We start from the raw sequence: 55900 nt of genomic DNA, 5'->3' as shown, positions 1-55900 counted from the left end.
CAGCCTGAGCGGCTCGAAGATGTGGATCACCAACTCGCCGATCGCCGACGTGTTCGTGGTCTGGGCCAAGGACGACGCGGGCGAGATCCGCGGCTTCGTGCTGGAGAAGGGTTTCAAGGGCCTGAGCGCCCCGGCCATCCACGGCAAGGTGGGCCTGCGCGCTTCCATCACCGGCGAGATCGTGATGGACGAGGTGTTCTGCCCCGAGGAGAACGCATTTCCGGAGGTGCGCGGCCTCAAGGGCCCGTTCACCTGCCTCAACAGCGCCCGCTACGGCATCGCCTGGGGCGCTTTAGGTGCCGCCGAGGACTGCTTCGCCACCGCGCGCCAGTACACGCTCGACCGCAAGCAGTTCGGCCGGCCGCTGGCGGCCAACCAACTGGTGCAGAAGAAGCTCGCCGACATGCAGACCGAGATCGTGCTGGGGCTGCAGGGTTGCCTGCGCCTGGGGCGCATGAAGGAGGAGGGCACCGCGCCGGTGGAGCTGACCTCGATCATGAAGCGCAACTCCTGCGGCAAGGCGCTGGAGATCGCGCGCCTGGCGCGCGACATGCTCGGCGGCAACGGCATCAGCGACGAGTTCGGCGTGGCGCGCCACCTGGTGAACCTGGAGGTGGTCAACACCTACGAGGGCACGCACGACGTGCATGCGCTGATCCTGGGCCGGGCCATCACGGGGCTGTCGGCCTTCAATTGAGCCGGTACGGCGGCACGCAGCCGTGGGCATCCGCGGCTGCCCGTGCCATTCGGTTCGCACTGGCCAGTGAAGCATCCCGTTCGCCCTGAGGTATCGAAGGGTGGACGGCCCGCACCGTGTGCGGACATCCGAGCCTGACGGATTCGGCCTTCGATACCTCGGTCCGAACGGATCGTTTCACGAGCAAGCAACACCCGAGATCAATCCCCGTCCGGAATGACCGCCGTGGCCTCGATCTCGACCTTGGCGCGGTCCTCGATCAGCGCCTTCACTTCCACCGCCGTCATCGCTGCGTTGTAGGCGCCGATGATCTCGCGGTACGCCGCGCCGACCTCGCGCGCGGCCGCCAGGTACTCGCGCTTGTCGGTGACGTACCAGGTCATGCGCACGATGTGCTCCGGCTTCGCGCCGGCCTCGCGCAGCACCGCCGCCACGTTGAGCAGCGCCTGGCGCACCTGCGTGGCGAAGTCGTCGCTGTGGAAGACGCCATCGCCGTCCCAGCCGATCATGCCGGCAATGAAGACCTGCGTGCCGCGCACCTTGACGCCGTTGGCATAGCCCTTGGGACGCGGCCAGCCCGGGGGGAGAAGCACTTGCATGGTCAATCCATCCTCAGCGGTTCGTTGAGAGGCACCCGGGGCAGGGCGCTCACTGCGGTTGCGGTTGCGGTTGCGGTTGCGGCTGTGCCTGCTGCCTGAGCAGCTCGCGCGCGATGATGAGCAGCTGCACCTCGCTGGCGCCCTCGTAGATGCGCAGCGCGCGGATCTCGCGGTAGAGCCGCTCCACCGGCTGCTCGCTGACCACGCCCAGGCCGCCGTGCAGCTGCAGCGCGGCGTCGATGACCTGCTGAGCGCCCTCGGTGGCGGAGAGCTTGGCCATGGCGGCTTCCTTGGTGACAGTGCGGCCCTGGTCGCGCAGCCAGGCGGCGCGGTACGTCAGCAGCGCGGCGCCGTCGATGGTCAATGCCATCTGGGCGAGCCTGGCCTGCGTGAGCTGGAAGTCCGCCAGGGCCTGGCCGAACATGCGCCGCCCCGTCGCGCGCGCCAGCGCCTCGTCCAGCGCCCGGCGCGCGAAGCCCAGCGCGGCGGCCGCCACGGAAGTGCGGAACACGTCGAGCGTGCGCATGGCCAGCTTGAAGCCCTCGCCCGGCGTGCCCAGGCGATGCGCGAGCGGCACGCGGCAGCCCTCGAAGCGCAGCCGCGCCAGTGGATGCGGCGCGATCACGTCGATGCGCTCGGCAACGTGCAGCCCCGGCGTGCCGGCCTCGACCACGAAGGCCGAGATGCCGCGCGCGCCAGGCGCCTCGCCGCTGCGCACGAACACCACGTAGAAGTCGGCAATGCCGCCGTTGGAGATCCATGTCTTCTCGCCGTCGAGCACCGCCGTGTCGCCCTCGATGCGCGCGGCGCAACGCATGGCGGCCACGTCGGACCCGGCCTCGGGCTCGGACAGCGCGAAGGCGGCAATCGCCTCGCCGCGCGCCACTGCCGGCAGCCAGCGCCGGCGCTGCCCGGCGCTGCCGGCCAGGCTGATGGCGCCGGAGCCCAGGCCCTGCATGGCAAAGGCGAAGTCGGCCAGGCCCTCGTGGCGCGCCAGCGTTTCGCGGATCAGGCAGACAGCGCGGGTGTCGATCACGTCGGTGCTGCCGCCCACGTCGCGCCCGGCCACGGCGTAAGTGAGCCAGCCGTCGCGGCCCAGCGCCGCCACCAGCTCGCGGCAGCGGGCATCGACGTCGGCGCCGTGCGCGCCGCCGGCATGCGCCGCGGCCCAGGCGTCGAGCTCGGCAGCCAGGCGGCGATGGCGCTCCTCGAAGAAAGGCCAGTCGAGGAAGGAAACGTCGGCCATCTCAGTTGCCCTCGAAGCGCGGCTTGCGCTTGTCCACGAACGCTTCGTAGGCGCGCCGGAAGTCCTGCGTGAGCATGCACAGCGCCTGGGCCTGCGCCTCGGCCTCGATGGCGGTTTCCACCGACATGGCCCATTCCTGCTGCAGCATGGTCTTGGTGATGCCGTTGGCAAAGGCCGGCCCCTCGGCCAGCTCGCGCGCCAGCGCCTGCGCCTCTCCCAGCAGTGCTTCCGGCGCGCACAGCCGGTTGAAGAAGCCCCAGCGCTCGCCCTCCTCGCCGCCCAGCGATCGCCCGGTGTAGAGCAGCTCGCTGGCGCGGCCCTGGCCGACGAGGCGCGGCAGCAGCGCGCAGGCGCCCATGTCGCAGCCGGCGAGCCCGACGCGGTTGAAGAGGAAGGCCGTCTTGCTGCGCGCGGTGCCAAGGCGCAGGTCCGAGGCCATGGCCAGGATCGCGCCGGCGCCGGCGCACACGCCGTCCACCGCCGCCACGATCGGCTGCGGGCAGCCGCGCATGGCCTTGACCAGCTCGCCCGTCATGCGCGTGAACATCAGCAGCTCGGGCGCAGCCAGCCGCACCAGCGGCCCGATGATGTCGTGCACGTCGCCGCCGGAGCAGAAGTTGCCACCCGCGCCGGCGAGCACCACCGCGCGCACGTCGTCGGCGTGGCGCAGCGCGAAGAACAGGTCGCGCAGCTCGGCGTAGGACTCGAAGGTCAGCGGGTTCTTGCGCTCGGAGCGGTCCAGCGTCACGGTGGCGACGCCCGCGTCGTCCACCTGCCAGCCGAAGTGCGTGGCGCGGTAGCCTGCGGCGGGCCGGCGGTTGCCGGCCGCCAGGCGCGGGTCGAGCCGCGCTGCCATGAAGTCTTGCGGTTGCTCGCTCATCTCAGTTCGCCTCCTCGCTGCCCCGGCTGCGCAGCAGGTGCACGCGCAACGCGCCGAGCTGGGTGTAGAGCTGTTTCGTCGCCCGCTCGTCCAGGCCGGCAAACAGTTCCAGGATCCAGGCCTCGTGCTCCCGCGCCATGGCCTCGAACGCGGCCTGCCCCTTGGGCGTCAGCTTCAGGATCCACGCGCGCCGGTCCTCGGCGCTGGCCTGGCGCAGCACCAGCCCCTCGCGCTCCAGCTCGTCGGTCAGCCCGGTGACGTTGCCGCCGGTGACCATCAGGCAGCGCGACAGCTCCTTCATGCGCATGCCGTCGGGCATGCGGTGCAGCTGCGCCATGTAGTCGAAGCGCGCCAGCGAGATGCCGAAGCGCTCGCGCAGCCGGCGCTTGATCTCGTCCTCGATCTGCGTGGTGCAGGCCAGCATGCGCAGCCAGAGCTTCAGCTGGGCATGGTCGTCGTTGGCCGCGCGCGCCTCGTGGCCGAGCTCGTCGGCCTCGACCAGCAGCGCGCGGTTGCGGTCCGCTTTCATCGCATGATCTCCCCGCCGCACACGGCGATGGCCTGGCCCGTGATGGACGCCGCCCCCGCGCCGCACAGCCAGCGCACGCTGTCGGCCACTTCCTCGGGCTGCACCAGGCGGCCCTGCGGATTGGCGGCGGCAAACTGCGCGCGCGCCTCGGCCTCGCTGCGGCCGGTCTTGGCCACCACGTTGCCGATGCTCTGGTGCAGCAGCCCGGTCTCGGTGTAGCCCGGACACACGGCGTTCACGGTAACGCCCGTCTTCGCCACCTCCAGCGCCAGCGCGCGCGTCAGGCCGACGACGCCATGCTTGGCCGCGCAATAGGCGCTGACGTAGGCGTAGCCCGCCAGCCCCGCCGTGCTGGCGACGTTGACGATGCGGCCCCAGCCGGCTGTGAACATGTCCGGCAGCGCGGCCTGGCTGCACAGCAGCGTGCCGGTGAGGTTCACCGCCAGCATGCGCTGCCACAGCTCGGCCGAGGTGCGCAGGAAGGGGGCGCTCTGCGCCTGCCCGGCGTTGTTGACCAGGATGGCGACGGGCCCGAAGCGCTCGCGCGCCTCGGCAAAGGCGCGCTCCACCTGCGCCGCCTCGGCCACGTCGGCGGCCACGGCGTGGAAGCGCTCTGGGTCAGCCGCCGCAATCTCCTGCAGCGGCGCCAGGCGCCGCCCAAGCAGCGTCACGCGCGCGCCCTCGGCGGCCAGCACGCGTGCCACCGCCGCGCCGATGCCCTGGCCGCCGCCGGTGACCAGGGCATGGCGTCCGGCCAGGCTGCCTGGCGTCGTGCCGGCCGTCATGCCGGCTCCCGCGGCGCGGCGGCCGCCTGCGCGGCCTGCGCGGCGCGCTCGCGCTGGAAGTTGGCTTCCATCTGCGACTTGCCGGAGCGGTATTGCCGGGGCCAGGCCACCTCGGTGAAGCCGATCCTGGCGGCCTCGGTCAGCGTCCAGGCCGGGTTCGCCAGGTGCGGCCGCGCCACGGCGCACAGGTCGGCGCGGCCGGCGGCGATGATGCTGTTGACGTGGTCGGCCTCGGAGATCGCGCCCACGGCGATGGTGGCAATGCCGGCCTCGTTGCGGATGCGGTCGGCAAACGGCGTCTGGTACATGCGCCCGTACACCGGCTTCTGCTGCGGGCTGACCTGGCCGGAGGAGCAGTCCACCATGTCGGCGCCGGCGTCCTTGAACGCCTGGGCGATGGCCACCGCGTCCGTCGGCGTGATGCCGCCCTCGACCCAGTCGTGCGCCGAGATGCGCACCGACATCGGCAGATCTTTCGGCCAGGCCGCGCGCACCGAGGCGAACACCTCCAGCGGGAAGCGCAGCCGGTTCTCCAGCGCGCCGCCGTACTCGTCCGTGCGGCGGTTGGTCAGCGGCGAGATGAAGGCCGAGAGCAGGTAGCCGTGGGCGCAGTGCAGCTCCAGCCAGTCGAAGCCGGCCGCGGCGGCGCGATGCGTGGCGGCCACGAAATCGTCGCGCACGCGCGCCATGTCCCCGGCCGTCATGGCGCGCGGCACGTCGCTCAAGCCGGCGCGGTAAGGCAGGGCGGAGGCCGAGAGCAGCGGCCAGCCGCCCGCGGGCAGCGGCACGTCGTCGCCGTCGGCCTCCCACGGGATGCAGGTGGAACCCTTGGGACCGGCGTGGCCAAGCTGCACGCCGATGCGGGCGTCGGTGCCGGCGTGCACGAAATCGACGATGCGCTTCCAGGCGTCGCGCTGCGCGTCGTTCCACAGTCCCGGGCAGCCGGGCGTGATGCGCGCGTCGGGCGAGGTACAGGTCATCTCCGCCATGACCAGGGCCGCGCCGCCCATGGCGCGCGCGCCCAGGTGCATGAGGTGGAAGTCGCCGGGCATGCCGTCCACGCACGAGTACTGCGCCATGGGCGAGACCACGACGCGGTTCTTGAGCGTCACGCCGCGCACGCTCCATGGCGTGAACATCGGCGGCACCGCCGGGGCGTCTTCGGGCCTTTGCAGCCCGGCGCGCGCGGCGAACCAGCGCTCGTAGCCCTCCAGCCAGGCCTTGTCGCGCAGGCGCAGGTTCTCGTGGCTGATGCGCTGGCTGCGCGTGAGCATCGAGTACATGAACTGCTCGGCCTCCAGCTGGTCGCAGTAGCGTTCGCCGCAGACCTCGAACCACTCCATCGCGTTCCAGGCCGCGTTCTGCAGCCGCAGCGTCTCGACGCGGCGCGCTTCCTGGTAGGTGCCGAGCACCTGCTCGATGCGCTCCGGGCTGTCGCCATGCAGCTCGAACTGGCGGGTCAGCTCGATGGCGTCCTCGATGGCCAGCTTGGTGCCCGAGCCGATGGCGAAGTGCGCGGTATGCACCGCGTCGCCCATGAGCACGACGTGGCTGCGGTGCCGGTTCTTGAGCCACCACTGCGCGCAGGCCACGCGCTGGAAGTTCAGCCAGGCCGAGCCGCGCAGGTGGCGCGCGTTGGTCATCAGCGCCTCGCCCTGCAGGTTGTCGGCAAAGAGCTCTTCACAGAAGCGCACCGACTGCGCCTGGTCCATCCGGTCGAGGCCATGGGCCTTCCACACGGCCTCCGGGCACTCGACGATGAAGGTCGAGGTGTCGGCGTCGAACTGGTAGATGTGCGCCTGGAACCAGCCGTGCCCGGTGCGCACGAAGTCGAAGGTAAAGGCGTCGTAGCGCCTGTTCGTGCCCAGCCAGATGTAGCGGTTGGGGCGCGTGACGATGTCGGGCTTGAAGACCTCGGCGTACTTCGTGCGGATCTTCGAGTTGATGCCATCGCTGGCGATGACGAGGTCGGCGTCCGGGAAATCGTCGTCGGACTCCACGTCGCGCTCGAACACCAGCTTCACGCCCAGCTGCTCGCAGCGCAACTGCAGGATGTTGAGGAGCTTCTTGCGCCCGATGCCCACGAAGCCGTGGCCGCCGGAGCGGATCACGCGGCCCTTGAAGCGCAGCTCGATGTCGTCCCAGTGGTTGAAGGCCCGCTCGATTTCCGCAGCCGTCTGCGGGTCCCAGCGGCGCATGTTCTCCATCGTCGCGTCGGAGAAGACCACGCCCCAGCCGAAAGTGTCGTAGGGACGGTTGCGCTCGACCACGGTCACGTCATGCGCCGCGTTGCGCTGCTTCATCAGCAGCGCGAAGTACAGGCCCGCCGGGCCGCCGCCGATGCACACGATCTTCATGGACGCTTCCTCCTGGTGGCGCGGGACTCCGCGCGACACCGCGCGACGCCGCCGCTCTACGGACCGGCACGAATCGAATTTAGTTTAGGACTGAAGTATCAGCCCGGCAACCGGGTGTTGTCCCTGCCGTCCGCGGGCACCCGATTGCTTTACAACTGAACTATTCAATCCTAATCTTTGTCGGGTAGTGGGCCGGGAGGGACCGGCCTTGTCGGCATGACGCTTCGAGGAAAGGCCGCGATGACCCTGACCGCCCACATCGACACCTTTGCCCGCGACCGACTGCCGCCGCGCGAGCAGTGGCCGGAGCTGCTGTTCGAGCTGCCGGAGCTGCAGTTCCCCGAGCGGCTGAACTGCGCCGCCGCGCTGCTGGATCGCCACGTGGCCGAAGGCCGCGGCGCGCGGCCCTGCCTGCGCACGCCCGACGGCACGGTGTGGAGCTACGCGGACTTGCAGGAAAGGGCCGACCGCATCGCGCACGTGCTGGTGCGCGACATGGGCCTGGTGCCGGGCAACCGCGTGCTGCTGCGCGCGCCCAACATGCCGATGCTGGTGGCCTGCTGGTTCGCGGTGATGAAGGCCGGCGGCATCGCCGTGGCCACCATGCCGCTGCTGCGCGCCAGGGAGCTGGGCCAGATCGCGCAGAAGGCGCAGGTCACGCATGCGCTGTGCGACGCGCGCCTGGCCAGCGAGCTTGAAGAAGCCGCCGCCGCGCTGCCCGCGCCGCTGCTGCGGCAACGCCTGTTCTTCGGGGAGGGCGCCACCGGCGCTTCGAGCCTGGAAACGGCGATGGCGCGCCACGACGCGCCGTTCGACAACGTCGATACCGCCGCCGAGGACGTGTGCATGCTGGCCTTCACCAGCGGCACCACGGGCGTGCCCAAGGCCACCATGCATTTCCATCGCGACGTGATGGCCGCGTGCGCCTGCTTCCCGCCGCACGTGCTGCGCGCCGGTGCCGACGACGTCTTCACCGGCAGCCCGCCGCTGGCCTTCACCTTCGGCCTGGGCGCGCTGGTGCTGTTCCCGCTGAGCATCGGCGCCTCGGTGCTTCTGCTGGAGAAGGCGGCGCCGACGCAGCTGGTCGACGCCATCGCCGCCGGCGGCGCCACGGTGCTGTTCACCGCGCCCACCTCGTACCGCGCCATGGCGGCGCTTGCGCACGAGCGCCGCATCTCCCGGGCGCACGGCGGCACGCTGCGCAAGTGCGTCTCGGCCGGCGAGGTGCTGCCGGCGGCCACGCGCGCGGCTTGGAAGGAGGCCACCGGCATCGAGATCATCGACGGCATCGGCTCGACCGAGCTGCTGCACATCTTCGTGTCCGCCGACGAGGGGCATGCGCGCCCTGGCGCCACCGGCACCGCCGTGCCGGGCTACCGCGCCTGCGTGGTGGACGAGGCGCTGCGCCCGCTGCCGCCGGGCTCCATCGGCCGTTTGGCGGTCAAGGGCCCCACGGGCTGCCGCTACCTCGACGACGCGCGCCAGGCGCAGTACGTGCAGGGCGGCTGGAACATCACCGGCGACGCCTACCTGCTCGACGACGACGGCTACCTCCACTACCAGTCCCGCACCGACGACATGATCGTCTCGGCCGGCTACAACATCGGCGCGCCGGAAGTGGAGGAGGCGCTGCTGCAGCACCCCGCGGTGGCCGAGTGCGGCGTCATCGGCGTGCCCGACGCCGACCGCGGCCAGATCGTCACGGCCTTCGTCGTCCTGGCCGCGGGCCATACCCCGAGCGACGACTTGCGGCGCGCGCTGCAGGAGCATGTCAAGCAGGCGATCGCGCCCTACAAGTACCCGCGCGCCATCCACTTCCTGGAGCGGCTGCCGCGCACCGAAACCGGCAAGCTGCAACGCTTCCAGTTGCGCCGGATGCACGGTGGCGCGTGACGGTGAACCCAGCGCGCGGCCCGCTGGCAACGGAGTGCCCGGTGCCGCCGCAACCTCCCTGCGCTATCTGCTAGAATTGATTTCTTCGGTCGCGCCGCCCTGCGGCAGGGCCTGCAAAAGTGCTACGCACGGTTGCAGCCTTCTTGACCTGAAGCCGGCGTCCAGCCGGCACCACGCGCCTGTGGCGAAATTGGTAGACGCGCTGTCTTGAGGGGGCAGTGAGGAAACTCGTGCCAGTTCGAGTCTGGCCAGGCGCACCACACATGGCAGGCTTGCCCGATCGACGGCAAGCCCGCGCAAGCACTCTCCCACTGCACCGTCCGGGGCCGATGCGCCCGCAACGGCCCGATCGCCCGGGCCGGTCTTGCTTGCGTCAGCGGTAGCGCGCCAGCCAGTGCGCGTAGGGCGCCGGCAGGGTGGCCCAGGCGGGGTTGTCCACCTTCAGTTCCTTGGCGGCGCGGTAGGGCCAGTGCGGATCGGCCAGCAGCGGCCGCCCAAGCGTCACCAGCTCGACCTTGTCGTCGCGCACCAGCGCGTCGGCCTCGGCCGGCTGCGAGATGTACCAGCTCGTCGTCCCGGGCAGTCCCGTGGCGCGGCGCACCTGCTGCGCGATGCCGCCCATGAAGTTGGGCCCCCACGGGATGTTGGCCTCGGGCGTGTTGAAGCCGATGGACACGTCCACGAAGTCCAGCCCTTCCTGCTTCATGTGCTGCAGCAGCGAGACGGCCTCGTCGAGCATGGCGTCGTCGTGGCCGTCGAACTCGACCACGCCCAGGCGCACCGCCAGCGGCCGGTCCTGGGGCCACACCTTGCGCACCGCCACCAGCGTCTCCAGCAGGAAGCGGGCGCGGTTCGCGGCGCTGCCGCCGTAGGCATCGCTGCGCTGGTTGGAGTGCCGGGAGAAGAAGTTCTGCGCCAGGTAGCCGTGCGCCATGTGCAGCTCCAGCCAGCCGAAACCCAGGTCGCGGGCGCGGATGGCGGCCTGCACCGTGTCCGCCTGGACCCGGGCGATGTCATCCAGCGTCATCTCGCGCGGCACGCGCGGCAGGCCGCCGCCGAAGGCGACGGGCGAGGGCGCGATCGTGGTCCAGGCATTGGGCTGGCCCTCGGCAATGTGGTCGTCGCCCTCCCAGGGCCGGTTCGCCGAGGCCTTGCGGCCGGCGTGGCCGATCTGGATGCCGGGCACCGCGCCCGCGGCCTTGATGGACTCCACGATGGGCCGCAGCGCCTGCGCCTGGTCGTTGTTCCACAGGCCCAGGTCGCCCCAGGTGATGCGCCCTTCCGGCGACACCGCCGTGGCCTCGACCACCACCAGCCCCGCGCCGCCGCGCGCCAGCGACGCGTAGTGGACGCGGTGCCAGTCGTTGGCGACGCCGTCGATGGCCATGTACTGGCACATCGGCGACACGACGATGCGGTTGCGCAGCGTGGCGCCCTTGAGGGCATAAGGTTCGAACAGGTGAGCCATGGGGATAAGCTGCCGGCAACGGCAGTTCTAGTTCGACAATGTTCGAACTATAGCCATCGACCAGGACACGAGGGCCCGTCGGGCGGGCAAGGACGCATGGGACGCAGGGACAAACAGGCGGCGCTTCCGCCGCAGGACGAGGGCGTGGCAGCGGCCCCGATGGAGCTGGCAAAGGTGCTGCAGGCGCTGAGCGACCCGGTGCGGCTGGGCATCGTGGCGCAGCTCTACCGCGAGGGCGAGGCCAGCTGCAGCGCGCTCGATGCCGGGCGGCCCAAGTCCACCATGTCGCACCACTTCCGCGTGCTGCGCGAGGCCGGCCTGGTGCACACGCGCATCGAGGGCGTGACGCACATGAACTCGCTGTGCCTGGAGCGCGTGCGGGCGGCGTTTCCAGGGCTGATCGAGGCGGTCGTCGCGGCGTCGGGCAGGCCGGGCTGAGCATGACTGCGGTGCCGGGCCCGGCTAGTGCATTTGCACGATGGCACCCGGCGCCGTCCGGGCCCTACCTTGGCGGGTGCAAGGAAAACCACCCAAGGAGACACCCGCCATGCCTTCCCAACCGGCCGCAGCCGCCCTGTGCCTGCTGGCACCCCTGACCCTGCTCACCGCCTGCGGCGGCGACGACGATGACGGCAACCCGTGGCGCGAGCGCCCGGCCTTTCTGGCCGCCGAGCCCGTGCGCACCGACTACGACGGCACGACGCAGGGACTGCTCACCGGCCGGGCGGCATCGCTGGCGGATCTCGTGACGTGGACCGCGCCGGCCTCGCCCACCCCGGCCGACCTGCGCACGCTGGCCATCAAGACCAGCTACACCGGGCTGCTGGACGTGACGCCGGCCGGCGGCTTCGGCACCTACTACGGCCGCCTCCCGGCCGCGGCCAACCGGGGTACGGAGTACGTCGCCGTCAGCGACGACGGCAGCGGCACGCGCAACGTGGCCATCGTCGTGGGCATCCCGAGCAACTTCGACCCAATCAAACCCTGCGTCGTGGCCATCCCGTCCAGCGGTTCGCGCGGCGTGTACGGCGAGATCGGCACCATCGGCGAGTGGGCCTACAACAAGGGCTGCGCCACGGCGCTCACCGACAAGGGCACGGGCGTGGGCCTGCACGACCTGGACCGCGACCGGGCGATCGCGCTCGACGGCACGCTGGTCGCGGCCGGCACGCGCAAGGACCTGACCTTCAATGCCAACCTGCTCGGCGACGACCTGGCCGCCTTCCGTCGGGATCATCCCAACCGCGTGGCGATGAAGCACGCGCACGGCAAGCTCAATCCGGAAAAGGACTGGGGCCACTACACGCTGCAGGCGGTGCACACGGCGCTGTACGTGCTGCACCGGCAGTTCCCGCAGGCCGACTTCACGCCGGCCAACACGCTCGTGATCGCGTCGAGCATCTCCAACGGCGGCGGCGCGGCGCTGCGCGCCGCCGAGGCCGACACCTTGGGACTGATCGACGCGGTGGTGGCCGGCGAGCCGCAGGTCAACCTGCCCGAAACGGCCGCCGTGCAGGTGCGCCGCGGCGGCACGGCCATCCCCACGGTGGGCCGGCCGCTGCTGGACTATTTCACCTACGCGGGCCTGTACCAGGCCTGCGCCAGCCAGGCGCCCTCCGTGCGCGCCACGAGCTCGAACGTGATTGCCCCCTTCGCGGCCAACCGCTGCGCGGGCCTGGCCGCGCTGGGCCTGTTGTCGGGCAGCAACCTCGACGAGCAGTCGGCCGACGCCCTGGTGCGCCTGCGCAACTACGGCTGGGAGCCCGAGAGCGACCTCCTGCACGACTCGCACTCGGGCTTCGAATTCACGGAGCTGGTGGCCACGACCTACGTCAACGCTTATGCCCGCGCGTCCGTGACCGAGCGGCTGTGCGGCTACACCTTTGCCGGCATCAGCGACACCTTCGCCACGCCGGTGCCGCCGGCCGCGGCCGCGCTCGCCACCGGCTGGGCCACCGGCGCGGGCCTGGGCTACCTGGCCGGCGCCTTCAACGTCATCTACGACGCCGCGGTGGGCGGCCCGGCGCTGTACCTGCTCGCCGCCTCCCCGAGCACCGGCAAGGCCGACTTCGCGCTGGACGGCGCCACCTGCCTGCGCCGCCTGGCCACCGGCGCGGCGGTGGGCCCGACCCTGCCCACGGCCACCGAGGCGTTGCAGGCGCAGCGCGTACGCAGCGGCATGGGCGAGATCCGCGTCAGCGGCAACCTGCGCGGCAAGCCCGCCGTTGTGCTGCACGGCCGCGCCGACGCGCTGCTGCCGGTGAACCACACCTCGCGACCCTACGCCGCCTTCAATGCCGCACGCGAGCCGGGCAGCCGGCTGCGCTACTACGAGGTCACGGACGCCAACCACTTCGACGCGCTCGTGGGCCTGTACCTGCGCACGCTCGTGCCGCTGCACGTCTACAACCTGCGCGCGCTCGACCTTATGTGGGCGCACCTCACCGCCGGCGCCACGCTGCCGCCGTCGCAGGTGGTGCGCGCCGTGGCGCGGACCTCGGCCGCCGCGCCGCTGACCGACGCCAACGTGCCCCCGATCGCGGCCACGCCGGCGGCCGCGGACGCGATCGGCATCGCCCCGGGCCGCATCGACGTGCCGAACTGAGCGCGCCCCGGGCGGGCCGGGGCCGTTGACAAGGTCCCGTCGCTGGCGAAACCTCGGCCCATGCCAGCCTTCGCCCGCGCCCTCGTCGAGATTCACCAGCTGGCGCAGGAGGCCGACGCCGACGAGTTCCCCGCCGAGGTGTTGCACCGCCTGGGCGGCTGGATCGGCTTCGACGGCGCCGTGCTGGGCCTGGGCGACGCCGGCCAGGAGCCGTCGGCGCGGCTCGACATCACCGAGGCCCACGTGCACGCGCGCGATCCGGCCATCCTGTCGGATTACCGGGCGCTGTCCGCGGACGACCCGGTGACGGCCGCGTTCGTGGCCGGGCTGGCGCAGCCGCTCGCGGTGGACTGCCGCAGCCTCTACCGCGCCCGGCGGCTGGAGGCTCTGGAGAGCTTTGCGCGGGTGCACGGGCTGCGGCACCTGATGCTCTTCGGCGACGCCCCGGCGCGCGACGGCGCCGGCCGCTGGCTGGTGCTCTACCGCAGCGACGACGTGCCATTCACGGCAACGGACGCCGAGCGGCTGCATGCGGCGTGGCTGCACGTCGCCTGCGCCATCGGCCAGCACCGCGCCGCGCTGCTGGACCGCTACGACCCGCACGGCGCACGGCGCGCCAGCGCGCTGGTGGACGGGCAAGGCCGGCTGCATGCGGCCGACCGGCGTTTCATCGAGCTGCTGTGCCGGGAGTGGCCGGGCTGCGGCGCCGGCCGGCTGCCTGAGCCGCTGCAGGCCTGCCTGGCCGGCGCGCAGCCCTACCGCGGCCGGCTGCTCGAGATCCGCATCCAGCCCCGGGGCCGGTTCCGCGTCTGCACCGCGACGCCGGTGCGCAGCGTGGCGGCGCTCACGCCGGGCGAAAACGCCGTGGCGCGCCGCTTTGCCGCCGGCATGAGCCACAAGGAGGTGGCGCGCGAGCTGGGCGTGTCGCCACACACGGTGCGGGCGCAACTCGCCACGCTCTACGCCAAGCTGGGCGTGCACGACAAGGCGGCGCTGGCGCAGCGCTTCATCGCGCAGGCCGAGGGCACTTCCGGCTGATTCCTGTCCACCGCATGACGTGCTCATGCGTTGGGCAGCATCCCCGGGCAAAAGTCGCACTCCTGGCGTGCCGCCGGCACGACCCGTCATGCCTTTGTCATCACAAGCAGCGCCAATCGGGGTGGCGCGAACATACAACGCAGCAGGAGCAAGGCGATGTCGCTGTTGAGGTCGGTTTTCAGGCGCGGCCGGGCCGTGCGGGCGTCCGGGTTCGAGCACCTGGGTGAGTCCTCGGTCGATGCGCTCCAGCGCGTCGAGGCCGAGTGCGACTGGAGCGACGCCGCGCTGCTGCTGCTGGCCGAGCCCGCGCCGGAGCTGCACCAGCCCAAGGAACCGCCGGCCCAGAGCTGCGGCTGAGCGGCCTCAGGCGCTGGCCTCCAGCGCCTGCTGCAGGTGGTCGAGGAAGGCCGCCACTGCCGTGGGCAGGGTGCGGCCGACCATCACCTGCAGCTCGACGTCGCGCGCGTCCATGCCGCTGTCGCGGATCGGCACTGCGACGACCGAGCCGGACGCGATCAGCTGGCGCACCGAGCCGCGGCTGGCCATGGTGATGCCGCCGCCATGCAGCACGAAGCCCAGCAGCGCGCCGACGTGGTTGGTGGTGAGCACCGGCTCGACGACGAGCTGCTGCCGGCTGCAGGCGATGTCGATCATCTGCCGCAGCGTCGTGGAAGCGTCGGGCAGCGCCAGCGGGCAGGCCACCAGCCGCGCCAGCGTCAGCGACCGCGCGCCGCAGAGTTCGTGGTCGGGCCGCATGATCGCCAGCACCGGCGCCGCCTGCCGATGCACGACGCGGATGTCGCGCTCCGCGGCGCGGCTGAAGGTCAGGCCGATGTCCGCCTCGCCCTGGCGCACCTTCATCGACACCTCGGCCGAGGCGCAGACCACCATCTCGAAGCGGATGCGTGGGTGTTGCCCGCGAAAGGCGCTGATCGCCGCGGGCAGGAACTCCGAGGCGAAGCCCTCCGAGGTGGCCACGCGCACCTGGCCCGAGTGCAGGCCGTCCAGGGCCCGGATGGCGTCCACCACGCGCTCGGCCTCCAGGCTGCAGCGCAGCGCGTAGGCGGCCAGCACCTCGCCGGCGGCGGTGGGCTTCATGCCGCGTGGCCGGCGCTCGAACAGCGGCGTGCCCAGCGCCTGCTCCAGCGCCGTGATCTGGCGGCTGATGGCCGAGGCCGCCACGTGCAGCCGCTCCGAGGCGACGGTGAGCGAGCCCACCCGCACCACTTCGAGAAAGTAGCGCAGCGTGATGTCCTGGAGGGAGTCGGCGCGCATGCGTGGCAGAGCGTGCTGGAGGAGCGCCGGATTGTCCGCTGCCTTGCCGATGCGGCAACGAGATGTTGAGAAATCAGAAATTGTGCGAAACCGCCTCGGTGCCTATGCTGCCGGCCCGGACCACCGAGAGACGCTGACCCATGACCCGAGCCCAAGCCCTGGACGGCGCCCGACACGCCTTCGACGACGGCCGCTTCGAGGCGCTGCTGGCCCAGGGCGTGGCCTACGCCACCGAGAGCCAGAACCCGGCGCAGGCGCCGGTGCTGCAGGCCTACCTCGACGAGTTCCTGCAGCCGCGGCTTGAAAGCCTGGGCTTCACGTGTCGGCGGCTCGACAACCCGGTGCCCGGCGGCCACGCCTTCATGCTGGCCGAGCGGCGCGAGCCCGGCGCCGCATTCACGCTGCTGAGCTACGGCCATGGCGACGTGGTGCGCGGTCAGGCCGGCCAGTGGCGCGACGGGCTGGACCCGTGGCAGCTCACCGTCCGCGGCGACCGCTGGTATGGCCGCGGCACGGCCGACAACAAGGGGCAGCACTGCATCAATCTCGTCGCGCTGGAGCAGGTGCTGGCGGCGCGCCAAGGGCGCCTGGGCTACGACCTGCTGCTCCTCGTCGAGATGGGCGAGGAAACCGGCTCGCCGGGCCTGCGCGAGGTGTGCCGCGAGCATGCACGGGCGCTGCGCGCGGACCTGTTCCTGGCTTCCGACGGGCCGCGCGTGGCGGCGGAGCGCCCGACGCTGTTCCTGGGCTCGCGCGGCGGCGTCAACTTCGACCTGCGCGTGCAGCTGCGTCCCGGCGCCTACCACTCGGGCAACTGGGGCGGGCTGCTGAGCAACCCCGGCATCCGGCTGGCGCATGCCATCGCCTCGCTGGTCGATGCGCGCGGCCGCATCACGGCGCGCGCGCTGGTGCCGAAGGAGCTGCCGGCCAACGTGCGCGCGGCGCTGCGCGGCATCGAGGTCGGCGGCGGCGCGGACGATCCGGAAATCGATGCCGGCTGGGGCGAGCCGGGCCTCTCGCCCACCGAGCGCGTCATCGGCTGGAACAGCCTCGAAGTGCTGGCCTTCAAGACCGGCAATCCCGACGCGCCCGTCAACGCCATCCCGGGCCAGGCCCATGCCAATTGCCAGATCCGCTACGTGGTGGGCAGCGACAGCGACCGTTTCCTGGAGCACATCCGCGCCCACCTCGACGCCCACGGCTTCTCCGACGTGGAAGTGCTGCCCAATGGCCCGCGCATGGAAGCCACGCGGCTCGATCCGGACAATGCGTGGGTGCGGCTGGCGCTGGGCTCGATCGAGCGCAGCACCGGCAAGGCGCCGGCGCTGCTGCCCAACCTGGGCGGCACGCTGCCCAACGACATCTTCGCCAGGGACCTGGGCCTGCCCACGCTGTGGGTGCCGCACTCGTATCCGGCCAGCGCGCAGCATGCGCCCGACGAGCACCTGCTCGGCAGCGTCGCGCGCGAGGCGCTGCAGGCCATGGCCGGCCTGTTCTGGGACCTGGGCGAGGCCGAGGCGCGCGCGGCGCTGGGCTGAACTGGAGACAAGACACATGACCACGCTGACCCGAGACCACTGCCTGGCACTGGATGCCGCCGACGCCCTGGCGCCGCTGCGCGAGCTGTTCGAGCTGCCCGAAGGCCAGATCTACCTCGACGGCAACTCGCTGGGCGTGCTGCCGCGCGCCACTGCCGCGAAGCTGCGCGAGGTGGTCGAGGACGAATGGGGCCGCGACCTGATCCAGAGCTGGAACAAGGCCGGCTGGATCCACCGGCCGCAAACGGTGGGCGACAAGATCGCCCGGCTCATCGGCGCGGGGCCGGGCGAGGTGATCGCCGCGGACTCGACCTCGCTGAACCTGTACAAGGTGCTCAGCGTGGCGCTGCAGATGGTGCAGGCCGAAGCCGCGCCCGGGCGCCGCGTCATCGTCTCCGAGCGCGAGAATTTCCCGACCGACCTCTACATCGCCCAGAGCCTGGCGCAGCAGCATGGCTTCGAGCTGCGGCTGGTGGGCGCCGACGAGATCGCGGCGCAGCTGGACGGCTCGCTGGCCGTGCTCATGCTCACGCAGGTGAACTACCGCACCGGGCGCCAGCACGACATGGCCGCCGTGACGGCCGCCGCGCAGCGCGCCGGCGCGCTGGTGGTATGGGACCTGGCGCACTCGGCCGGCGCCGTGCCGGTGGACCTGCGCGGCAGCAACGCGGATTTCGCCATCGGTTGCGGCTACAAATACCTCAACGGCGGCCCCGGCGCGCCGGCCTTCGTGTGGATGCACGAACGCCACGCGCAGCGCATGCAGGCGCTGCGCGTGGACCAGCCGCTGTCGGGCTGGATGGGCCATGCCGCGCCTTTCGAGTTCAGCACGCAGTACCGCGGCGCGGCGGGCATCACGCAGTTCCTGTGCGGCACGCCCTCGGCCATTGCCCTGGCCGCGCTGGAATGCGGCGTCGATTCGGTGCTGGCCAGCGAGCCCTTCGGCGGCATGGCGGCGCTGCGCCGCAAATCGCTGGCGCTCACGGACCTGTTCATCGCGCTGGTCGAGCAGCGCTGCGCCGGCCACGGCCTGAGCGTGCAGACGCCGCGCGCGCATGCCGAGCGCGGCAGCCAGGTCAGCCTGATCCGCGAAGAGGGCGGCTATGCCATCGTCCAGGCGCTGATCGCGCGCGGCGTCGTGGGCGACTTCCGCGCGCCGGGGCTGCTGCGCTTCGGCCTCACGCCGCTGTACCTGCGCCACGTGGACGTGTGGGATGCCGTCGAGCACCTGGTGCAGGTGCTGGAGAGCGGCGAGTGGCGCCAGGAGCGCTTCAACCGTGCCGCCGCCGTGACCTGAGCCCGGCCCAGCACTTACCGCAAGCGAGAACCGCCTCATGTGCCCCCGCGCCCACCCCGACAATCCGGCCGCTGCGCCGGCTTCGACCCCTGCCGCCATCGTCACCGAGGAGCGCGCCAAGCTCGACTTCTCGAAGGACATGAGCTATGGCGACTACCTGCACCTCGACGCCGTGCTGGGCGCGCAGCACCCGCTGTCGCCGGCGCATGACGAGATGCTGTTCATCGTGCAGCACCAGACCAGCGAGCTGTGGATGAAGCTGCTGCTGCACGAGCTGCACGCGGCCACCGCGCACGTGGCGCGCGACGACCTGGCGCCCGCATTCAAGATGCTGGCGCGCGCCTCGCGCATCTTCGAGCAGCTGCTCAACGCCTGGGACGTGCTGGCCACCATGACGCCGCCGGAGTACAGCGCCATGCGCAGCTTCCTGGCCAACTCCAGCGGCTTCCAGAGCTTCCAGTACCGCTGCATCGAGTTCAGCCTGGGCAACAAGAACGCGGCCATGCTGGGGCCGCACCGGCACCACCCGGAGCGCTTCGAGATGGTGAAGGCGGCCTTCGAGGCGCCGTCGCTGTACGACGAGGCGCTGCGCCTGCTGGCGCGCCGCGGTTTTGCCATTCCGGCAAGCCACCTGCAGCGCGACTGGACGCAGCCCTACGAGGCGAATGAAACCGTCAAGGAAGCCTGGCTGGAGGTGTACCGCCAGCCCGAGCGGCACTGGGACCTGTACCAGCTCGGCGAGGAGCTCACCGACATCGAGGACGCGTTCCGCCTCTGGCGCTTCCGCCACGTGAGCACGGTGCAGCGCGTCATCGGCTTCAAGACCGGCACCGGGGGCACTTCGGGCGTGGGCTACCTGCGCAAGATGCTCGACGTGGTGCTGTTCCCGGAGATCTGGCAGCTGCGCACCGAGCTTTGAGACAGGGGCCCGCGCCGCACAATGCGGGCCATGATCGATCTTCCATTGCCTGCGGGCCTGGTTGCCGTGGTGGGCGACGAAGGCACCGGAAAGACCCGCTGCCTGCGCGAGCTGGCGGGCTGCCTGGATGCAGCCGGAACGGCGTCACCCGAGCCGGAGCGTGACGCCCTGTGGCTGGATTTGAGCCTGCCCGGGCTTGACGGGCGCACGCCGGAACAGGTTTGGGCAGAACTGGCCGCGCTCTGTCCGCGCTGGAACGCGGCACTGTCGCAGGAGCTGGCGCAGGCACTGCGGCTGCAGCCGCACCTGGGCAAGACGCTGTCGATGCTGTCCACGGGCACGCGCCGCAAGGTGGCGCTGGCGGGGCTGCTGGCGGCCGGCACCGCGCTGACCTGCCTGGACCAGCCCTACGCGGCGCTGGACATGGCTTCGATCCGGGTGGTCCGCGGCTTCCTGCTTGACCAGGCCGACCATCCGGCGCGTACCTGGGTCGTGGCCGACTACGAGGCCGACGGCGGGCTGCCCTGGCGGCGCATCATCCGGCTGGGGTGAACGGACAGGGCAGGGTTCGAGGCTTGCTCTGCAGCATCCAGGCACTGTCTTGTGTCTTGCGATGCGTACCCGCTGCTGACGGGCGGGACGAAAACCGGGAAGGAGAGACGACGTTGGCATCCTTGCGGATCGGCACCTGGAACCTCGGGCGCTCCGGCGCATTTCACCGTACCCGCATCCCCGGACAACTCGCGGTGCTGCGTCGTCTGGACGTGGACCTGTGGATCCTGACCGACGGTCACGCCGCCAACGTGCCGGCACAAGGCCATGCCTGCCGTGCCGTACCCGGTGTCGAGTTCCAGCACGCCGGCGAGCATCGCGTCATCGTCTGGTCCCGGCACGCGCTGGAACCCGTCGTGACTGAGGACCCCACGTCAACCGTCGCGGTGCGGCTGCATCCGCCGGCCCTGGACCGGCCGGTGCTGGTGTATGGCACCGCCATGACGCATGCCCGCGGCGGCGCGGTGCAGCGCCAGGGGCTGGCCTGGCAGCGCCACCACGCCACCGTGCAGCGCCAGCGTGCCGAATGGTTGCGCCTGCGCCAGGAATACGCCGACCACCTGCTGTGCGTGGCGGGCGACTTCAACGCCAGCCTGGACACTGCCGCCCACTACGGCACCGTGGACCCGCGCCAGGCCATCCTGCAAGGCCTGGCGGATGCGGGACTGAAATGCCTCACGGCCGCCGAGCGCCTGGAGGTCCACGCCCAGGCCCACGACGGCCGGCGCGCCAGCGTGGATCACGTGGCGTTCACGGACGTGCCCGGGCTCAACGTCCGGCTCGAGACCGTGCCGGGCGTGGTCGATGGTCATCGCATGAGCGAGCGCGACGGCGTCGTGGTCGAGCTGTCCTGGGCCTGAGCCAGCCTGCCTGCCGCACGGGCGGCGCGGCCGTCATGGCACCCCAAAAGTTGCGCCCGCAGCCATGCGTGGGCGCGGCCGCGCATGTCGCTCCCGGGCGTCCCGCCGCGCCAGCGGCACGAAATACAACATACCCGAAACAACCATGACAACCCAACGTTCCCGCCACCGCCTGCGCCTTGGCCAAGCCGGGACAGCCCCATGGCCTGAAGCACTCCTGCATTCACCCCGAACGGACGGCCACACTCGGCAAGGCGAGCAGTGAAGAGCTGACAGACGGCGGCCCGTATGTTGTCAAGCGGCCCGTGCCCGGTGCTGAACGAGAGCGAAACCTCCCGCGTTCACCGGCTCGTTGCTGCACTGCGGTTTTCGCTACGCTGCAAGGCACGTCCCGCGCGACAGCATCGCGCCGAAGGAGCCTGCGGATGATGAAGAGACCGCGTGAGCCGCTGCGCCTGCACGTCCCGGAGCCCAGCGGGCGCCCCGGGCAGCACACCGACTTCTCGTACCTGCACCTGTTTCCCGCCGGCGCCGCGCGCCTGCCACCGATCGACGTCGCACCGGCCGACACGGCGGACCTGAGCGACGCGCTGGTGCGCGTGCTCGACGACGATGGCCGCGCGGTCGGCCCCTGGGCGCCCGCGGCCGAGCCCGCGCTGCTGCGGCGCGGACTCGTGGCCATGCTGCGCACCCGCGCCTTCGACGCCAGGATGCTGACCGCGCAGCGCCAGAAGAAGATCTCCTTCTACATGCAGTGCCTCGGCGAGGAAGCCATCGCCACGGCGCATGCGCTGGCGCTGGAGCCGGGCGACATGTGCTTCCCGACCTATCGCCAGCAGGGCCTGCTGCTGGCGCGCGACGACATACCGATGGCCGAGCTGATGTGCCAGCTCATGAGCAACGAGCGCGACCCGATGAAGGGCCGCCAGCTGCCGGTGATGTACTCGTACAAGCGCGCCGGCTTCTTCACGATCTCGGGCAACCTGGCCACGCAGTTCATCCAGGCCGTGGGCTGGGGCATGGCCTCGGCCATCAAGGGCGACACGAAGATCGCCTCGGGCTGGATCGGCGACGGCGCCACCGCCGAGGCCGACTTCCACACCGCGCTGACCTTCGCCCACGTCTACCGCGCGCCGGTGATCCTCAACGTCGTCAACAACCAGTGGGCGATTTCGAGCTTCCAGGCCATTGCCGGCGGCGAGGCGACAACCTTTGCCGCGCGCGGCGTCGGTTGCGGCATCGCCAGCCTGCGCGTGGACGGCAACGATTTCCTGGCGGTGCTGGCGGCCTCGCGCTGGGCCGCCGAGCGGGCGCGCAGCAACCTCGGCCCGACGCTGATCGAGTGGGTGACCTACCGCGCCGGCGCCCATTCGACCTCCGACGACCCGTCGCGCTACCGGCCCGCCGACGACTGGGAACATTTCCCGCTGGGAGACCCGATCGAGCGGCTCAAGCGCCACCTGGTCGCGCTGGGTGCCTGGAGCGACGAAGAGCATGAGCGCACGCGCAAGGCCCTGGAGGCGGAAGTCGCCGCGGCGCAGAAGGAGGCGGAATGCCACGGCACGCTGCTCGACGGCCACATCCCGCCGCTGGAGTCGATGTTCGAGGACGTCTACGCGGCCATGCCGCAGCACCTGCGCGACCAGATGCGCCAGGCGCGCGAGGCCGAGGCCGCCCGCCGCGCCGGCCGGGAGGAAACCTGAGATGGCGCGCATGACGATGATCCAGGCGCTGCGCTCGGCCATGGACGTGATGCTCGAACGCGACCCGAACGTCGTGGTCTTCGGCGAGGACGTGGGCTACTTCGGCGGCGTGTTCCGCTGCACCGAGGGGCTGCAGGCCCGGCACGGCCGCTCGCGCGTCTTCGATGCGCCGATCTCCGAAGGCGGGCTGGTGGGCGTGGCGGTCGGCATGGGCGCCTACGGGCTGCGGCCGGTGGTCGAGGTGCAGTTCGCCGACTATTTCTACCCGGCCTCGGACCAGATCGTGTCCGAGGCGGCACGGCTGCGCTACCGCTCGGCCGGCGACTTCACGGCGCCGATCACGATCCGCATGCCCTGCGGCGGCGGCATCTACGGTGGCCAGACGCACAGCCAGAGCCCGGAAGCGCTGTTCACGCATGTCTGCGGCATCCGCACCGTGATGCCGTCCACGCCCTATGACGCCAAGGGGCTGCTGATCGCGTCCATCGAGTGCGACGACCCGGTCATCTTCCTGGAGCCCAAGCGGCTCTACAACGGGCCCTTCGACGGCCATGCCGACCAGCCGGTCGTGCCGTGGTCGAAGCACCCGGCCAGCGAGGTGCCCGAGGGCTACTACACGCTGCCGCTGGAGACGGCGGCGGTGGCGCGCCCCGGGCGGGACGTGACCGTGCTGGCCTACGGCACGATGGTCTTCGTGGCCGAAGCGGCCGTGGCCGAGAGCGGCGTCGATGCCGAGATCATCGACCTGCGCAGCCTCTGGCCGCTGGACCTGCCGGCCATCGTCGAGTCGGTGAAGAAGACGCGGCGCTGCGTCGTCGTGCACGAGGCCACGCGCACCAGCGGCTTCGGCGCGGAGCTGCTCGCGCTGGTGCAGGAGCATTGCTTCTACCACCTGGAGGCGCCCATCGAGCGCGTCACCGGCTGGGACACGCCTTACCCGCATGCGCTCGAGTGGGCTTACTTCCCGGGTCCCGCGCGCGTGGCCGCCGCGCTGCGCCGCGTGATGGAGGATTGAACATGGCCGCACGCGTCGTGAAGGTGCCCGACGTCGGCGAAGGCATCGCCGAGGTCGAGGTCGTCGAGTGGCACGTGAAGCCGGGCGACGAAGTCGCCGAGGACCAGGCGCTCGCCACGCTGATGACCGACAAGGCCTCGATCGAGATCCCGTCGCCGGCCTCGGGCCGCATCGCCGCGCTCGGCGGCGAGGTCGGGCAGTTGCTGGCGGTGGGCTCGGTGCTGGTGCGCTTCGAGGACGCGGCGGGCGAGGCAGCAGGCGTCGCGGACCGGTTGCCCGCGGCCGGCGGCGCGCCGGCCGACCAGCCGCCGGCCGAGCCCCGCAGGCCACCGCCACCGCCACCGCCACCTTCAGCTGCAAGGCAGTCCAGGGCCAGCGCTCGGGATGAAGCGGTTGGGACGGGCGAGGCCCCGGCTGCGATGCCTCGCGACGACCGCCCGATCGCCTCCCCGGCCGTGCGGCGCCGGGCCTGGGAGCTCGGCATCGAGCTCAAGGACGTGCGGCCCAGCGGCACCGCCGGCCGCATCGTCCACGCTGACCTCGATGCGCACCTGGCACGCCATGGCCGCCAGCCACCCGGGGCGCCGGCCGCGGTACCGCGCAGCGCAGGCGCGCCGCGCGACGACACCGAGGCCGTGCCCGTGATCGGGCTGCGCCGGCGCATCGCGATGAAGATGCAGGAAGCCAAGCGGCGCATTCCGCACTTCAGCTACGTCGAGGAGATCGACGTCACCGAGGTCGAGGCCCTGCGTGCCGCGCTGAACGCGAAATGGGACGGCCAGCGGCCGCGGCTGACGCTGCTGGCATTCATGGCGCGTGCCATCGTGCTGGCCTGCGCCGAGTTCCCGCATCTCAACGCGCGCTTCGATGACGAGGCTGGCGTAATCACGCGCCATGGCGCGGTGCACCTGGGCGTCGCGACGCAGACCGCGCATGGGCTGATGGTGCCGGTGCTGCGCCACGCCGAGGCGCTGGACCTGTGGGCGATCGCCGGCGAGGTCGCTCGCCTGGCCGAAGCCTCGCGCGCCGGGCGTGTGACCCGCGACGAGCTCAGCGGCTCGACCATCACGCTGACCAGTCTCGGGGCGCTGGGCGGCATCGCTTCCACGCCGGTCATCAACCACCCGGAGGTGGCCATTGTGGGCGTCAACCGCATCGTCGAGCGGCCGGCACTGCGCGGCGGCCTGGTCGTGCCGCGGCTGGCGATGAACCTGTCGTCGTCGTTCGACCACCGCGTCATCGACGGCATCGACGCAGCGCGCTTCGTGCAGTCCATCCGCGGCATGCTGGAACAGCCGGCGCTGCTGTTCGCCGGTTGAGGCCGCGCACGGCCCGTCCCCATGCTCAGCGTCTCGGGGACTGCAACCCGAAGTGGCGCGCCAGCGGATCGACGACGTTCTCTGCCATGGCGCGCCGCGCTTCCTCGGTGGCCGAGCCGATGTGCGGCGTCAGCACCAGCCACCGGTCGTTGACCAGTGCCGCGCCCGCGAGCCGGTCGGCGGGCACGCAGCCACGTCCTGGTCACCGGGCCGCTACAGCAGCACGGTCCCGCTGATGCAGCCGATGGTTTCGCCGCCGACCCACACCGCGCCCTGCGCGTCGCGCTGCACGTGCACGCGCCCGGCGCGGCCCAGTGCCGTGCCCTGGCTGGCGACATAGCTTTCAGGAGCCAGCCCCGCGCCGATGAGCCATTGCGCCAGCGCGGCATTGAGGCTGCCCGTGACCGGGTCCTCGGCCAGCGTACCGCCGTGGCCGGGAAAGAAGGCGCGCACCTCGAAAGCGCAGCCATCGGGCCCCTGGCCGCGGGCATGCGGCCCCACCACGCCGATGTCCAGATCCTTGAGCAGCGCCGGGTCGGGCCGCAGCGCCAGCACCGCCTCCGCCGACTTCAGCAGCAAGGCGCGCCAGCCCGGGCCGTTGTCGCACCAGGCATGCGCCGCGACGTCCGCGCGGCTCAGCCCCAGGCCCCGGCAAAGGTGCTGCACGTCGGCCTCGTCCAGCGCGCCGCTGCGCCGCAGCGCCGGCGCGGCGAAGGCCAGTTGGCGGCCGCTGCGGCGGATGCGCACCAGCCCCGCGCCGCACTCCTGCACGATGTCCGCGCCCTTGGGCTGCCCGCCCGCGGCCAGCCAGGCGTGGCAGCTGCCCAGCGTGGGATGGCCCGCGAACGGCAGCTCACGCCCGGGACAGAAGATGCGCAGCGCGTAGTCCGCCCCGGGCATCGTGGGCGGCAGCACGAAGGTGGCTTCCGACAGGTTGGTCCAGTCGGTGAAGCGCTGCATGGCGGCCGCATCCAGGCCTTGCCCGTCCAGTACCACGGCCAGCGGGTTGCCGAGGCAGGGCGTGGCGGTGAAGACGTCAACCTGCGCGAAGGGGCGCGAACGCATGGCCCTCAGCCGCGCCGCGCACCGCTGTCGTGCACGACCTCGCCATCGGACTTGGTGAAAGGCGGCAGCGGGCCCACGGGCAACAACTCCAGCACCGCCTCGGACGGCCGGCACAGCCTGGTGCCCAGCGGCGTCACGACCAGCGGGCGGTTCATGAGGATCGGATGCTGCTGGATGAAGTCCAGCAACTGGTCGTCGCTCCACGCCGGGTCGCCCAGGCCAAGCTCCGCGTAGGGCGTGCCCTTCTCGCGCAGCAGCGCCCGCACGCTCTGGCCCGTGGCGGCCACCAGCTCGCGCAGCTGCTCCTTGGTCGGCGGCGTCTTCAGGTACTCGACGACGGTGGGCTCGATGCCGGCATGGCGGATGAGCGCGAGCACGTTGCGCGAGGTGCCGCAGGCCGGGTTGTGGAAGATGGTGACGTTGCTGCTCATGTGGCGAGTATCGCCGGGCGCACTGCGCCTACTTTCGCGGCAGGTGGCCGCCCCGCGGCTCGCGCCGGACCTCGCCGGACACCGGCAGCGGCGGCTGGTCAAGCAGGAGAGTCGTGACGCAACCGTATGCCTGCTGACTTGCCACGCCGGCGCCGCTGTGCAGCGCCGCCATGGGCGGCGCTGCAAGGCGCGGACATAGGCCGGTCACCCAGCGAACCGAACACTGGGCGAGCTGGAGCTCCAGAGCTGATCAGCCCGGAACACAAAAACCGCAACCTTGCGGTGCCACGCCGGGTGAGGTTCCGTGCTGCTATGTGCCTTCCTGCAAGCCACACAAAAACTGCAACCTTGTCCTGCACGGCTTGGACCGGAACTCAAGGAGAGGTGCTTGAGCGGCACACAGGTGTTCCGGAGAACGGCCTCGGGCGCTGGACCCGTACAGGAGTTTCGATGAATCGGCCAAAACGGCGCGGTTCCCCGGCCTGTACCGCGGCTCCAGACGCCTGACGTTGCCGGTTGCCTCAAGCGCCTCCTTTCGGCTGTCGTCGGAAGGTTGCACTTTTTGTGTCGGATGCTCTGCTGGGCCCCTGCAAGACAGCCACCGGACCGGACGATCTGCCTTTCCTTCGTCACGCCTTTGCCAGCAAGCTTTAAAAGCTTTAAGCCAGCAAGCATTAGAGCGAGAAAAAGTCTTTTAAATCAACGGCTTATAGTCGAGAAGGTTGCGGTTTTTGTGCTGAAGGTTGCAGTATTTGTGCTGAAGGTTGCGCTTTTTGTGATGAGCAAGGTAGCGCTCCTTGTGCAGCAAAGGTGCACTTTTTGGGCAGCAAGGTTGCGCTCTTTGTGCAAGGTTGCAGTTTCTGTGCGATTCCGGGAATTTCCCATTAGCGGCAACAGGTTAGCTGACTTGTCCACAGCGGAAGGTTGCAGTTCTTGTGAGTGCGTGCGGGAGCGGCGCCGACGCTGGGTTGACGTGAAGGTTGCAACACCTTGTTGACCACTGCAACCTTGGTCGCTACGCTGCAGCCGTTTTTCACTTCGCGCCTTGCCGTTTGAGACGACATGTCCTCATCCCTGACCAGTGTCGATGATGGCAAGCAATACGCGTTGGCGCTCTTCGAGGAGACCGTGGGCCGCAAGGGCTCCAGCGCAACCATTGCCGACGCGCAGCGGGATCTCCAGTTTCGCAAGCACAACATCCTCATCGACGTCGGCAAGATGAGCTTGCTGGGCCGGCGCTGCCTGAATGTCATGAACTTTCTGGCCGCCGGTGCGCCGGTCGAGGTGCTGGACTTCGACGTCGATTTGGCCCTGTTCAAGTTCCTGCTGAACTACGAGAGCCGGAATCACAAGCACCTGGAAGACGCGATGACCGAGGGTCAACGCTTCAGGATCCGCGTGGAACGGGAACGGGTCGAAGGTCGCCAGGTTGCGCGCGAATTCGTTTCCATTCCCCTGGTGGGCACGCTGGGTATCGCCAATGGCCGCGTGTTCTTCAAGTTCGACGAAGCCATCCGCAGGCTCCACAAGGACCCGCGCGGCTACACCTTCCTTTCGTTGCGCACGACGGCGGCCTTCAGTTCGCAGTACGCGCATGCCCTGTACGAGAACCTCAAGGCCGTGGCTTTCAGAGGCTCGCCGACCTCATGGTTCGAACTGCAGGAGGTGCATCGTTGGGTCGGGGTCGAATCCAGCGACTACCTCGCGGAATTCAAGTGGTTCAAGCTTCGCGTCCTGGAGAAGGCCCGAGACGAGATCAACCGGCTCACGGACCTGTTCATCGACTACGAGACGAGGTCCTCCCCCGGTTCCAAGAAGATCACGCATCTGCGCTTCACCTTGCGTGAACAGGAAGGCCTGCTGATTCAGTCGCTCACCCAGACGGCGTCCCGCAAGACGTTGTACGACACCCTGCGCGGCGAGTTCGGTCTCGGTACGTCGGACATCGAGCACATCATCCATTGCTCCAACGAGTACACGCCTTCCCGCATCGAATCGGCCATAGCCTTCGTGCGCCACCGTATGGCCAAGAGCAAGAAGCCGATCCATGCACCAGGCAAGCTGTTCATGCGGGCGTTGCAGGAGCAGTGGACCATCCCGACAGCGGAACTGGTACAGGATGCGGTGGCACTCCCCTCGGCGCCGCTTCCTTCGCCCGGGTTGGCCGACCCGGTGAAGCGGGCCGTCAAGCGTCGTGGCCAAGCGAGCCCCGCAGCGGCTGCCAAGGTTTCGGAACAAGCCGGGACGACGGAACAAAGCCCCGAATTCACGCGACGGGGCGAGCAAGGCTTCCAGGCCTACCAAGGCATGGGCAAGGAGGAGCAGGCTCGTCTGCGCTCCTCGTTTTCCCGCACGGTGCTGTTCCGCGCGGTTCAGGCTCGGCTCAAGCGCGAGAAGACACCGGTTACGGCACAGGAGCTGGAGTCCGTCGCCGCCCTCCGGGTGGCGTTTGGCGTCCACGTGCTCAACACGCTCGCCAGGATGGCCAGGTCCGGCAGTGAGAGCCCGGCTACCTCTTCCCAGGCCGGCCTGTTCGGGGCTTGAGGTGTGAGCCGGACGGCGTGGCGCGGTGACGAGGCGGGGCCGGCAACAGTTTTTCGGAATCCTATAAGGCTGTGTGCCTGGCCCTTGCCCTGCGCCGAAGCGGCATTTTTCGGATTCCGAAAACCCGGATCTTCCGTTCGCGCCGGCTGATCCGCCGGACAGATGGACTAGTCGCTGCCCTCGGCCGGCGCAGCGTCGAGCACGGCTTTCGCGGTCCTGGTCAGTTCCTCGTAGAGGCGTGTCAGCACGGGGGCCGGAACGTCCTTGACCTGCAGCTCGACCTTTCTCTCGGCTTCGAACAGCTTCACGGCGCCCCCTCCTCCGGCCGGGCATGTCAGCAGGACCCGCGCCGGTGTGGCCCGTTGACCCGGCGGCCGGGCCCTGGACCGGCCCTTCAACTCCTCCACCATGCCAAGGAGCCTTTCCTCTCCCAGGCCGTCCTCATGGTCGCGTACCAGCTTCAAGGCTCGGTCGACAGCATCGGCACCGCGCTCTGTCCACAACTTGAACAGCTGAACCAGCGGGTAGAGCTTGCCGAGCTTGTGCCAGCCGGGCAGCTCAACGATTGCCTCAAGCAGCGTTTCAGGCAGCTCGGCTATGGCGATGGTCTTGGAAACACGGCTTTGCGGAACGCCGTAAAACTCGGCCACCGCGCCTTGGGAAGCAAACTGCCCACTCGCACACGCGGCACGCCAGCGCATGGCGTCATCCAGGATCGTCGTGTCTGCCCGTGCACCGTTGAGCTTGCGGCTCAGGCGGGCACGCAGCTCGGGCGTCGCAGGTTCCTCAACGACGAGTACCTTGAGGTAGGGCAGCGCAATCTGGCGGGCCGCGCGCAGACGCCGGTTGCCGCCAAGCAGTTCGAACTTGCCGTCTTCCTTGCGCTGAAAGGCCTGCGCCGGCTCGAGTTGACCGTCTCGCCGCAGCTCATCTTCGAGTTCCGCCATCTTGCGCGGGCTGTAGAAGTAGCGCCAGTTGTCGCGGCCTTCGACACACTGCTCCAGCGGTACCTGGATGATTGCCCCTGTCGTGGCAACGGCCGGACCGGCGCTCGCCGCCAGATGCAAGGCAACGGCGGGGACGGGCTCCGGCACGCCGGCCACCACCACCGGAGCAGCCAGCAGGTTGGGATTGACGCTGCCGTTGAGCGATCCGAGCCGCGGCCGGGCCGGCGTCGCGGCGCCGGCCGGTGTCCCCCGGACTGCGGCACCGTTGCGGAGCTTGTCGAGCGAGGACGCCATCACGCCACTCCTTCCTTCAGGTTCTTGCGGACCTTGCGCTTGGGCGGATGCATGGCGTCGAGCAGCCGCACCTCCAGCGCCACGTTGCGCAGTGCATCCAGGACAGCATCGCGAGCAACCTTCTTCGTGGCGGTCTTGGAGATGCTGGTCATCAAGGTAGTCAACTCCTTCAGCGCCACCGAGTTCGGCACCACGGTGTGCGTGACGGGCACCTGCAGGTAATCGTTCTCCTGGGCAATGCGGTGCAGCCGCTCCAGGCCGATCTTCTCGACGTTGAACTGCAGCTGGGCGTCCATGGGCACGATGGCGATGTCGGGCAACCGCTCCGGCTCGTCGGGGCTGACCTGCTTCTGCAAGCGGGCGATCTCGTCCAGGCAGAGATTCAGCTTGGGAATGGCCTGGTCCTGCAGCGCATCCAGATCACTGCCATCGAGCTTGGACGGTATGAGCACCAGGTCTGCACCGATGATGGCAGCCAGTTGTTCAGGCGCTTCCGTGCGGGCGGGCAGGTCGATCAGCACGACGTCATAGCCTGCGGCCAGTGCTTGCACGTCGGCCAGGTAGCCGTCCAGGTCCGGTACCAGGGCACCACCCGGACCAGCCGCCATCCTCATGCGCAGGACAACGCCTTCAACCGGAAACTTCGAACTCGGCGCTGTCGGGCGCGTCATCTTTGCGCACGTGGCTTGTTCAGGGTCCGAGTCGATGATCAGCACCCGAACCCCATGGCTGTGCAGCACGTCCGCCAGTCCCAGGCACAACCTGGACTTGCCGGCACCTCCCTTTGAGTTGAAAACCGTGACGATCCTGGACGCTGCTCTTGTCATCGCGACAGTGTAGGGCGCTATGGCTGTTGATTTAATAAGAATTCCAAGACGGTTGTGCAACTCATACAGCTTCCCGTTTTTCGGAACCGAAAAACTCAACGCCCTTGAAAGGCACGGATCCGCATCACGCCTGCGGCCATGGGCCCGAAAGCGCACATTCCCGGCACGGACAGCGGCTGCATGGACGAGGGAACCGGCGCGAGCGCGCCGTGCCTGGCCGCCGGGCATGGCTCGGCGTGGGCAAGTGCCTGTCGCACCGTGAAACGTCCGTCGTCCAGTCGTCGTGGCGGTCGATCTCCGCAATTTTTGTCTTTGCTGATAATTGCGCTTATCAATACATGTGATTGAAGTTGCCGTGGGAAAGGCACTCGACGTGACGAGCCGTGCGACGGTTGCCGTCGCTGTCCGTGGCGGTACATCCGCGTTTTCTGGAAAAGGCGCGATAGCACACGCGCCGTTGACGGCACGGCACCGGTGAGCGGGCAACCGATGAAGGTACGCAGCCGCAGCGCACGCTGCCGAGCCCTTGCCGTCGCACCAGGGACTGGTGTGATGCAACCCGGGATGTGCCTGCAACCAGGCCGATGACGGTTGCGGCTCAGCGGTTTGCGCGCAGTGCACGTTCAATCATGTGCAGCGCATGCGTGGCGATCTGGTCTGGGTCCACGCCCGGAGCCAGTTGCAGGTGTTCCATGGCGCAAGCCTGGCGTATCGAAGCCAGCCCGTGCACCGTGGACCAGATGAACATGGCATGCCGGTCCACCTGGGCGCGCTGCGCCTCGCCCCCGCCATACAAGCGGCGCAGCACGCCGCGCAACACGTCGAACGCATGCAGCGCATCGTGTGCCAGCTCGGGGTGGTCGGCGCCTTCCGGCCAGGGCGTGCCGAACATCAGTCGGTACTCCAGCGCATGCGCCGCGGCATAAGCCAGGTACTGGCGGCCCAGGGACTCCAGATCGGCCACCGGGTCCGCATGGCGCGGACGCGCGTCCAGCGCGACGGTGAAGTCCTGGAAGCAGCGGCGCATCACTTCCGCCAGCAGGTGGTCGCGGCTGGGGTAGTGCTTGTACGGCGCCTGGTGCGACACGCCCAGCTTGCGCGACACCTCGCGCAGGCTCAACTGCTCAATGCCGTGCTCGGCAATCACCTCGCGTGCCGCGCGCACGCAAGCCTCCTTCAGATCGACAGTGGCCTCGGCTTCGAGTCGCGTGTTCGGCATGTCCGGATTCTCGCAGCACGGTGCAACGCGCCGACGCGCCGCACCCTCGCCACGGCCGGCTCTTGCCTGCAACACGGCAACGTCGCCGCCACCACCACGTTGACAGTGTCAACTTTAGTCATGCATCATGGTTGACACCGTCTACAAGCTGCCTGTTGCCATGAAATCACCCGTGCTTTCCTTGTCTGCGTCGCCGCGCCTGCCGGGCTGGTGGCGAAGCTGGGCCGCCACGCGCGCATCGGACCCGGTGCGGGGAGATGCTGTCCGGAAGCGCCTTGGGGTGGCGATGCATGGCGGCGCCTGCGCCGCCTTGGCGGGGTCGCTGCTGTTGTCCGGTTGCGCTGGCGGGGCCCCCGTGCCGCCAGAACGTGGGCCGGGCACGTTGGTCACGCCGGCCTTCCGGCATGCCAGTGAGGCCTCGGCCGCCTTCGATGCCCGGTGGTGGGAGGTGTTCGACGACGCCACGCTGGCCGCGCTGGTGTCCGAGGCGCAGCACGGCAACCTGGACCTGCGCATCGCTGCCGAGCGGGTGCAGCAGGCGCGGGCGGGCAGCACGGCGGCGGCGTCGCGCCTGGCGCCCGGCGTGAGCCTCAACGCCAGTGCGTCAGACGAGCGCAGCGGGCTGCCGCAGGAGGTCAAGCGCGGCCAGCCCGACGTGCGTGCGCTGCGCGCGGGACTGGACCTGGGCTGGGAAGTCGACCTCTTCGGGGCCGCCCGCGCCGCGGCCGACGCGGCCGAGCTGGACGCCCAGGCTGCTGCCGAAGGCGCCGAGGGCGCCCGGCTGCTGGCTGCGGGCGAGGCGGCGCGCCTGTACCTCGTCTGGCAAGGTGCCCGCGCCCGGCTGGAGCGGTTGCAGGCGCTGCTGCAGACCCAGGCCGAGACCGAACGGCTCACCCGCAGCCGCGCCGCCGAAGGCGTGGCCAGCCGCTTTGACGTCGCCCGCGCCGCAGCCGAAACGCAGTCCCTCGCGGCACAGCTGCCGCCGCTGCGCACCCTGGTGGCCACGACCGGGCACCAGATCGCCGTGCTGCTGGGCCGCAATCCGGGCCGGCCGCTGGCGCTGCTGGATGGGGCCGGCCCGCCCGCACTGCCTGCGGTGCCGGCCCTGGCGCCGGGCCAACCCGTGCAACTGCTGGCGCGGCGCCCCGACCTGCGTGCCGCCGAGCGCCAGCTCGCGGCCGAGGGGGCGCGGCTGCGCGAAGCGCGGGCGGACCTGCTGCCCAAGCTCTTCCTCGGCGCCGTGCTGGGCCGCCAGGACCTGCGCATCAACGGCCTGGACCTGGCGCCCGTGGGCCTGCGTAGCGTGGCGCTGGCCTTCACGGCGCCGCTGTTCAACGCCGGGCGGCTTCGGGCGGCGCAGGAGCGGGCGTCGTCACGCGAGCGCGCGGCGGCGCTGGCCTATGAACGTGCCGCGCTGGCCGCGCTGCAGGAAGTGGAGAGCGCGCTGGTGGCGCTGGCGCAGGAGCGTGAACGGGCTGCGTTGCTCGATGCCCTGGTGCGCGAGCGCCGCGCCGCGCTGGACCATGCCCGGGCGCTGCGGCGCGAAGGGCAGATCGACCTGCTGCAGCTGCTGGACGTGCAGCGCGGCCTCATCGCCGCCGAGCTTGCGCATGTCGAGCACCGCACGCAGCTGGCACTCGACGCCGTGCAGCTGTACCGCGCCCTGGGCGGCGCCTGGCAGGTGGCCGACCCCGGCACGGCCGCCGCTTCCTCTGCAACTCCCAGCCTGTGACGACCATGAAGACCTTGATTGCGCACCCGCTGGCGACCGCCCTGGTGCTGCCCCTGCTGCTGTCCGCCTGCTCCCGGCCCGCCCCGCCTGTGCCCGTGGTGCCGGCCGTATACGTCACCCCGGTGAAGTACGCGGCAGTGGCCGCCGAGCGCCGCTTCAGCGCCACCCTGGCTGCACGGCATGAGAGCGACCTGGGCTTTCGCACCGGCGGCAAGCTCACCGCGCGGCTGGTGGAGGTGGGACAGGCCGTGCGGGCCGGCCAGCCGCTGGCGCGGCTCGATGCGGCCGACTACGAGCTGGGCGTCGAGGCTGCCGCGCAGCAGCTGCGTGCCGCCGAGGTGGATGCCGCGCAATCGGCCTCCGATGCCGCGCGCTTTGCCCGGCTGCTGGCCGACGGCGGCGTGGGCGCCGCCGACCAGGAACGGCTGCAGGCCAAGGCCGACGCGGCCGCGGCGCGCGCGGCGCAGGCGCGGCGCCAGCTGGACCTGGCCCGCAACCGCAGCGGCTACACGGTGCTGGCCGCGCCCTTCGACGGCGTCGTGACCGCCACGCGCGCGGAGGTGGGACAGGTGGTGTCCGAGGGCCAGCCGGTGTTCCAGCTGGCCCGCGACCGCGAGCTGGAAGTGGTGGTGGACGTGCCGGAGGCGCTGGCCGCTGGCCTGCGCGAGCGTGCCGCCACGGTGCGGTTGGCCGACGGCGCGGCCCGGCCGCTGCGCCTGCGCGAGCTGGCCCCCACGGCCGCTGCCGCCACGCGCAGCTTCCGCGCCCGCTATGCCCTCACGGCCCCGGCGCCCGCGGACTGGCGCATGGGCATGACGGCGGAGGTCGCACTGGCCGCGCCGCGCGGGGGGGCCGAGCCCGTGGCCGAGCTGCCTGTGGGCGCGCTGCTGAGCACGCAGGGCCAGGCCACGGTGTGGGTGGTGCAAGACCCGGCCGCCACGCCGGCCCGGCTCGCGCGCCGGCCCGTCACGGTGGTGGCGCAGGGCAACGACAGCGTGACGCTGCGCGGCCTGCCCGAAGGGGCGTGGGTGGTCAGCGCCGGCGCGCACCGGCTCGACGCCGGCATGGCCGTGCGCCCGGTCAAGCGCCCGCTGGATGCGGCGCTGCCCGGGCCGCAGCCGATCGGCGCCACCGCGCAGGTGACGCCATGAAGCGCTTCAACCTCTCCGCCTGGGCGGTGGCGCACCGCCCGCTGGTGCTGTTCCTGCTGCTGTCCACGCTGATCGCCGGTGCGTTTTCCTTCACGCGGCTGGGCCGGCTGGAAGACCCGGTGTTCGCGGTGCCGAGCATGACCGTGACCGTGGCCTGGCCCGGCGCGAGCGCGCAGCAGGTGCAGGACCAGGTGCTCAACCGCCTGGAGCGCGCGCTGCAGGAGCTCGAAGGCCTGGACCACGTGCGCAGCTTCGCGCGCCAAGGCTTTGGCGGCATCACGCTGTGGATGCAGGGCGGCACCCACCAGGCCGGCCTCGACGCCGCCTGGTACCAGGCCCGCAAGAAAGTGGGCGACATCCGCCACGAGCTGCCCGAGGGGGTGCGCGGGCCCTTCTTCAACGACGAATTCACCGACGTCTATGGGCTGCTCTACGCCCTGGCCGCGCCGGACCTGAGCGTGGCCGAGCAGCAGGCGCTGGCCGAGGAGGTCAAGCGCAGGCTGCAGGCCGTGCCCGGCGTGGTGAAGGTGGACGTGCTGGGCCGCCAGGCCGAGCAGGTGCATGTCGAGTTCTCCGGCCGCCGCCTGGCCGCCATGGGGTTGACGCCGCAGGCGCTCATGGACGCACTGGCGCGCCAGAGCGTGCTGCTGCCCGCAGGGGCGGTGGACGGCGCCGCGGATCGCGCCGTGGTGCGCGTCGGCGGCGCGCCGGGCGGCGCGGCGCAGGTCGCGGCGCTGCCGATTGCCGTGGGCGGGCGGCTGTTGCGCGTGGGCGACGTGGCCACGGTGCGCGCGGGGCTGGAGGACCCGCCCTCGTTCACCGTGCGCCGCAACGGCGAGCCCGTGCTGGCGCTGGGTCTGGTGCTCTCGCGCCAGGCTAACGTGGTGGACATGGGCCGCGCGCTGGACGCGGCGACGTCCGCGCTGGCGCCGTCCCTGCCGCTGGGCGTGACGCTGGAGAAGTACGCCGACCAGCCCCAGGTGGTGACGGACGCGGTGTGGGAGTTCGAGCGCGCGTTCCTGGAGGCGCTGGCCATCGTGCTGGCGGTGTGCTTCGTGGCGCTGGGCTGGCGCAGCGGCGTGGTGGTGGCCGCCTCGGTGCCGCTGGTGCTGGGCATCGTGGCCATCGTCATGCATGGGTGCGGCTGGCCCCTGGACCGCATTTCCCTGGGCGCGCTGATCATCGCCCTGGGCCTGCTGGTGGACGACGCCATCATTGCCGTGGAGATGATGGTGGTGAAGATCGAGGAAGGCTGGGACCGCGCCAGCGCCGCCGGCTTCGCCTGGACCTCCACCGCCTGGCCCATGCTCACCGGCACCCTGGTGACGGTGGCCGGTTTCATGCCGGTGGGTTTCGCGCACTCCATCTCCGGCCAGTACGCCGGCGGCATCTTCTGGGTGGTGGGCGTGGCGCTGCTGGCCTCGTGGGTGGTGGCCGTGCTGTTCACGCCCTACCTGGGCGTGAAGCTGCTGCCCGGCGTCATCAAGGCCAGGCACGCGGGCAGCGGGCACGAGGGGCCGTTCCATGCACGGCTGCGCCGCGGCGTGGAAGGCGCCGTGGCGCATCGCGGCTGGGTGCTGGGCGGCACGCTGGCGCTGTTCCTGGCCGCGGGTGCAGGCATGGGCCTGGTGCAGCAGCAGTTCTTCCCCACCGCCTCGCGCACCGAGCTGCTGGTGGACCTGCAGCTGCGCGATGGCGCCTCCTTCGCCGCCACGCAGGCGCAGGTCCGGCGCGTGGAGGCCCTGCTGAAGGCCGATGCCGACGTGCAGGGCTTCACCGCCTACACCGGCGCGGGCACGCCGCGCTTCTTCCTGAGCCTGTCGCCGGAGCTGCCCAACCCGGGCTACGCACAGCTCGTGGTGCAGACCGGCAGCATCGCGGCGCGCGAGGCCGTGCGCGAGCGGCTGCGCGCCGTCTTCGATGCGGGCGAAACCTTTCCCGACCTGCGTGGCCGCGTGCAGCGCCTGGAGTTCGGGCCACCGGTGGGCTACCCGGTGCAGTTCCGCGTGATCGGGCCCGACGTGGCCGAAGTGCGCCGCATCGCCGAGCGCGTGCGCGACCTGGTGCGGCAAAGCCCGCTGGTGCGCGACACGCACCTGGAGTGGAACGAGCAGGTGCGCAGCCTGCGCCTGGAGGTGGACCAGGACCGCGCCCAGCTGCTGGGCCTGAGCACGCAGGAGATCTCGGCCACGGTGCAGACGGCGCTCTCCGGCGCGCCGGTGGCGCAGCTGCGCCGCGGCGAGGAGCTCGTGGACGTGGTGGTGCGCGCCGTGCCCGGCGAGCGCCGCGTGCTGCAGCAGCTGCAGGACCTGCCCCTCTTCACCCGCACCGGCGAGAGCGTGCCGCTGTCGCAGGTGGCGCGGCTGGAGCCCGGCTGGGAAGAGCCCGTGCTGTGGCGCCGCAACCGCGACATGACGCTGTCCGTGCGCAGCGACCTGGCCGACGGCGTGCAGGGCCCCCATGCCACGCAGCAGATCTGGCCCACGCTGCGGACCGTGCTGGACGGCCTGCCGCCGGGCTACCGCATCGAGCAGGGCGGCGCGATCGAGGAAAGCAACAAGAGCAACCGTGCCTTGTTTGCCGTGTTCCCGGCCATGCTCGCGGTAACGCTGCTGGTCCTCATGCTGCAGCTGCAGAGCTTCAGCCGCGTGGCGCTGGTGCTCCTGACGGCGCCCCTGGGACTGATCGGCGTCGTGCCGGCGCTGCTGGCCTTCAATGCGCCCTTCGGCTTCGTGGCGTTGCTGGGCGTGATCGCGCTGGGCGGGATGATCATGCGCAACGCGGTGATCCTGGTGGACCAGATCGACCGCGACATCGCCAGCGGCAGCGCGCCGTGGGCAGCGATCGTCGAGGCCACGGTGCGCCGTGCCCGCCCGGTGGTGCTCACGGCGGCAGCGGCCATCCTGGCCATGATCCCCCTCACGCGCAGCATCTTCTGGGGACCGATGGCCATGTCGATCATGGGCGGGCTCGTCGTGGCCACGGCGCTGACGCTGATGGTCGTCCCGGCGCTGTATGCGGCCTGGTTTGGCGTACGGCGCGAGGCCGCAGGCCCAACCGGCACCCGTGGGCCCGCCATTGAGGCCACGCCGGCCTGACCGCCGGCGTGCCCGAAATGGGCGGGCCGCATGCGTCATGGCCAACCGTCTTCGATGCACGCGCAAATGGTTGGGCGAGCTCCCGAGGCTACGGGAAAGGCTCGTTGACCGGGCTGGCCCCTTCCCGCGGGCTGGGTCAGCCACGAGCGAGACGTGCGCCTGTCCTTCGTCCACGGCGGCGTACCCCCACGCCTGGTGCCCCGGGGTAGGCGCATCAATTGCCATGGGTGGCCCGCTGGTGTCGCGATCGGTCGGCACCGTGATCAGGAGCCTCGAAAGCCGTGCACATCGTCGGAATCGGCACTGCGACGCCCGCGGGTCGCTACACGAAGGCGGAGTGCCTGGCCGCCTTCCGGAGTTCAGCCTGGTTCGATCGCCTGGACGCTCGCGCCCACTTCGTCGCCACCACGGTGCTCCAGCGCGACAACGGCATCGACACGCGGCATCTGGCCGTCGATGCCCTCGACGAGGTCTTTGCCATCGATCCGGACACGCTGGCGAGCCGCTTCCTGGGCCACGCGCCGCAGTTGGCCGCGCAGGCGGCCGAGCGCGCGCTGGCCCAGGCCAGAGTGGAAGCCGCTCAGATCGATGCGCTGGTGGTCAGCACGTGCACCGGCTACCTGTGCCCGGGACTCTCCGGCTACGTGGCCGAGCGCATCGGCCTGCGCCACGACGTGCGGGCCTTCGATCTCGTCGGCCAGGGTTGCGCCGCGGCGCTGCCGAACCTGATGCTGGGCGAGGCCCTGCTGTCCTCGCCAGGCTGCGAGCACGTGCTCTCCGTCTGTGTCGAGGTCTGCAGTGCGGCGATGTACCTCGACAACGATCCGGGCGTGATGATCAGTGCCTGCCTGTTCGGCGACGGCGCCGGTGCGGCGGTGCTGTCGCGGCGCGCGTCGCAGCACGGGCGGCGCATCGCGTGGCGGGCCGGCGCCTCGTTGATGGAGCCGGCGCAGCGAGCCGCGCTGATGTTCGAGCAACGCGGCGGCATGCTGCGCAACATCCTGACGCGCGCCGTGCCGGCCCTCGCGGCAGAACATGCGCAGCGCGTGCTGCAGACGGTGCTCGAGCCGCGCGGCTTGCGCGCCGACAGCATCGGCACCTGGGTCATGCATGCCGGCGGGCGCGACGTGCTGCAGGCGCTGGAACAACGGCTCGAACTGCAGCCTGGCGACCTGCGCTACAGCGCCGCGATGCTGCGCGAGTACGGCAACCTGTCGAGCGCCTTCGTCTACTTCGTGCTCGAGGCGGCCCTGGCCGACGCGGCCGCCCCCGGCTGGTGGTGGCTGTCGTCGTTCGGCGCGGGATTCAGTTGCCACGGTGCGCTGCTGGAGGTCGGCTGACGATGCGCCGGGTGGTGGCTGCGGAAACCCTCGACCATCTGCCGGCCCACGATCCGGCGGCAATCCGGTCGCGCCGCGACCTGGTGCGGGTGCACCGGATGATGGGAACGCGTTCGATCGTGCGCAAAGGCTGGCAGGCGCTGGTGTCGCCGCAACGCGCCCGCGAGCCGCTGCGCATCCTGGAGCTGGGCGCGGGCGACGGCAGCCTGCTGCTCGGTGTCGCGCGCTCGCTGGCGCCGCGATGGCCGCGGGTTCGGCTGACCCTGCTGGACCGCCAGGACATCGTCAGCCCGGCGACGCTGGAAGGCTACGCGGCGCTGGGGTGGACGGCCCAGGTGCTGGCGACCGACGTGCTCGACTGGGCCGACGCGCATGACGAAGGCACGCAGGGCGGCGCCGCGCAGCGCTGGGACCTGATCAGCACCGCCTTGTTCCTGCACCACTTCGAGGCCGGTGCCCTGGAGCGGCTGCTGGCGGCGGTTGCCGCGCGCTGCGACCGCTTCTTCGCCTTCGAGCCGGATCGCGCCTGGCTGGCGCTCACGGGCAGCCATCTCGTGGGCCTGCTGGGCGCGAACGCGGTGACGCGTGAGGACGCGGTGCTGAGCGTGCATGCCGGCTTTCGGGACCGGGAACTCTCCGGGCACTGGCCGCGCGACGCTGCCCGCTGGCAGCTGCACGAAGCGCGTGCCGGGCTCTTCAGCCACTGCTTCAGCGCCTGGCGCATGCAGGAGGCCCGGTGAGCGAGGTCCCGCTGACGGCCTTCGACGCCGTCGTCGTCGGTGCCGGCCCGGCCGGGTCCGCCGCGGCCATCCAGTTGGCCCGAGCGGGATGGTCCGTGGCGCTGATCGAGCGGCAACGCTTCCCGCGGCGCAAGGTGTGCGGCGAGTGCATCGCGGCCAGCAACCTGCCGCTGCTGCATGCCCTGGGCATCGGTGCCGCCTTCGACGCGGCGGCGGGCCCCGCGCTGCAGCAGGTGAGGCTGCTGGCCGGTGACGACGCCATCGCGGCCGAGCTGCCGGCGGCGGCGCACGAGCGGCATCGGTGGGGCCGCGCGCTGGGTCGCGAGACGCTGGACGTGATGCTGCTGGAGCAGGCGCGGGCGGAGGGCGTCACCGTGCTCCAGCCCTGCGTCCTGCAGGCGATCCAGGGCACGCGCGGCCGCTGGCACTGTGACGTTCGCCCCCTCGGCTCCGTGGCGTCGCTGCGGCTGCGCTCGGCGCTCGTGATCGACGCCCATGGCTCGTGGGACGCGCTGCCCTTCGAGCGTCCAGGGCGCCGCGTAGGCCACGGTGCCTCGGACCTGTTCGCCTTCAAGGCCAACTTCAGCGGATCGTCGCTGCCCGCGGGCGACATTGCCGTGCTGGCCCTGGACGGCGGCTACGGCGGCATGGTCGTGGCCGACGCCGGCATGGCGACGCTCGCCTGCTGCATACGGCGTGACCGCCTGGCGCGCCTGCGCAGCGAGATGCCCGGCGTTCGCGCGGGCGATGTGGTCGAAGCGTTCCTGCGCCGCGCATGCGCCGGCGTGCGCCAGGCGCTGGACGGCGCGGCGCGCGAGGGCCCGTGGCTCGCGTCCGGCCCGCTGGCCACCGGGGTGCGGGTCGATGCATCGGACGGCATCTTCCGCATCGGCAACGCCGCCGGCGAGGCGCACCCGATCCTGGGCGAAGGTCTGAGCATGGCGCTGCAGTCCGCCGCGCTGCTGTGCTCGCACCTGCTGGGCGCGACGGCCTCGGTGCCCGATGCCGCGGCGCAGGCCGGGATGCAGCGCCGCTACGCGGCCGCGTGGCGCCAGGCCTTCGCGCCGCGACTGCGGCTGGCGGCCGTCTTCGCGCATCTGGCCATGCGCCCTGGCGGCACGGCGCTGCTGATGGCGCTGGCGCGCCGCTGGCCCGGCCTGCTGACCCAGGGCGCGCGCCTGGGCGGGAAAGTCCGCTTCGCCGCGCCCATCGCCCCGCCCGCGGCACCGCGCGCACCGGGCCGAGCCTCGGCGGGGGCCGCATCGCGCACTCCCTGAACCCTGAAGACAGGAGCCGACCATGTCCACGACCTTCGAACGCTTGAGCGCCATCCTGGCCAGGGACTACAAGCTGGCACCGGACCAACTCACCCTCGACGCGCCGCTCGAGGGGCTGGGCATCGACTCGCTGGGCACCATGGAACTGCTCTGGACCGTCGAGGAGAGCTTCGGCATCACCCTGCCGCCCGATCAGGTCGCCCTGCCCACGCTCGGCGACGTCGTCCGCTACATCGACGACCTCGTCGCGGCGCAGGCCGCGCAGGCTGCGGATGCGGCTCCGGGGCCGGCGGCGGCGCCCACCCTGGGCACGCCATGAGGCGCGTGGCCGTCAGCGCCGCGGGCGTGTGCTCGCCGCTGGGCAACAGCGTCGCCGAGGTCTGGTGCCGGGCCCGCGCGGGCCGCTCCGGCGTGCACCGCCTCGACATCCCGTTCGCGAGCCGGCTGGGCTCCCCGATTGCCGCGACGGTGCACCTCGACGCCGACGCCGCTAACGCCGCCGGCATCGACCCGCTCCAGGCGCGCATGCTCGATCGCTTCAGCCTGCTGGCCGTCCTGGCGGCGAAGCAGGCGGTGGCCGCGTCGCAGGGCGCGCTCGCCGGCGCGGCCGCCGAGCGTTGCGCGGTGTTCCTGGGCACCGGCGTGGGCGGCACGCTCTCGACGGACGACGCCTACCGGACGCTCTATGGCGAACGCTCCGATCGCATCAAGCCGTTCACCGTGCTGATGGGCATGCACAACGCTGCCGCGGCCTGGATCGGCATCGAGTTCGGACTGCAGGGCCCGAACATGACCTACTCGACCGCGTGCTCGTCGTCGGCCGTGGCGATCGGCGAGGCGTGGCTGCGGGTGGCCAGCGGCCAACTCGACGTCGTGATCGCAGGCGGCGCGGAAGCGCCGCTGTCCCCGGGTTCGCTCAAGGCGTGGGACGTGCTGCACACCTTGGCCAAGCCATGGCCCGACGATCCTTCGGCATCGTGCCGCCCGTTCTCGAAAGACCGCAGCGGCCTGGTGCTCGGTGAAGGCGCCGTGATGCTGGTGATCGAGCCCTGGGAGCGGGCCATGGCCCGCGGTGCCGACGTGCTGGGCGAGATCCTGGGCTACGGCCACACCAACGATGCGAGCCACATCACGCGGCCCGGCGCCGCGGGCCAGGCGGCCGCCATGCGCGCTGCGATGGCGGCGGCCGGGATCGATCCCTGCGAGGTGCAGGCCATCAACGCCCATGGCACCGCGACCCAGGCCAACGACCCGACGGAAACGCAGGCCATCCGCGCGGTGTTCGGCGAGCGTGCCGAACGCATCCCGGTCAGTGCCACCAAGGCCATGCACGGCCACCTGCTGGGCGCCGCGGGCGCCCTTGAATGCCTGCTCGCGCTGCTGGCGATGCGGCACGCGACCGCGCTGCCGACGATGCACCTGGGCCAGGCCGACCCGGAGTGCGACCTCGACTACGTGCCCAACGCGGCACGCGAAGGCGTCGCTGCAGGCGTGATGCTGTCCAACTCCTTCGCTTTCGGCGGGTCCAACGCCGTGCTCGCGTTGGGCGCCGCGAAGTGACCGCGAGGTGGGCCGTCCCGGTTCTCCGGACGGCTCTGTCAGCCCCGTAGCTTCCGCTCAGTCCGGATCGGGCTGGCGAACTCCAGCGTCGCGTGTCGGCGATGGCATCTTCATTGGCGGCGGCGCCGACGCAGAAGCCATCGAGCCTGCCATTGGCTGCGGCGGCCGGAACGCTTCCCGCACGCGGCTGCGCCCGATCCTGGATCCCTGGCCAGCAGTTCATGCCAGACCGCCGTTGCGTCGGAGCAGCCCTGGGCCGCACGCGCCTGCAAGTACGGCTTCATCGCATCCGGTTGGCCTGGCAGCACGGCACGGGGCAAGCGCTCGGGAACGACGGTGCGTTGGCGAAGTGGCGCACCGTGTGTCTGTCCAGACCCTGCCGTCATGCAGCGCAGCGCAGTGAAGGCGTGAAACGTTCCCTGTGCCAGGAAGCCGCTGCCGGAGCTCTTCGGACGGAGAGGCGCCGCTCCTTGCCGATCACGACGTTGACGCGGATCAAACGCCGCGCTTGAACGCCTGGAACACCCCCTTTGCATTCGAGCCCAATCCCGTACTGGCGGCTGGCAGCGCCGCGGCCGGATAAGGAGTTGACGAGGTGAAGGAGGCCATGGAAGCGATGCACACGTCCAGCGTCTTGCACGAAGGCCGGACTGCGGCCGGGGCGGGCACACCGGCGGCCAATGGTGGTGCCCCGGTCTGGCATGCCATGGACGCCGACGCCGTGCTCAGTGCCCTGAAGGCCGAAGCGCACGGCCTCGACCAGGCCGAGGCCGCACGCCGCCTGGCGGTGCAGGGCCCGAACTGCCTGCCCGAGGCGCGGCCGCCGGGCGTGGCACGGCGCCTGGCGCGACAGTTCAACAACCTGCTGCTGCAGGTGCTCATGGCCTCGGCCGCGATCACGGCGCTGATCGGACACTGGGTGGACGCGGCCGTCATTGCCGCCGTGGTCGTGCTCAACGCCGTCATCGGCTTCGTGCAGGAAGGCCGCGCCGAGAAGGCGCTGCAGGCCATCCGCCACCTGTTGGCGCCGCGCGCGGTGGCGCTGCGCGACGGCCGCCAGCACGAGCTCGCCGCGGCCGATCTCGTGCCGGGCGACGTCGTGCTGCTGGCCTCCGGCGACAGCCTGCCTGCCGACGTGCGGCTGCTGCAGGCGCATGGCTGCCGCGTGGACGAGTCGGCGCTCACCGGCGAATCCGTGCCGGTGGACAAGCATCCCGCCGCGGTGCCGGGCGGCGCGGCCATCGGCGACCGCACGTGCATGGGCTACGCCGGCACGCTGGTGACGCAGGGGCAGGCGCGCGCGGTGGTGGTGGCCACCGGTGCCGACACCGAGGTCGGCCGCATCGGCCGCATGCTGGCCGCCGTGGAGCCAGGCACGACGCCCCTGCTGCAGAAGATGGGCGCCTTCAGCCGGCAACTCACGCTGGTCATCCTGGGCGTGGCCCTGCTGCTGTTCGGCTTCGGCACGCTGGTGCGCGGCATGGCGGCCGGCGACGCCTTCATGGCCGCCGTCAGCCTGGCCGTGGCGGCGATTCCCGAGGGGCTGCCGGCGATCCTGACCATCACGCTGGCCATCGGCGTGCAGCGCATGGCACGCCGCCACGCCGTGATCCGGCGCCTGCCCGCGGTGGAGGCGCTGGGCTCGGTGACGGTGATCTGCTCCGACAAGACCGGCACGCTCACGCGCAACGAGATGACGGTGCAGCAGGTGATCTGCGCCGGCCAGGCGCTGGCCGTGGAGGGCGCGGGCTACGCGCCACAGGGCGCCATCACGCTGGAGGGCGTGCCGCTGGCGCCGGCCGGGCTGTCCGAGCGCGCGCCGGCGGCGGCCCGGCTGGCGCTGGCCGCGGCGCTGTGCAACGACGCCGCCGTGCACGAGAGCGACGGCCGCTGGAGCGTGGCGGGCGACCCGACCGAGGGCGCGCTGCTGACGCTGGCGCTCAAGGCCGGGCTCAACCCGGCCGAGCTGCGCGTGGAGCGCCCGCGGCTGGCGGTCATTCCCTTCGAGTCCGAGCACCGCTACATGGCGACGCTGCATGCCAGCGTCGGCGCCGCGGCGGCCGAGGTCTTCGTCAAGGGCGCGCCCGAGCGCGTGCTGGCGATGTGCGCCACGCAGCTGGACGCGCAGGGTCGGGAGCAGCCGCTGCATTCCTCCTGGTGGCAGGCGCGCATCGACGAGCAGGCCCGTGCCGGGCGGCGCGTGCTGGCCGTGGCGTGCCGCGCCGACGTGCAGCCGCCGGACACGCTGGCGCATGCCGACGTCGCGGCGGGGCTGACCCTGCTGGGCCTGGTCGGCATCATCGACCCGCCGCGCGAGGAGGCGCGGCGCGCGGTGGCGCGTTGCGCCGAGGCCGGCATCCGCGTCGTGATGATCACCGGCGACCATGGCGTGACGGCCGGCGCGATCGCCGCGCAGCTGGGGCTGGGCGACGCCCTGCCGACCCTCACCGGAGCGGACATCGAAGCCCTGGACGACGCGGCGCTGCGCCAGGTGGTGGCCACGACCCGCGTCTTCGCGCGCGCCAGCCCCGAGCACAAGCTGCGCCTGGTGCGCGCGCTGCAGGCCCGCGGGGAGGTCGTGGCCATGACCGGTGACGGCGTCAACGACGCGCCCGCGCTCAAGCAGGCCGACGTGGGCGTGGCCATGGGCATGAAGGGCACCGAGGCGGCCAAGCAGGCCGGCGCCATGGTGCTGGCCGACGACAACTTCGCCTCCATCGCGCACGCGGTGGAGGAGGGACGCACCGTCTACGACAACCTGAAGAAGACGGTGACCTTCCTGCTGCCGATCAACGGCGGCGAGTCGCTGACGCTGCTGCTGGCGGTGCTGCTGGGCGTGGCGCTGCCGATCCTGCCGGCGCAGGTGCTGTGGGTGAACATGGTCAGCTCGGTGGCGCTGGCCATGGTGCTGGCCTTCGAGCCGACCGAGGCCGACGTGATGCGCCGCCCGCCGCGCCCGGCGTCCGAGCCGCTGCTGTCGCGCTTCCTGGTGTGGCGCGTGGTGCTGGTGTCCACGCTGTTCCTGGCCGGCGTGTTCGGCATGTACGAGTGGATGCTGCGGCAAGGCGCCGGCGTCGATGCCGCGCGCACCGCGGCGGTCAACACGCTGGTGTGCATGGAGGTGTTCTACCTGTTCAGCGTGCGCTACCTGAAGGCGCCGTCCTTCACGCTCCAGGGCGTGCGCGGCACGCCGCGGGTGCTGGCGGCGGTGGCCGGCGTCTTCGTGCTGCAGCTGTTGTTCACCTATGCGCCCTTCATGCAGGCGCTGTTCCAGACCGAGACGCTGCCGCTGGCGCTGGGCCTGCGCATCGCGGCCGTGGGCGTGGCGCTGCTGCTGGTGCTGGAGCTGGAAAAGGCGCTGCTGCGCCGGCTGGGCCTGCTTGCCTGACGAGCTGCAGCTGCTCCCGTCGCTGGCGCAGCAGCCGCAGCGGGCGTGTCATGCCCGCCCCGGTGAAACCGGCTGCGGGGCGCCCGTGGCCGTTGCTCACGCGACCACCGGCACGAACGCGTAGACGGCGGCCACGATGGCGGCCAGCGCCAGCCACTCCACCACGGCGCGGGCGCGTTCCCGCTTCACGCGACGCACCCGCCCGGCCATCAGCGCCAGCGTGGCCGCGACAGCGCTTCCTGGCTGGGCACGGCGTCGTGGGGGCCTGGCCATGGGGCTCATCGCGAGGCCGGGGCTTCGGCGCCCGCCTGCGCGGTGCAGGCCGCCGGCAGCGGCCGCGCCTGGCCGATCGTCCGCAGCTCCCGCTCCAGGCTGGCCGCGCTCGGCTTCTCGACGAACACGCACTGCTTGCCATGGCGCTTGCAGTGGTCCTTGACGCGCCAGTAGGCATCGTGGCTGATGCAGCCGGTCTGGCAGATCACCAGGTCGGCCGCGGCCAGGTTGACGTCGAGCTGCGCGGGGCTGTCCTCCTCGCCGCCGTCGTGATGCAGGAAGCGCCCGCCGGTTCGCTCGATGAGCTTGCGGTAGACCGGCACGCTGGCCGAGCGTCCGCCCACGCACAGCACGGCCTTGTCGCGCAGCGGGGTGGCGGGCTCGACGGGGGCTTCGGCCGCGGGGTTCGCGCGTACGCCCGCGGCGGGCGCGGCCTGCGCGAGGCGCTGCTCCTGCAGCTCGCAGCGCCGCTGCAGATCGGCGGCGCGCTGCTGCCAGTGCCGGGCCTGGCGCTCCAGCTCCTGGATCCGCGCCAGCTGGGCCGTGATCTGATGCGCCTGCTCCAGCCGTGCCTTGAGTCCCGGCACCGCGTCCTCGAGCGCCTTGAGCTGCTCGCACAGGCTGGCGACGAGGGTGTCGCGCCCCAGCAGCTCGGCGCGCAACCGCACCAGCTCGGCACCCTGGCGCTCGATGCAGGCGGTCTTCTCCCTCAGCGCCTGCGCGCAGCGCTCCTGGAGCAGGGCGGACTCGCGCTGCAGCGCGGCGTGCTGCTCCTGCAGCTCGGCGTGGCGCTTCAGGTCCACGCGCTGCGCGGCCCCCACCTGGTGCTGCAGCATGTGCACGTCGGCCAGGACGCCTTCCGCGCAAGGCGTGTCGCAGCGCGGATGGGTCAGCACCGCCCACAGCGCGCCGGGGAGCTGGTCACCCGCGCGGCGCTGCAGCGCCCACCACTGCGCCAGCGCCTGCGTGCTCTTGCAGGCCGCGGCCTGGCGCACGGACAGCGCGTAGCGCGACTCCAGCTCCTTGTGCAGCCGCTCGGCCACCGGCGTGCGCTGCTTGCACTCGTTGATGGTGCAGCAGTGCAGCTCGTAGTCGCTCGCGGGCGCCGGCGCGCGCAGCACCTTCTCCACCAGGCCGCGCAGCGTCTCGATCGGCAGGCACACGCCGATGACGGGGCAGAAGGCCATGGAGTCGAGCTCCCACAGCCGCCGGCGGCGCGACCCCGGGAGGCCGGAGACGTTCAAGGCACCCGCCGGCCTGGGCAGCAAGCTGTCCGCTGTCTTCAGTTCCCTCTCGCACATGCCCGTGTCGTCCTTGGCGAAATCCCGTCCCCTGCCATCGGCGCGGTCACGCCGGCAGCCCTTTGCATCGCAGTCTAGTGAGAAGCATTCTCATTCGCAAGAGTTGCGGCCGCAGTGATGAACAAGAATCATTCCTGTCTAGAATGAAGGCCCTGTCGGGTCGAGTGCATACCCCTGCCATGCGGGCACGGGGCGCCCCGATCCGCTGCAGGCAGCACTTGGAAGGTGACCCATGAGCAAGCAAGCGCCATCGCAGGCGGAGTTGGAAGATCTCAGGAACAGTGGCCTCAAGGCCACGCTGCCGCGCATGCGGGTGCTCGACGTCTTCAAGCACGCCGACGCCCGCCATCTCAGCGCGGAAGACGTGTACCGGGAGCTGCTCAACGCCGGCTCCGACATCGGCCTGGCCACCGTGTACCGCGTGCTGATGCAGTTCGAGCAGGCGGGGCTGCTCGCACGCAGCAACTTCGACGGCGGCAAGTCCGTGTTCGAGCTGCGGCAGGACGCCCATCACGATCACCTGGTGTGCATGCGTTGCGGCCGCGTGGAGGAGTTCCATGACGCCGCGATCGAGGACCGCCAGCGCGCCGTGGCCGAGGCCATGGGCTTCGAGTTGCGCGAGCACGCATTGACGCTGTACGGCCTGTGCTCCGCCCCCACGTGCGGCGGCTCGCAAGCGCCTGGCCAGCACTGACGTGAGCGCGCCGGTGGAAGCGGCAGCGGCAGGGCCTGCGCGTTGGGGCGCATCCGGCGGGCGCAAGGCGCCCGCCGGCGAAACGCAGGAGCCGGCGCGCCTGACGCTGCGGATCTCCGCTGACAAGGCGCGCCAGCTGCGCGAGGTGGCGCGCGAGCGCGGCATGAGCGTCAACGGATTGCTCGACGAGATGGCGACGCTGGCGGTGTTCGAGTTCGAGCTGATGCGGGCCGCGCGCTGCGCCTGACGAGGCGCCCGCCGAGGGCGCCTTGCCGCCGCCGGCCGCGCTGCACGCCGGCACGCCCGGCCCGCGGACATCAATCTCTCCACCAAGGCCATGGCTCAACAATGAGAACCGTTCTCAAATGAGATATAGTCTCATTCGTATTCGCGTTGGCTTGCTGGTGCCTGGATGACGTGGCGGCCTGCCGGGTTCACCCGTGCAGGCCGCTCGCCCGTCCCGGGGGCCGATGCGGCGCGCCCACCCCGTTCCGACATCCAGACCGAAGAAGTTGATGAAGCAGCATTTCCTGATGACCGCCTGCGCCCTCGCAGCCTCCATCGCGCTGGGCGACCGGGCCCAGGCCCAGCAGGTCCAGCCCCAGGTCCAGGCCCAGGAAGAGGAGGCCACGCTGGGGGCGATCGTCGTCAGCGGCAAGCGCGCGGCGCGCGTCTCCAAGGGCGCCACCGGCTTGCCGATGGAGATCAAGGAGACGCCGCAGAGCATCAGCACCATCGAGCGGCAGGAGCTGACCGACTACGGCCTGACCGGCAGCAACGAGGCGCTGGGGCTGGCCACCGGCATCAACGTCGAGCAGTACGAGACCAACCGCGCCACCTTCAACGCGCGCGGCTTCGAGATCCAGCTGACGCAGGTCGATGGCCTGGGCATGACCAACTCCTGGGGCACCGTCGTCGGCCGCGAGGACACCTTCCTGTTCGAGCGCATCGAGGTGATCCGCGGCGCCAACGGCCTGCTTACCGGCGTGGGCAACTCGTCGGGCACCATCAACTACGTGCGCAAGCGCCCGACCAACAAGGACGGCGGCGTCGTCGGCCTGTCCGGCGGCTCCTGGGGCCTCAAGCGCGCCACGCTGGACTACAACAGGATCCTGACCGAGGACGGCGCCTGGGCCGGCCGGCTGGTCGTGGCGCACGAGGACAGGAACTCGTACGTGCGCGACCTGAAGAACCAGCGCACGTCGATCTATGGCGTGATCGACGGCCAGATCGGCAGCAACGGCGTGCTGACCCTGGGCGTCACCGCCGTGGACGCGAAGCAGGATGCGCCGATGTGGGGCTCGCTGACGCTGCGCCGCTCCGACGGCACGCAGGCCGATTTCGACGTCGGCTCCTCCACCTCCGCGAAGTGGGCCTACTGGGACACGAAGTCGCACAGCGCCTTTGCCGAGTACACGCACCGGCTGGGTGCCGGCTGGGAGGCCAAGGCGACCTACAACTACCGCCACGCCAACGAGGCGACGCGCCTGCTCTACGCCTACTCGCCCAGCGGGGTGCTGAACCCGGACAACACCGGCCTGGTCGGCTGGCCCTACCGCAGCCTGGGCAGCACGGACAACCACCTGCTCGACCTCAACCTCACCGGCCAGTTCTCCGCCTTCGGCCGCGAGCACAGCCTGCTCGTGGGCCTGAGCCAGTCGCGCCAGGAGACCTCGACCGACACCTACGCCGCGCAGACCCACATGTTCGATCCGCTGCCGGCCTTCCCGTACGGCGGCGATGCCTATGCGGAGCCCCAATGGGGGCCGCGCCGGCACGACCGCGACGGCGAGCAGACGCTCACGCGCCTGTACGCGGCCTCGCACCTGGCGCTGACCGACTCGCTCAAGGGCGTGCTGGGCGTGAACGCCGTGCGGCTGGAGCGCAGCGGCGCCGCGGTGTACGGCAACGCGGCCACCAACACGAACTACCCGGACACCAGCAAGGTCAGCCCCTACGTCGGCGTCACCTACGACTTCACGCCGGAGGTCCTGGGCTACGCGTCGTACTCGAACATCTTCCAGAACCAGGACCAGACGGACCGCAACGGCGAGTACCTGGCGCCGGTGAAGGGCGTCAATGCCGAAGTCGGCGTGAAGGCGGAGTGGCTCAAGCGCTCGCTGCTGACCACGTTCGCGCTGTTCACCGCCAGGCAGGAAGGCCTGGCCACCTACGGCGGCGTCATCTCCGGCGGCAGCCTCAACGGCCAGTACTGGTACGAGCCCAAGGACGTGAAGTCAAAGGGTTTCGAGATCGAGGCCACCGGCCGCCTGAGCCAGGACGCCAGGGTGACGCTGGGCTACACCCGGCTGCTGCTGACCGGCCCGGACGGCAACGACATCTACGAGTGGGTGCCGCGCAACACGCTCAACTTCCGCTTCGACAGCCGCGTGCCCGGGCTGCCGGCCCTGCGCCTGGGCGCGGGCGGCAAGTGGCAGTCGGAGGTCTACAAGGCCGGCGCCGCCCGGCAGGGCGGCTACCTGGTGGCCAACGCCTTCGCCGCCTACGAGCTGAGCCCGGCCGCGACGCTGCGGCTCAACGTCAACAACGTGTTCGACAAGAAGTACATCGGCAGCCTGGCCTATGGCGCCCTCTACGGCGCGCCGCGTAGCGCCATGCTGTCTCTCGACTACAAGCTCTGACGCCGTGGCTGCGACCCCCTCCGCCGCCGCCGGCCGCGGCCTGCGCCTGGCGTCCCGCGTCGCCGCCGGGCTGCTGGGCGGCTACGCCTTCTGCTGGAGCTTCACCGCGCTGGGCATCACCGCCCTGGTGGCCCTGGGCGTGGACTTCCACGAGGCCGAGACGGCGCTGCTGCTGCTGGCCTTCGTGCTGTTCCTGCTGCTGTTCCTCTGGGCCTTCAGCGCCCGCAGCGTCGCCCGTGCCTGGACGCTGCTCGGCGCCGGCGCCGTGCTGATGAGCGCCGCGGCCTGGGGGCTGCAGCGATTCCTGCTGTCCTGACGGAGGCCCGAGACGATGTTTGCCAACTTCCGGCAGGCCATGGCCTGGCTGCACACCTGGTTCGGTCTGGCGCTGGGCTTCGTGCTGATGGTGTGCTTCTTCTTCGGGTCGCTGTCGGTGTTCGACCGCGAGATCGACCGCTGGGCGATTCCCGAGACGCGCTTCGAACCGCAGCCCATGCCGTCCTTCGACCGCATGCTGCTGCCCCTGCTGCGCCAGGTCGAGCCGCAGGAGGCGGACTACGCGGCCAACATGCCCGCGCTGCACGATGCCGCCCAGGGCCCGATGACGCCGCGGCGGGAGCTGCCGGCCGACGAGTTCTGGGCCTACACCACGCACCGCGACCCGGTGCTCATCATGGGCGTGGGCTTTGGCGTGCCGCACCCCAGGGACCCGGACGCGCACAACCACATCCACGGCAACGTCACCATCGACCCGCGCAGCGGCACGCCGGTGCGCGACGACGCGCTCAAGATCGGCAGCGGCTGGTTCTACCCGATGCACTACGGGCTGAACTGGACCTGGAAGAACCTGGGCACCTGGATCGTCGGCCTGGCCGGCTTCGCCATGCTGGTGGCGCTGGTCAGCGGCGTGGTCATGCACCGCAAGATCTTCCGCGAGTTCTTCACCTTCCGCCCCTGGAAGCGCACGCAGCGCAGTGCGCTGGACCTGCACAACCTCACCGGCGTGGTGGCGCTGCCGTTCCACTTCTTCTTTGCCTTCACCGGGCTGCTGATCTTCGCGGGCACGGTCTACTTCCCGGTCAGCCACACGCAGCTCAAGCCGCTGCACGACCGGCACGAGGCGCTCGAAGCCCGGGCCACCGGGCTGCCGCACGAGCGCTCGGGCCAGCCCGCGCCGCTGGCCTCGGTGGACGCGATGGTGGCCGAGGCCAAGCGCCGCTGGGCCGCGCGCGACATGGCCGGCGAGGTGGGCTACCTGGTGGTGCACCACGTGGGCGACGCCAACAGCTACGTGAGCATCTACCGCGCCGGCAGCGACCGCGTGGCGCTGGTGGGCGAGGGCATCCACTTCAAGGCCAGCACCGGCGCGGTGCTGCGCGAGGACCCGCCGCGCACGGCGGTGTCGGAAGTCAACGAGTTCCTCACCGGGCTGCACCTGCAGCACTTCGAGCACTGGCTGCTGCGCTGGCTCTACGTCCTCGGCGGCCTGCTGGGCTGTGCCTGCATCGCCACGGGCTTCGTCTTCTTCGTCGAGAAGCGCAAGCAGCAGCATGCCGCGGCCGGTAGCCCGGGCAGCCGCGTGGTCGATGCGCTGGCGGTGACGACGGTCACCGGCATGGTGGTGGCGGCCCTGGGCATGCTGGTGGCCAACCGGCTGCTGCCGGCCGACCTCGCGGGCAAGGGCGACTGGGAGAAGCTGGCCTTCTGGAGCGCCTGGGGGCTGGCGCTGGCGCACGCCCTCTGGCGCGGCGCCCCGGTGGCCCGGGCGCGCATGAACCCGGCATGGCGCGAGCAGTGCTGGACGATCGCGGTGCTGGCCGTGGCGGCCGTCGTCCTCAACGCGGTCACCACCGGCGATCACCTGCTCAAGACCCTGTTCACCCACCCTGATCGGGCCGTGGCGGGCCTGGACCTGAGCCTGCTGGCCGGTGCGGCGCTGGCAGTCCGGGCCGCGCGCCGGCTGGCGCTGCGCGAGCACGCCGGCTTGCGCCCTAAGGCGGCCCGGCCCTCAGCGAAGGTGGCGCATGGCTGAGTCGTCGTGGCTGATGGTGGCGGCCGGGCTGAGCCTGGCCGGCATGGCCTGGCTGGCACTGGGCATGGACGTGCACTGGAGCCAGGTGATGCACCGCCCCGCCGACGAGGCCGTGCGCACGCGCCGCGCGCTGCGTGCGCTGGGCGCGGCCGCCTTGCTGCTGTCGCTGCTGGCCTGCCTGCGGGCCGACCGGCCCTCGATGGCGGTGCTGGTGTGGGTGATGCTGCTGGCCGGCAGTGCCGTGGCGGTGGCCCTGGCCCTCGCGCGCCGGCCCGCACTGCTGGCGCTGGCGTGGCCGCCGGGCCGGCAGCGCGGAGCCGTTGCCGGGCCGCACGGCTGAACCGCCCGGCGTCGGCTTTCGCGCCGTCATGGAATATGTTCGCGGCGGAAAATCAGCGGCAACGCGGGAACGCCGTGCGGCACGCATCGCCCGAAAACTGGAATCGCAGGCCGAGTGAACCGGTGCCAGGCAAGGCCGCGCGCGGGTGCAGGGCTTCAAATGCGGCAAACCGCTCGCTGACAGCGAGGAGGAATACAAATGGGCCAGACCGTCATTCCCCAGCTGCGCATGACCGTGGCGGAGCGCAGCCTGCCTTTCTACGTGGAAATCCTGGGTTTCACCGTGGACTGGAAGCACCAATTCGAGCCCGGGTTTCCCTTGTTCGTACAACTCACGCGCGATGGGCAAACCATTTTCCTGACCGAGCATGCCGGCGACTGCCAGGTCGGTGGCGCCGTGTATTTCGTCATCAACGACGTTGACGCCTATTACCGGGACCTGCTGGCGCGAGGCTGCCGGTCGGCAACGAATCCCGAGAATACTTCCTGGGGCACGCGGGAATTCGTGGTGACCGATCCGGATGGCAATCGCCTCAGGTGGGCAAGTCAATCACAGAGCCAGGCTTGAAAATACGCCTGGCTTTGTCGGAGCCTGGAAAAGGATATTGAAAAAGGGGTCCATTCGATCGGCGCATCGTTGACGCTGATCGGGGCATGCCGGGCCTGGCATGACACCCGGCGTGGAGTCGCCCATCCATGCCGACTTCGCGCTCATCGAGGCGGAGCAGGGCGGCCGTTGGCCCGGGCCCGATGCGCCCACCGGGCCTGCGCTTGGCGCCGTCATGTTCGATGGAATCGACAGTAGCAACTCAAAAGTCTCAATCTTTGGGTTGATGCAGGTCAACACAATGGCGTCATGCCGTTGAGAAGCGGCATCCAAAAATCGTTCGAAACCATCGAAGGAAAGGACCGCCATGATCACGCTGCGCAAGTCTTCGGACCGGGGCCACGCCAACCACGGCTGGCTCGACAGCCGCCACAGCTTCTCCTTTGCCGACTACTACGACCCGGCGCACATGGGCTTCGGCAACCTGCGCGTCATCAACGAGGACCGGGTCGCCGCGGGCAGCGGCTTCGGCACGCACGGGCACCGCGACATGGAGATCGTCAGCTACGTGCTCGACGGCGAGCTCGCGCACAAGGACAGCATGGGCAACGGCGACGCGGGCGGCGCCAGCGGCGTGATCCGTCCCGGCGACGTGCAGCGCATGAGCGCGGGCTCGGGCGTGCTGCACAGCGAGTTCAACCATGCCAAGGACCGCGCGACGCACTTCCTGCAGATCTGGATCCTGCCGCGCCAGCGCGGCATCGCGCCGGGCTACGAGCAGAAGCACTTCGATCCGGCGCAGCGCCGCGGCCGGCTCGTGGCAGTCGTTTCCGGCCATGGAACCGACGGCGCGCTGTTGATGAACGCTGACGCCGAGATCGAAGCCGGCCTGTTCGATGGCGAGGAAAGCGCCACGAAGACGCTGGACCCGGCACGCCTGGCCTACGTGCACGTGGCCCGCGGCGAGATCGAGGTAAACGGCCAGCGCCTGGCCGCCGGCGACGCCGCGCTGCTCGACGGCGAGGCGCAACTGGAGCTGCGCAACGGCCGCGGCGCGGAAGTGCTGGTGTTCGACCTCGCCCGCTGATCCGCCCCTCGTATTCCGGTCACCACCCCTGTTCAAGGAGATCCGACATGAATGCCTCGCTCAACCAGTTCCTCGTCCTTGCCGGCCGCGTGCTGCTGGCGCTGATCTTCGTCACCTCGGGCTTCGCCAAGCTGGGGAACCTCTCCGGCACGGCTGGCTACATCGCCAGTGCGGGGCTGCCCCTGGCCGGCGTGCTGGCGCTCGGCGCCGGTCTGCTGGAGCTGGTGGGCGGCCTGGCGCTGGCGGTGGGCCTGCGGGCGCGCTGGGCGGCACTGGCGCTGGGCCTGTTCACGCTGGCCGCGGGCGTGCTGTTCCATGCCTACTGGGCCGCGCCGGCCGACCAGGCCCACGTGCAGCAGATCATGTTCATGAAGAACCTGGCCATCGCGGGCGGCCTGTTCCTGACCGCGGCGCACGGCGCCGGCGCGCTGAGCCTGGATGAGCGCCTGTCACGCGGCGTCCGCCTGGCTCGCGCCTGAACTGCCGAGTGGCCTTCGCCGCCGCAGCCGCGCACCTCGGGCTGCGCGGCTGCGGGAGCCGCCACCAGGCGTTCCGACGCGGGCGCCCGCGTGCTGCCACGGTTGGCAGTCCTGGCAGTCCAGGGTGGAAGGTGGCATGACGCACCAACGCCCGGGCTTCCCTGGCGCCGCCGGGCCGAGGCGCTTTCGCGGGGCTGGCCCGCATCTTGTTAAGTCGGGGACATGACCGGTTGCGCGGGAGACGGCTCATGCCAAGGGCCTTATCGCCTGCCGCGCAGCTGCCCGCATCCCGCACCGTGCCGCGCCTGCCCCCGAGGA

General features: G+C 71.0%; 50 protein-coding genes and 1 tRNA gene (1 of these 51 cut by a window edge). 34 read left to right on the top strand and 17 right to left on the bottom strand.

The window, feature by feature from the left end; genetic code table 11:
* Positions 1-697, top strand: the 3' portion of a protein-coding gene (locus FJ694_RS18800; RefSeq protein ID WP_157268849.1) for an acyl-CoA dehydrogenase. It extends 494 nt beyond the left edge of the window; only the last 697 of its 1191 coding nucleotides appear in the window; its start codon lies beyond the left edge, outside the window; the stop codon is at positions 695-697.
* 200 nt (positions 698-897) lie between these two features.
* On the opposite strand, the gene FJ694_RS18795 is transcribed toward FJ694_RS18800, so the two are convergent.
* From FJ694_RS18795 to FJ694_RS18770, 6 genes are read right to left on the bottom strand one after another with little or no spacing between them, the layout of a single operon-like run.
* Entirely contained in the window at positions 898-1296 is a 399-nt protein-coding gene (locus FJ694_RS18795) for a RidA family protein (RefSeq protein WP_157268848.1), read from the bottom strand.
* A gap of 49 nt (positions 1297-1345) precedes the next feature.
* Positions 1346-2542, bottom strand: a complete 1197-nt coding sequence (locus FJ694_RS18790; protein ID WP_157268846.1) for an acyl-CoA dehydrogenase family protein — start codon at positions 2540-2542, stop codon at positions 1346-1348.
* A gap of 1 nt (position 2543) precedes the next feature.
* A complete protein-coding gene (locus tag FJ694_RS18785; RefSeq protein ID WP_157268881.1) occupies positions 2544-3398 on the bottom strand; it encodes an enoyl-CoA hydratase family protein in 855 nt (284 codons plus the stop codon).
* Positions 3399-3423: 25 nt separating this feature from the next.
* Entirely contained in the window at positions 3424-3951 is a 528-nt protein-coding gene (locus FJ694_RS18780) for a MarR family winged helix-turn-helix transcriptional regulator (protein ID WP_157268844.1), read from the bottom strand.
* Positions 3948-4736: an SDR family NAD(P)-dependent oxidoreductase gene (locus FJ694_RS18775; RefSeq protein ID WP_157268842.1), complete on the bottom strand. Its 789-nt coding sequence runs from the start codon at positions 4734-4736 to the stop codon at positions 3948-3950. Before FJ694_RS18775 ends, FJ694_RS18780 begins: the two co-directional genes overlap by 4 nt.
* Positions 4733-7093, bottom strand: coding sequence for a bifunctional salicylyl-CoA 5-hydroxylase/oxidoreductase (locus FJ694_RS18770; protein WP_157268840.1), 2361 nt, complete (start codon positions 7091-7093; stop codon positions 4733-4735). Before FJ694_RS18770 ends, FJ694_RS18775 begins: the two co-directional genes overlap by 4 nt.
* A gap of 240 nt (positions 7094-7333) precedes the next feature.
* Here FJ694_RS18770 and FJ694_RS18765 point away from each other — a divergent pair, with 240 nt between their 5' ends.
* Together FJ694_RS18765 and FJ694_RS18760 are read left to right on the top strand one after the other, a co-directional pair.
* Complete coding sequence (locus FJ694_RS18765) at positions 7334-8986, top strand: AMP-binding protein (protein WP_157268838.1); 1653 nt, start codon at positions 7334-7336, stop codon at positions 8984-8986.
* A gap of 175 nt (positions 8987-9161) precedes the next feature.
* Positions 9162-9246, top strand: a tRNA-Leu gene (locus FJ694_RS18760).
* Positions 9247-9359: 113 nt separating this feature from the next.
* Here the strand turns inward: FJ694_RS18760 and FJ694_RS18755 are convergent.
* Positions 9360-10454 carry an NADH:flavin oxidoreductase/NADH oxidase gene (locus FJ694_RS18755; RefSeq protein ID WP_157268836.1) on the bottom strand — a complete coding sequence of 365 codons (1095 nt, stop codon included), beginning with the start codon at positions 10452-10454 and terminating at the stop codon, positions 9360-9362.
* A gap of 159 nt (positions 10455-10613) precedes the next feature.
* Between FJ694_RS18755 and FJ694_RS18750 the strand changes: the two genes are divergently transcribed.
* From FJ694_RS18750 to FJ694_RS18735, 4 genes are all read left to right on the top strand, one after another.
* Positions 10614-10892 (top strand): ArsR/SmtB family transcription factor, encoded by a 279-nt coding sequence (locus FJ694_RS18750; protein WP_157268834.1) that lies wholly within the window; start codon positions 10614-10616, stop codon positions 10890-10892.
* Positions 10893-11001: 109 nt separating this feature from the next.
* Positions 11002-13059: a 3-hydroxybutyrate oligomer hydrolase family protein gene (locus tag FJ694_RS18745; RefSeq protein ID WP_157268833.1), complete on the top strand. Its 2058-nt coding sequence runs from the start codon at positions 11002-11004 to the stop codon at positions 13057-13059.
* 60 nt (positions 13060-13119) lie between these two features.
* The gene (locus FJ694_RS18740) at positions 13120-14097 is read left to right on the top strand and encodes a helix-turn-helix transcriptional regulator (RefSeq protein WP_157268831.1); all 978 of its coding nucleotides are present in this window, start codon (positions 13120-13122) and stop codon (positions 14095-14097) included.
* 156 nt (positions 14098-14253) lie between these two features.
* Positions 14254-14454: a hypothetical protein gene (locus FJ694_RS18735; protein ID WP_157268829.1), complete on the top strand. Its 201-nt coding sequence runs from the start codon at positions 14254-14256 to the stop codon at positions 14452-14454.
* 6 nt (positions 14455-14460) lie between these two features.
* Here FJ694_RS18735 and FJ694_RS18730 read toward each other — a convergent pair whose 3' ends face one another.
* Positions 14461-15372 (bottom strand): LysR family transcriptional regulator, encoded by a 912-nt coding sequence (locus tag FJ694_RS18730; protein ID WP_157268827.1) that lies wholly within the window; start codon positions 15370-15372, stop codon positions 14461-14463.
* Between the two features lie 140 nt (positions 15373-15512).
* Here FJ694_RS18730 and FJ694_RS18725 point away from each other — a divergent pair, with 140 nt between their 5' ends.
* The 8 genes from FJ694_RS18725 (at position 15513) to FJ694_RS18690 (ending at position 24575) form a co-directional block, all read left to right on the top strand.
* On the top strand, positions 15513-16910 hold the full coding sequence (locus FJ694_RS18725; RefSeq protein ID WP_157268825.1) for a M20 family metallopeptidase: 1398 nt from the start codon (positions 15513-15515) through the stop codon (positions 16908-16910).
* A 16-nt stretch (positions 16911-16926) separates the two neighbouring features.
* Positions 16927-18207, top strand: a complete 1281-nt coding sequence (gene kynU / locus FJ694_RS18720; RefSeq protein ID WP_157268823.1) for a kynureninase — start codon at positions 16927-16929, stop codon at positions 18205-18207.
* A gap of 37 nt (positions 18208-18244) precedes the next feature.
* Positions 18245-19126: a tryptophan 2,3-dioxygenase gene (gene kynA, locus FJ694_RS18715; protein ID WP_157268821.1), complete on the top strand. Its 882-nt coding sequence runs from the start codon at positions 18245-18247 to the stop codon at positions 19124-19126.
* Positions 19127-19156: 30 nt separating this feature from the next.
* Positions 19157-19678 (top strand): ATP-binding cassette domain-containing protein, encoded by a 522-nt coding sequence (locus tag FJ694_RS18710; protein WP_157268819.1) that lies wholly within the window; start codon positions 19157-19159, stop codon positions 19676-19678.
* A 113-nt stretch (positions 19679-19791) separates the two neighbouring features.
* Positions 19792-20538: an endonuclease/exonuclease/phosphatase family protein gene (locus FJ694_RS18705; RefSeq protein WP_157268817.1), complete on the top strand. Its 747-nt coding sequence runs from the start codon at positions 19792-19794 to the stop codon at positions 20536-20538.
* Positions 20539-20966: 428 nt separating this feature from the next.
* Positions 20967-22241, top strand: a complete 1275-nt coding sequence (locus FJ694_RS18700) for a 3-methyl-2-oxobutanoate dehydrogenase (2-methylpropanoyl-transferring) subunit alpha (protein ID WP_157268816.1) — start codon at positions 20967-20969, stop codon at positions 22239-22241.
* A 10-nt stretch (positions 22242-22251) separates the two neighbouring features.
* Complete coding sequence (locus FJ694_RS18695; RefSeq protein ID WP_198320902.1) at positions 22252-23256, top strand: alpha-ketoacid dehydrogenase subunit beta; 1005 nt, start codon at positions 22252-22254, stop codon at positions 23254-23256.
* 2 nt (positions 23257-23258) lie between these two features.
* On the top strand, positions 23259-24575 hold the full coding sequence (locus tag FJ694_RS18690) for a dihydrolipoamide acetyltransferase family protein (protein WP_157268812.1): 1317 nt from the start codon (positions 23259-23261) through the stop codon (positions 24573-24575).
* Between the two features lie 25 nt (positions 24576-24600).
* Here the strand turns inward: FJ694_RS18690 and FJ694_RS18685 are convergent, their stop codons facing one another.
* From FJ694_RS18685 to arsC, 3 genes are read right to left on the bottom strand one after another with little or no spacing between them, the layout of a single operon-like run.
* Positions 24601-24762: a hypothetical protein gene (locus FJ694_RS18685; RefSeq protein ID WP_232540111.1), complete on the bottom strand. Its 162-nt coding sequence runs from the start codon at positions 24760-24762 to the stop codon at positions 24601-24603.
* 26 nt (positions 24763-24788) lie between these two features.
* Positions 24789-25640 carry a PhzF family protein gene (locus tag FJ694_RS18680; RefSeq protein ID WP_157268811.1) on the bottom strand — a complete coding sequence of 284 codons (852 nt, stop codon included), beginning with the start codon at positions 25638-25640 and terminating at the stop codon, positions 24789-24791.
* A 5-nt stretch (positions 25641-25645) separates the two neighbouring features.
* The gene (arsC, locus tag FJ694_RS18675; RefSeq protein ID WP_157268809.1) at positions 25646-26071 is read right to left on the bottom strand and encodes an arsenate reductase (glutaredoxin); all 426 of its coding nucleotides are present in this window, start codon (positions 26069-26071) and stop codon (positions 25646-25648) included.
* A 1062-nt stretch (positions 26072-27133) separates the two neighbouring features.
* Between arsC and FJ694_RS18670 the strand changes: the two genes are divergently transcribed.
* Entirely contained in the window at positions 27134-28615 is a 1482-nt protein-coding gene (locus FJ694_RS18670; protein WP_157268807.1) for a replication initiation protein, read from the top strand.
* A gap of 167 nt (positions 28616-28782) precedes the next feature.
* On the opposite strand, the gene FJ694_RS18665 is transcribed toward FJ694_RS18670, so the two are convergent.
* The 3 genes from FJ694_RS18665 to FJ694_RS18655 all read right to left on the bottom strand — a co-directional run bounded on the left by FJ694_RS18665 (position 28783) and on the right by FJ694_RS18655 (position 31902).
* Entirely contained in the window at positions 28783-29856 is a 1074-nt protein-coding gene (locus FJ694_RS18665) for a ParB/RepB/Spo0J family partition protein (protein ID WP_157268805.1), read from the bottom strand.
* Positions 29856-30683: a ParA family protein gene (locus FJ694_RS18660; protein WP_232540113.1), complete on the bottom strand. Its 828-nt coding sequence runs from the start codon at positions 30681-30683 to the stop codon at positions 29856-29858. The genes FJ694_RS18665 and FJ694_RS18660 overlap by 1 nt, the downstream gene beginning before the upstream one ends.
* A gap of 598 nt (positions 30684-31281) precedes the next feature.
* Positions 31282-31902, bottom strand: coding sequence for a TetR/AcrR family transcriptional regulator (locus FJ694_RS18655; RefSeq protein ID WP_157268801.1), 621 nt, complete (start codon positions 31900-31902; stop codon positions 31282-31284).
* 127 nt (positions 31903-32029) lie between these two features.
* On the opposite strand from FJ694_RS18655, the gene FJ694_RS18650 reads away from it, so the two are divergent.
* From FJ694_RS18650 to FJ694_RS18610, 9 genes are all read left to right on the top strand, one after another.
* The gene (locus FJ694_RS18650) at positions 32030-33634 is read left to right on the top strand and encodes an efflux transporter outer membrane subunit (RefSeq protein WP_310735053.1); all 1605 of its coding nucleotides are present in this window, start codon (positions 32030-32032) and stop codon (positions 33632-33634) included.
* Between the two features lie 5 nt (positions 33635-33639).
* A complete protein-coding gene (locus FJ694_RS18645) occupies positions 33640-34785 on the top strand; it encodes an efflux RND transporter periplasmic adaptor subunit (RefSeq protein WP_157268797.1) in 1146 nt (381 codons plus the stop codon).
* Positions 34782-37883, top strand: coding sequence for an efflux RND transporter permease subunit (locus tag FJ694_RS18640; RefSeq protein ID WP_157268795.1), 3102 nt, complete (start codon positions 34782-34784; stop codon positions 37881-37883). Before FJ694_RS18645 ends, FJ694_RS18640 begins: the two co-directional genes overlap by 4 nt.
* Positions 37884-38164: 281 nt before the next feature.
* Entirely contained in the window at positions 38165-39223 is a 1059-nt protein-coding gene (locus FJ694_RS18635; protein ID WP_157268793.1) for a 3-oxoacyl-[acyl-carrier-protein] synthase III C-terminal domain-containing protein, read from the top strand.
* Between the two features lie 101 nt (positions 39224-39324).
* Entirely contained in the window at positions 39325-39963 is a 639-nt protein-coding gene (locus tag FJ694_RS18630) for a class I SAM-dependent methyltransferase (protein WP_232540109.1), read from the top strand.
* Positions 39960-41240, top strand: coding sequence for an NAD(P)/FAD-dependent oxidoreductase (locus FJ694_RS18625; RefSeq protein ID WP_232540108.1), 1281 nt, complete (start codon positions 39960-39962; stop codon positions 41238-41240). The genes FJ694_RS18630 and FJ694_RS18625 overlap by 4 nt, the downstream gene beginning before the upstream one ends.
* A gap of 22 nt (positions 41241-41262) precedes the next feature.
* Positions 41263-41559, top strand: coding sequence for an acyl carrier protein (locus FJ694_RS18620; protein ID WP_157268789.1), 297 nt, complete (start codon positions 41263-41265; stop codon positions 41557-41559).
* Positions 41556-42800 (top strand): beta-ketoacyl-[acyl-carrier-protein] synthase family protein, encoded by a 1245-nt coding sequence (locus tag FJ694_RS18615; RefSeq protein WP_157268787.1) that lies wholly within the window; start codon positions 41556-41558, stop codon positions 42798-42800. The genes FJ694_RS18620 and FJ694_RS18615 overlap by 4 nt, the downstream gene beginning before the upstream one ends.
* Positions 42801-43506: 706 nt before the next feature.
* A complete protein-coding gene (locus tag FJ694_RS18610; RefSeq protein WP_157268785.1) occupies positions 43507-46188 on the top strand; it encodes an HAD-IC family P-type ATPase in 2682 nt (893 codons plus the stop codon).
* Positions 46189-46284: 96 nt separating this feature from the next.
* Here the strand turns inward: FJ694_RS18610 and FJ694_RS18605 are convergent, their stop codons facing one another.
* Both FJ694_RS18605 and FJ694_RS18600 read right to left on the bottom strand, forming a co-directional pair.
* Positions 46285-46461 (bottom strand): hypothetical protein, encoded by a 177-nt coding sequence (locus FJ694_RS18605; RefSeq protein ID WP_157268783.1) that lies wholly within the window; start codon positions 46459-46461, stop codon positions 46285-46287.
* 5 nt (positions 46462-46466) lie between these two features.
* Positions 46467-47705, bottom strand: a complete 1239-nt coding sequence (locus FJ694_RS18600; RefSeq protein ID WP_232540107.1) for a DUF2325 domain-containing protein — start codon at positions 47703-47705, stop codon at positions 46467-46469.
* A 289-nt stretch (positions 47706-47994) separates the two neighbouring features.
* Here FJ694_RS18600 and fur point away from each other — a divergent pair, with 289 nt between their 5' ends.
* The 7 genes from fur to FJ694_RS18565 all read left to right on the top strand — a co-directional run bounded on the left by fur (position 47995) and on the right by FJ694_RS18565 (position 54037).
* Positions 47995-48456 carry a ferric iron uptake transcriptional regulator gene (fur, locus tag FJ694_RS18595; RefSeq protein WP_157268779.1) on the top strand — a complete coding sequence of 154 codons (462 nt, stop codon included), beginning with the start codon at positions 47995-47997 and terminating at the stop codon, positions 48454-48456.
* 1 nt (position 48457) lies between these two features.
* Positions 48458-48703 carry a hypothetical protein gene (locus tag FJ694_RS18590; protein WP_157268777.1) on the top strand — a complete coding sequence of 82 codons (246 nt, stop codon included), beginning with the start codon at positions 48458-48460 and terminating at the stop codon, positions 48701-48703.
* Positions 48704-48971: 268 nt separating this feature from the next.
* The gene (locus tag FJ694_RS18585; RefSeq protein ID WP_157268775.1) at positions 48972-51098 is read left to right on the top strand and encodes a TonB-dependent siderophore receptor; all 2127 of its coding nucleotides are present in this window, start codon (positions 48972-48974) and stop codon (positions 51096-51098) included.
* 4 nt (positions 51099-51102) lie between these two features.
* Entirely contained in the window at positions 51103-51414 is a 312-nt protein-coding gene (locus tag FJ694_RS18580; protein ID WP_232540106.1) for an iron uptake protein, read from the top strand.
* Between the two features lie 15 nt (positions 51415-51429).
* A complete protein-coding gene (locus FJ694_RS18575) occupies positions 51430-53130 on the top strand; it encodes a PepSY-associated TM helix domain-containing protein (protein WP_157268773.1) in 1701 nt (566 codons plus the stop codon).
* A complete protein-coding gene (locus tag FJ694_RS18570) occupies positions 53123-53470 on the top strand; it encodes a DUF3325 family protein (RefSeq protein WP_157268771.1) in 348 nt (115 codons plus the stop codon). The genes FJ694_RS18575 and FJ694_RS18570 overlap by 8 nt, the downstream gene beginning before the upstream one ends.
* 198 nt (positions 53471-53668) lie before the next feature.
* Positions 53669-54037: a bleomycin resistance protein gene (locus FJ694_RS18565; protein ID WP_157268769.1), complete on the top strand. Its 369-nt coding sequence runs from the start codon at positions 53669-53671 to the stop codon at positions 54035-54037.
* Here the strand turns inward: FJ694_RS18565 and FJ694_RS18560 are convergent.
* Complete coding sequence (locus FJ694_RS18560; protein ID WP_157268767.1) at positions 54020-54385, bottom strand: hypothetical protein; 366 nt, start codon at positions 54383-54385, stop codon at positions 54020-54022. The genes FJ694_RS18565 and FJ694_RS18560 overlap by 18 nt on opposite strands.
* On the opposite strand from FJ694_RS18560, the gene FJ694_RS18555 reads away from it, so the two are divergent.
* Both FJ694_RS18555 and FJ694_RS18550 read left to right on the top strand, forming a co-directional pair.
* Positions 54384-55103 carry a pirin family protein gene (locus FJ694_RS18555; RefSeq protein WP_157268765.1) on the top strand — a complete coding sequence of 240 codons (720 nt, stop codon included), beginning with the start codon at positions 54384-54386 and terminating at the stop codon, positions 55101-55103. The genes FJ694_RS18560 and FJ694_RS18555 overlap by 2 nt on opposite strands.
* 47 nt (positions 55104-55150) lie before the next feature.
* Positions 55151-55582 carry a DoxX family protein gene (locus FJ694_RS18550; RefSeq protein ID WP_157268764.1) on the top strand — a complete coding sequence of 144 codons (432 nt, stop codon included), beginning with the start codon at positions 55151-55153 and terminating at the stop codon, positions 55580-55582.
* The last annotated feature ends 318 nt before the right edge of the window (positions 55583-55900 follow it).

Source organism: Azohydromonas aeria (assembly GCF_009760915.1).
GTDB classification, from domain to species: Bacteria; Pseudomonadota; Gammaproteobacteria; order Burkholderiales; family Burkholderiaceae_C; genus Azohydromonas; species Azohydromonas aeria.
Note: the sequence above shows the minus strand (reverse complement) of the source record. Positions and strands in the feature narration are given on the sequence as shown.

Excerpts from the sequence above, each read along its gene's own strand:
- FJ694_RS18695 (WP_198320902.1), top strand. The coding sequence starts at position 22,252 with ATGACGATGATCCAGGCGCTGCGCTCGGCCATGGACGTGATGCTCGAA.
- FJ694_RS18740 (WP_157268831.1), top strand. The coding sequence starts at position 13,120 with ATGCCAGCCTTCGCCCGCGCCCTCGTCGAGATTCACCAGCTGGCGCAG.
- FJ694_RS18785 (WP_157268881.1), bottom strand. The coding sequence starts at position 3,398 with ATGGCAGCGCGGCTCGACCCGCGCCTGGCGGCCGGCAACCGCCGGCCC.
- kynA (WP_157268821.1), top strand. The coding sequence starts at position 18,245 with ATGTGCCCCCGCGCCCACCCCGACAATCCGGCCGCTGCGCCGGCTTCG.
- FJ694_RS18770 (WP_157268840.1), bottom strand. The coding sequence starts at position 7,093 with ATGAAGATCGTGTGCATCGGCGGCGGCCCGGCGGGCCTGTACTTCGCG.
- FJ694_RS18730 (WP_157268827.1), bottom strand. The coding sequence starts at position 15,372 with ATGCGCGCCGACTCCCTCCAGGACATCACGCTGCGCTACTTTCTCGAA.
- FJ694_RS18650 (WP_310735053.1), top strand. The coding sequence starts at position 32,030 with ATGGTTGACACCGTCTACAAGCTGCCTGTTGCCATGAAATCACCCGTG.
- FJ694_RS18660 (WP_232540113.1), bottom strand. The coding sequence starts at position 30,683 with ATGACAAGAGCAGCGTCCAGGATCGTCACGGTTTTCAACTCAAAGGGA.
- FJ694_RS18765 (WP_157268838.1), top strand. The coding sequence starts at position 7,334 with ATGACCCTGACCGCCCACATCGACACCTTTGCCCGCGACCGACTGCCG.
- FJ694_RS18680 (WP_157268811.1), bottom strand. The coding sequence starts at position 25,640 with ATGCGTTCGCGCCCCTTCGCGCAGGTTGACGTCTTCACCGCCACGCCC.
- FJ694_RS18565 (WP_157268769.1), top strand. The coding sequence starts at position 53,669 with ATGGGCCAGACCGTCATTCCCCAGCTGCGCATGACCGTGGCGGAGCGC.
- kynU (WP_157268823.1), top strand. The coding sequence starts at position 16,927 with ATGACCACGCTGACCCGAGACCACTGCCTGGCACTGGATGCCGCCGAC.
- FJ694_RS18605 (WP_157268783.1), bottom strand. The coding sequence starts at position 46,461 with ATGGCCAGGCCCCCACGACGCCGTGCCCAGCCAGGAAGCGCTGTCGCG.
- FJ694_RS18655 (WP_157268801.1), bottom strand. The coding sequence starts at position 31,902 with ATGCCGAACACGCGACTCGAAGCCGAGGCCACTGTCGATCTGAAGGAG.
- FJ694_RS18710 (WP_157268819.1), top strand. The coding sequence starts at position 19,157 with ATGATCGATCTTCCATTGCCTGCGGGCCTGGTTGCCGTGGTGGGCGAC.
- FJ694_RS18615 (WP_157268787.1), top strand. The coding sequence starts at position 41,556 with ATGAGGCGCGTGGCCGTCAGCGCCGCGGGCGTGTGCTCGCCGCTGGGC.
- FJ694_RS18585 (WP_157268775.1), top strand. The coding sequence starts at position 48,972 with ATGAAGCAGCATTTCCTGATGACCGCCTGCGCCCTCGCAGCCTCCATC.
- FJ694_RS18570 (WP_157268771.1), top strand. The coding sequence starts at position 53,123 with ATGGCTGAGTCGTCGTGGCTGATGGTGGCGGCCGGGCTGAGCCTGGCC.
- FJ694_RS18690 (WP_157268812.1), top strand. The coding sequence starts at position 23,259 with ATGGCCGCACGCGTCGTGAAGGTGCCCGACGTCGGCGAAGGCATCGCC.
- FJ694_RS18575 (WP_157268773.1), top strand. The coding sequence starts at position 51,430 with ATGTTTGCCAACTTCCGGCAGGCCATGGCCTGGCTGCACACCTGGTTC.
- FJ694_RS18630 (WP_232540109.1), top strand. The coding sequence starts at position 39,325 with ATGGGAACGCGTTCGATCGTGCGCAAAGGCTGGCAGGCGCTGGTGTCG.
- FJ694_RS18620 (WP_157268789.1), top strand. The coding sequence starts at position 41,263 with ATGTCCACGACCTTCGAACGCTTGAGCGCCATCCTGGCCAGGGACTAC.
- FJ694_RS18735 (WP_157268829.1), top strand. The coding sequence starts at position 14,254 with ATGTCGCTGTTGAGGTCGGTTTTCAGGCGCGGCCGGGCCGTGCGGGCG.
- FJ694_RS18700 (WP_157268816.1), top strand. The coding sequence starts at position 20,967 with ATGAAGAGACCGCGTGAGCCGCTGCGCCTGCACGTCCCGGAGCCCAGC.
- FJ694_RS18555 (WP_157268765.1), top strand. The coding sequence starts at position 54,384 with ATGATCACGCTGCGCAAGTCTTCGGACCGGGGCCACGCCAACCACGGC.
- fur (WP_157268779.1), top strand. The coding sequence starts at position 47,995 with ATGAGCAAGCAAGCGCCATCGCAGGCGGAGTTGGAAGATCTCAGGAAC.
- FJ694_RS18780 (WP_157268844.1), bottom strand. The coding sequence starts at position 3,951 with ATGAAAGCGGACCGCAACCGCGCGCTGCTGGTCGAGGCCGACGAGCTC.
- FJ694_RS18775 (WP_157268842.1), bottom strand. The coding sequence starts at position 4,736 with ATGACGGCCGGCACGACGCCAGGCAGCCTGGCCGGACGCCATGCCCTG.
- FJ694_RS18755 (WP_157268836.1), bottom strand. The coding sequence starts at position 10,454 with ATGGCTCACCTGTTCGAACCTTATGCCCTCAAGGGCGCCACGCTGCGC.
- FJ694_RS18795 (WP_157268848.1), bottom strand. The coding sequence starts at position 1,296 with ATGCAAGTGCTTCTCCCCCCGGGCTGGCCGCGTCCCAAGGGCTATGCC.
- FJ694_RS18670 (WP_157268807.1), top strand. The coding sequence starts at position 27,134 with ATGTCCTCATCCCTGACCAGTGTCGATGATGGCAAGCAATACGCGTTG.
- FJ694_RS18665 (WP_157268805.1), bottom strand. The coding sequence starts at position 29,856 with ATGGCGTCCTCGCTCGACAAGCTCCGCAACGGTGCCGCAGTCCGGGGG.
- FJ694_RS18640 (WP_157268795.1), top strand. The coding sequence starts at position 34,782 with ATGAAGCGCTTCAACCTCTCCGCCTGGGCGGTGGCGCACCGCCCGCTG.
- FJ694_RS18560 (WP_157268767.1), bottom strand. The coding sequence starts at position 54,385 with ATGGCGGTCCTTTCCTTCGATGGTTTCGAACGATTTTTGGATGCCGCT.
- FJ694_RS18750 (WP_157268834.1), top strand. The coding sequence starts at position 10,614 with ATGGAGCTGGCAAAGGTGCTGCAGGCGCTGAGCGACCCGGTGCGGCTG.
- FJ694_RS18550 (WP_157268764.1), top strand. The coding sequence starts at position 55,151 with ATGAATGCCTCGCTCAACCAGTTCCTCGTCCTTGCCGGCCGCGTGCTG.
- FJ694_RS18745 (WP_157268833.1), top strand. The coding sequence starts at position 11,002 with ATGCCTTCCCAACCGGCCGCAGCCGCCCTGTGCCTGCTGGCACCCCTG.
- FJ694_RS18610 (WP_157268785.1), top strand. The coding sequence starts at position 43,507 with ATGGACGCCGACGCCGTGCTCAGTGCCCTGAAGGCCGAAGCGCACGGC.
- FJ694_RS18645 (WP_157268797.1), top strand. The coding sequence starts at position 33,640 with ATGAAGACCTTGATTGCGCACCCGCTGGCGACCGCCCTGGTGCTGCCC.
- FJ694_RS18725 (WP_157268825.1), top strand. The coding sequence starts at position 15,513 with ATGACCCGAGCCCAAGCCCTGGACGGCGCCCGACACGCCTTCGACGAC.
- arsC (WP_157268809.1), bottom strand. The coding sequence starts at position 26,071 with ATGAGCAGCAACGTCACCATCTTCCACAACCCGGCCTGCGGCACCTCG.
- FJ694_RS18790 (WP_157268846.1), bottom strand. The coding sequence starts at position 2,542 with ATGGCCGACGTTTCCTTCCTCGACTGGCCTTTCTTCGAGGAGCGCCAT.